50 protein-coding genes and 1 pseudogene (1 of these 51 only partly in view) are annotated in these 57,132 nt (G+C 70.4%); 25 read left to right on the forward strand and 26 right to left on the reverse strand.

What is annotated here, in order from left to right; all coding sequences use genetic code 11:
- Positions 1–158 carry the beginning of an NAD(P)H-dependent flavin oxidoreductase gene (locus tag BKA10_RS14780; protein WP_183500664.1) on the reverse strand. It extends 877 nt beyond the left edge of the window, so 158 of the gene's 1,035 nt are visible here — the first part of the coding sequence; the start codon lies at positions 156–158; its stop codon lies beyond the left edge, outside the window.
- Positions 159–167: 9 nt separating this feature from the next.
- On the opposite strand from BKA10_RS14780, the gene BKA10_RS14785 reads away from it, so the two are divergent.
- Positions 168–443 carry a hypothetical protein gene (locus BKA10_RS14785; protein ID WP_183500665.1) on the forward strand — a complete coding sequence of 92 codons (276 nt, stop codon included), beginning with the start codon at positions 168–170 and terminating at the stop codon, positions 441–443.
- Between the two features lie 182 nt (positions 444–625).
- On the opposite strand, the gene BKA10_RS14790 is transcribed toward BKA10_RS14785, so the two are convergent.
- From BKA10_RS14790 to BKA10_RS14805, 4 genes are all read right to left on the reverse strand, one after another.
- Positions 626–2,038 (reverse strand): rhamnulokinase, encoded by a 1,413-nt coding sequence (locus tag BKA10_RS14790; protein ID WP_183500666.1) that lies wholly within the window; start codon positions 2,036–2,038, stop codon positions 626–628.
- Complete coding sequence (locus BKA10_RS14795) at positions 2,035–4,071, reverse strand: bifunctional aldolase/short-chain dehydrogenase (RefSeq protein ID WP_183500667.1); 2,037 nt, start codon at positions 4,069–4,071, stop codon at positions 2,035–2,037. The genes BKA10_RS14790 and BKA10_RS14795 overlap by 4 nt, the downstream gene beginning before the upstream one ends.
- 178 nt (positions 4,072–4,249) lie before the next feature.
- Complete coding sequence (gene rhaI, locus BKA10_RS14800) at positions 4,250–5,416, reverse strand: L-rhamnose isomerase (protein ID WP_183500668.1); 1,167 nt, start codon at positions 5,414–5,416, stop codon at positions 4,250–4,252.
- The gene (locus tag BKA10_RS14805) at positions 5,413–5,763 is read right to left on the reverse strand and encodes an L-rhamnose mutarotase (protein ID WP_183500669.1); all 351 of its coding nucleotides are present in this window, start codon (positions 5,761–5,763) and stop codon (positions 5,413–5,415) included. The genes rhaI and BKA10_RS14805 overlap by 4 nt, the downstream gene beginning before the upstream one ends.
- 145 nt (positions 5,764–5,908) lie before the next feature.
- On the opposite strand from BKA10_RS14805, the gene BKA10_RS14810 reads away from it, so the two are divergent.
- A complete protein-coding gene (locus BKA10_RS14810; protein WP_183500670.1) occupies positions 5,909–6,916 on the forward strand; it encodes a LacI family DNA-binding transcriptional regulator in 1,008 nt (335 codons plus the stop codon).
- Between the two features lie 139 nt (positions 6,917–7,055).
- On the opposite strand, the gene BKA10_RS14815 is transcribed toward BKA10_RS14810, so the two are convergent.
- Genes BKA10_RS14815 through BKA10_RS14825 form a run of 3 tightly spaced genes read right to left on the reverse strand, consistent with a single transcriptional unit; the run spans position 7,056 to position 9,221 of the window.
- The gene (locus tag BKA10_RS14815; RefSeq protein WP_183500671.1) at positions 7,056–7,409 is read right to left on the reverse strand and encodes a TraR/DksA family transcriptional regulator; all 354 of its coding nucleotides are present in this window, start codon (positions 7,407–7,409) and stop codon (positions 7,056–7,058) included.
- Positions 7,410–7,443: 34 nt separating this feature from the next.
- Positions 7,444–8,784 (reverse strand): MFS transporter, encoded by a 1,341-nt coding sequence (locus tag BKA10_RS14820; protein ID WP_183500672.1) that lies wholly within the window; start codon positions 8,782–8,784, stop codon positions 7,444–7,446.
- Positions 8,781–9,221, reverse strand: coding sequence for a MarR family winged helix-turn-helix transcriptional regulator (locus BKA10_RS14825; protein WP_183500673.1), 441 nt, complete (start codon positions 9,219–9,221; stop codon positions 8,781–8,783). Before BKA10_RS14825 ends, BKA10_RS14820 begins: the two co-directional genes overlap by 4 nt.
- 185 nt (positions 9,222–9,406) lie before the next feature.
- On the opposite strand from BKA10_RS14825, the gene BKA10_RS14830 reads away from it, so the two are divergent.
- The 4 genes from BKA10_RS14830 to BKA10_RS14845 all read left to right on the forward strand — a co-directional run bounded on the left by BKA10_RS14830 (position 9,407) and on the right by BKA10_RS14845 (position 14,836).
- Positions 9,407–11,737 carry a rhamnogalacturonan lyase gene (locus tag BKA10_RS14830; RefSeq protein WP_241740012.1) on the forward strand — a complete coding sequence of 777 codons (2,331 nt, stop codon included), beginning with the start codon at positions 9,407–9,409 and terminating at the stop codon, positions 11,735–11,737.
- A gap of 79 nt (positions 11,738–11,816) precedes the next feature.
- The gene (locus tag BKA10_RS14835) at positions 11,817–12,668 is read left to right on the forward strand and encodes an alpha/beta fold hydrolase (RefSeq protein ID WP_183500674.1); all 852 of its coding nucleotides are present in this window, start codon (positions 11,817–11,819) and stop codon (positions 12,666–12,668) included.
- 51 nt (positions 12,669–12,719) lie between these two features.
- Entirely contained in the window at positions 12,720–13,769 is a 1,050-nt protein-coding gene (gene lplAB / locus BKA10_RS14840) for a lipoate-protein ligase LplAB (RefSeq protein ID WP_183500675.1), read from the forward strand.
- A 98-nt stretch (positions 13,770–13,867) separates the two neighbouring features.
- Positions 13,868–14,836, forward strand: coding sequence for a DNA methyltransferase (locus tag BKA10_RS14845; protein ID WP_183501238.1), 969 nt, complete (start codon positions 13,868–13,870; stop codon positions 14,834–14,836).
- Positions 14,837–14,848: 12 nt separating this feature from the next.
- Here the strand turns inward: BKA10_RS14845 and BKA10_RS16795 are convergent, their stop codons facing one another.
- The 3 genes and pseudogenes from BKA10_RS16795 to BKA10_RS14855 form a co-directional block, all read right to left on the reverse strand.
- Complete coding sequence (locus tag BKA10_RS16795) at positions 14,849–14,986, reverse strand: hypothetical protein (RefSeq protein WP_277816587.1); 138 nt, start codon at positions 14,984–14,986, stop codon at positions 14,849–14,851.
- A 136-nt stretch (positions 14,987–15,122) separates the two neighbouring features.
- Positions 15,123–15,377: pseudogene (locus BKA10_RS16985) on the reverse strand (carboxylesterase family protein); the annotation flags it as partial.
- The gene (locus tag BKA10_RS14855; protein WP_183500677.1) at positions 15,374–16,030 is read right to left on the reverse strand and encodes a TetR/AcrR family transcriptional regulator; all 657 of its coding nucleotides are present in this window, start codon (positions 16,028–16,030) and stop codon (positions 15,374–15,376) included. The gene BKA10_RS14855 and the pseudogene BKA10_RS16985, both read right to left, overlap by 4 nt.
- A gap of 94 nt (positions 16,031–16,124) precedes the next feature.
- Here BKA10_RS14855 and BKA10_RS14860 point away from each other — a divergent pair, with 94 nt between their 5' ends.
- Both BKA10_RS14860 and BKA10_RS14865 read left to right on the forward strand, forming a co-directional pair.
- On the forward strand, positions 16,125–18,422 hold the full coding sequence (locus tag BKA10_RS14860; RefSeq protein ID WP_183500678.1) for a glycoside hydrolase family 3 C-terminal domain-containing protein: 2,298 nt from the start codon (positions 16,125–16,127) through the stop codon (positions 18,420–18,422).
- Between the two features lie 93 nt (positions 18,423–18,515).
- Entirely contained in the window at positions 18,516–19,502 is a 987-nt protein-coding gene (locus BKA10_RS14865) for an LLM class F420-dependent oxidoreductase (RefSeq protein WP_183500679.1), read from the forward strand.
- A gap of 49 nt (positions 19,503–19,551) precedes the next feature.
- Here BKA10_RS14865 and BKA10_RS14870 read toward each other — a convergent pair whose 3' ends face one another.
- Positions 19,552–20,397, reverse strand: a complete 846-nt coding sequence (locus BKA10_RS14870) for an alpha/beta fold hydrolase (RefSeq protein WP_183500680.1) — start codon at positions 20,395–20,397, stop codon at positions 19,552–19,554.
- A gap of 147 nt (positions 20,398–20,544) precedes the next feature.
- On the opposite strand from BKA10_RS14870, the gene BKA10_RS14875 reads away from it, so the two are divergent.
- On the forward strand, positions 20,545–21,117 hold the full coding sequence (locus BKA10_RS14875; RefSeq protein ID WP_183500681.1) for a YdeI/OmpD-associated family protein: 573 nt from the start codon (positions 20,545–20,547) through the stop codon (positions 21,115–21,117).
- 67 nt (positions 21,118–21,184) lie between these two features.
- Here BKA10_RS14875 and galK read toward each other — a convergent pair whose 3' ends face one another.
- Together galK and galT are read right to left on the reverse strand one after the other, a co-directional pair.
- Complete coding sequence (galK, locus tag BKA10_RS14880) at positions 21,185–22,390, reverse strand: galactokinase (RefSeq protein WP_183500682.1); 1,206 nt, start codon at positions 22,388–22,390, stop codon at positions 21,185–21,187.
- A complete protein-coding gene (gene galT, locus BKA10_RS14885) occupies positions 22,387–23,562 on the reverse strand; it encodes a galactose-1-phosphate uridylyltransferase (protein WP_183500683.1) in 1,176 nt (391 codons plus the stop codon). Before galT ends, galK begins: the two co-directional genes overlap by 4 nt.
- Positions 23,563–23,647: 85 nt before the next feature.
- Here galT and BKA10_RS14890 point away from each other — a divergent pair, with 85 nt between their 5' ends.
- Both BKA10_RS14890 and BKA10_RS14895 read left to right on the forward strand, forming a co-directional pair.
- A complete protein-coding gene (locus BKA10_RS14890; RefSeq protein WP_183500684.1) occupies positions 23,648–24,598 on the forward strand; it encodes a LacI family DNA-binding transcriptional regulator in 951 nt (316 codons plus the stop codon).
- Positions 24,599–24,641: 43 nt separating this feature from the next.
- Positions 24,642–27,155: a glycosyl hydrolase family 95 catalytic domain-containing protein gene (locus BKA10_RS14895; protein ID WP_183500685.1), complete on the forward strand. Its 2,514-nt coding sequence runs from the start codon at positions 24,642–24,644 to the stop codon at positions 27,153–27,155.
- Between the two features lie 6 nt (positions 27,156–27,161).
- Here BKA10_RS14895 and BKA10_RS14900 read toward each other — a convergent pair whose 3' ends face one another.
- The 6 genes from BKA10_RS14900 to BKA10_RS14925 all read right to left on the reverse strand — a co-directional run bounded on the left by BKA10_RS14900 (position 27,162) and on the right by BKA10_RS14925 (position 34,241).
- Positions 27,162–27,392: an addiction module protein gene (locus tag BKA10_RS14900; protein WP_183500686.1), complete on the reverse strand. Its 231-nt coding sequence runs from the start codon at positions 27,390–27,392 to the stop codon at positions 27,162–27,164.
- A gap of 121 nt (positions 27,393–27,513) precedes the next feature.
- Positions 27,514–28,167, reverse strand: coding sequence for a ThuA domain-containing protein (locus BKA10_RS14905; RefSeq protein ID WP_183500687.1), 654 nt, complete (start codon positions 28,165–28,167; stop codon positions 27,514–27,516).
- 1 nt (position 28,168) lies between these two features.
- On the reverse strand, positions 28,169–29,146 hold the full coding sequence (galE, locus tag BKA10_RS14910; RefSeq protein WP_183500688.1) for a UDP-glucose 4-epimerase GalE: 978 nt from the start codon (positions 29,144–29,146) through the stop codon (positions 28,169–28,171).
- Positions 29,147–29,194: 48 nt separating this feature from the next.
- Positions 29,195–31,513 carry a beta-galactosidase gene (locus BKA10_RS14915; protein ID WP_183500689.1) on the reverse strand — a complete coding sequence of 773 codons (2,319 nt, stop codon included), beginning with the start codon at positions 31,511–31,513 and terminating at the stop codon, positions 29,195–29,197.
- On the reverse strand, positions 31,513–32,481 hold the full coding sequence (locus BKA10_RS14920) for a serine hydrolase domain-containing protein (RefSeq protein WP_183500690.1): 969 nt from the start codon (positions 32,479–32,481) through the stop codon (positions 31,513–31,515). The genes BKA10_RS14915 and BKA10_RS14920 overlap by 1 nt, the downstream gene beginning before the upstream one ends.
- Entirely contained in the window at positions 32,481–34,241 is a 1,761-nt protein-coding gene (locus BKA10_RS14925) for a glycoside hydrolase family 35 protein (RefSeq protein WP_183500691.1), read from the reverse strand. The genes BKA10_RS14920 and BKA10_RS14925 overlap by 1 nt, the downstream gene beginning before the upstream one ends.
- Positions 34,242–34,442: 201 nt before the next feature.
- Between BKA10_RS14925 and BKA10_RS14930 the strand changes: the two genes are divergently transcribed.
- The 7 genes from BKA10_RS14930 (at position 34,443) to BKA10_RS14960 (ending at position 41,524) form a co-directional block, all read left to right on the forward strand.
- Positions 34,443–35,444 (forward strand): LacI family DNA-binding transcriptional regulator, encoded by a 1,002-nt coding sequence (locus BKA10_RS14930; RefSeq protein ID WP_183500692.1) that lies wholly within the window; start codon positions 34,443–34,445, stop codon positions 35,442–35,444.
- A gap of 106 nt (positions 35,445–35,550) precedes the next feature.
- Entirely contained in the window at positions 35,551–36,858 is a 1,308-nt protein-coding gene (locus BKA10_RS14935; protein WP_183500693.1) for an ABC transporter substrate-binding protein, read from the forward strand.
- Between the two features lie 60 nt (positions 36,859–36,918).
- Complete coding sequence (locus BKA10_RS14940) at positions 36,919–37,830, forward strand: carbohydrate ABC transporter permease (protein ID WP_183500694.1); 912 nt, start codon at positions 36,919–36,921, stop codon at positions 37,828–37,830.
- Entirely contained in the window at positions 37,827–38,684 is an 858-nt protein-coding gene (locus BKA10_RS14945; protein WP_183500695.1) for a carbohydrate ABC transporter permease, read from the forward strand. The genes BKA10_RS14940 and BKA10_RS14945 overlap by 4 nt, the downstream gene beginning before the upstream one ends.
- Before the next feature lie 2 nt (positions 38,685–38,686).
- Positions 38,687–39,619 (forward strand): dihydrodipicolinate synthase family protein, encoded by a 933-nt coding sequence (locus BKA10_RS14950; RefSeq protein ID WP_183500696.1) that lies wholly within the window; start codon positions 38,687–38,689, stop codon positions 39,617–39,619.
- Positions 39,620–39,662: 43 nt separating this feature from the next.
- On the forward strand, positions 39,663–40,571 hold the full coding sequence (locus tag BKA10_RS14955) for a dihydrodipicolinate synthase family protein (RefSeq protein WP_183500697.1): 909 nt from the start codon (positions 39,663–39,665) through the stop codon (positions 40,569–40,571).
- Positions 40,568–41,524 carry an aldo/keto reductase gene (locus tag BKA10_RS14960; RefSeq protein WP_183500698.1) on the forward strand — a complete coding sequence of 319 codons (957 nt, stop codon included), beginning with the start codon at positions 40,568–40,570 and terminating at the stop codon, positions 41,522–41,524. The genes BKA10_RS14955 and BKA10_RS14960 overlap by 4 nt, the downstream gene beginning before the upstream one ends.
- Before the next feature lie 146 nt (positions 41,525–41,670).
- Here BKA10_RS14960 and BKA10_RS14965 read toward each other — a convergent pair whose 3' ends face one another.
- The 6 genes from BKA10_RS14965 to BKA10_RS14990 form a co-directional block, all read right to left on the reverse strand.
- Positions 41,671–43,113, reverse strand: coding sequence for an aldehyde dehydrogenase (NADP(+)) (locus tag BKA10_RS14965; RefSeq protein ID WP_183500699.1), 1,443 nt, complete (start codon positions 43,111–43,113; stop codon positions 41,671–41,673).
- A gap of 45 nt (positions 43,114–43,158) precedes the next feature.
- Positions 43,159–44,232 carry an enolase C-terminal domain-like protein gene (locus BKA10_RS14970; RefSeq protein WP_248199196.1) on the reverse strand — a complete coding sequence of 358 codons (1,074 nt, stop codon included), beginning with the start codon at positions 44,230–44,232 and terminating at the stop codon, positions 43,159–43,161.
- Positions 44,229–45,128, reverse strand: a complete 900-nt coding sequence (locus BKA10_RS14975; RefSeq protein ID WP_183500700.1) for a 5-dehydro-4-deoxyglucarate dehydratase — start codon at positions 45,126–45,128, stop codon at positions 44,229–44,231. Before BKA10_RS14975 ends, BKA10_RS14970 begins: the two co-directional genes overlap by 4 nt.
- Complete coding sequence (locus BKA10_RS14980) at positions 45,125–46,117, reverse strand: NAD-dependent epimerase/dehydratase family protein (RefSeq protein ID WP_183500701.1); 993 nt, start codon at positions 46,115–46,117, stop codon at positions 45,125–45,127. Before BKA10_RS14980 ends, BKA10_RS14975 begins: the two co-directional genes overlap by 4 nt.
- Positions 46,114–47,460 carry a Gfo/Idh/MocA family protein gene (locus tag BKA10_RS14985; RefSeq protein WP_183500702.1) on the reverse strand — a complete coding sequence of 449 codons (1,347 nt, stop codon included), beginning with the start codon at positions 47,458–47,460 and terminating at the stop codon, positions 46,114–46,116. Before BKA10_RS14985 ends, BKA10_RS14980 begins: the two co-directional genes overlap by 4 nt.
- 83 nt (positions 47,461–47,543) lie before the next feature.
- Complete coding sequence (locus BKA10_RS14990) at positions 47,544–48,548, reverse strand: LacI family DNA-binding transcriptional regulator (protein WP_183500703.1); 1,005 nt, start codon at positions 48,546–48,548, stop codon at positions 47,544–47,546.
- Between the two features lie 152 nt (positions 48,549–48,700).
- Between BKA10_RS14990 and BKA10_RS14995 the strand changes: the two genes are divergently transcribed.
- The 7 genes from BKA10_RS14995 to BKA10_RS15025 all read left to right on the forward strand — a co-directional run bounded on the left by BKA10_RS14995 (position 48,701) and on the right by BKA10_RS15025 (position 56,803).
- Positions 48,701–49,666 (forward strand): M24 family metallopeptidase, encoded by a 966-nt coding sequence (locus BKA10_RS14995; RefSeq protein WP_183501240.1) that lies wholly within the window; start codon positions 48,701–48,703, stop codon positions 49,664–49,666.
- A 259-nt stretch (positions 49,667–49,925) separates the two neighbouring features.
- The gene (locus tag BKA10_RS15000) at positions 49,926–51,701 is read left to right on the forward strand and encodes an ATP-binding cassette domain-containing protein (protein WP_248199193.1); all 1,776 of its coding nucleotides are present in this window, start codon (positions 49,926–49,928) and stop codon (positions 51,699–51,701) included.
- A 61-nt stretch (positions 51,702–51,762) separates the two neighbouring features.
- Positions 51,763–52,884 (forward strand): Gfo/Idh/MocA family protein, encoded by a 1,122-nt coding sequence (locus BKA10_RS15005; RefSeq protein ID WP_183500705.1) that lies wholly within the window; start codon positions 51,763–51,765, stop codon positions 52,882–52,884.
- Positions 52,881–53,774: a DUF6807 domain-containing protein gene (locus tag BKA10_RS15010; RefSeq protein ID WP_183500706.1), complete on the forward strand. Its 894-nt coding sequence runs from the start codon at positions 52,881–52,883 to the stop codon at positions 53,772–53,774. The genes BKA10_RS15005 and BKA10_RS15010 overlap by 4 nt, the downstream gene beginning before the upstream one ends.
- On the forward strand, positions 53,771–54,466 hold the full coding sequence (locus BKA10_RS15015; protein ID WP_183500707.1) for a cupin domain-containing protein: 696 nt from the start codon (positions 53,771–53,773) through the stop codon (positions 54,464–54,466). The genes BKA10_RS15010 and BKA10_RS15015 overlap by 4 nt, the downstream gene beginning before the upstream one ends.
- Positions 54,467–54,743: 277 nt before the next feature.
- A complete protein-coding gene (locus BKA10_RS15020; protein ID WP_183500708.1) occupies positions 54,744–55,838 on the forward strand; it encodes a Gfo/Idh/MocA family protein in 1,095 nt (364 codons plus the stop codon).
- Complete coding sequence (locus BKA10_RS15025; protein WP_183500709.1) at positions 55,835–56,803, forward strand: family 43 glycosylhydrolase; 969 nt, start codon at positions 55,835–55,837, stop codon at positions 56,801–56,803. The genes BKA10_RS15020 and BKA10_RS15025 overlap by 4 nt, the downstream gene beginning before the upstream one ends.
- Positions 56,804–57,132 lie beyond the last annotated feature (329 nt).

Genomic DNA, 57,132 nt, shown 5'->3' on the forward strand with positions numbered 1-57,132 from the left:
AGCTGCGCCGCGGTCTCGGCGATGCGCTCAGCGCCGTAGCCGTACAGGCCGTACGAGCCGAGCCCGCCGGCGTTGCTCACGGCGGCGGTCAGCTCCACGGAGGACATGCCGCCGAAGGGGCCCAGGACGATCGGAGTGTCGAGGTCGAGATGAGTCATGGTTCCAGCATGCGCTCGTGCCGACCCCGGCATCCGTCACATTTCAGCGGGAATCGGACAGATCTCTCGGGGCGCCCGCTGTACGCCGGGGCCGTCCGCCGCATGATGCTCGACGGGCTCGACGCCGACGGCGTGGACGATCTGGCGCGGCTGACCTACGGCATCCTGGCCCCGCTCGATCCCGATCGCCGGCTCACCGTGACCGCCGACGGACCGGAGTGCGCGGCCGATCCGGAGCCCGCCGCGTGCGCCGCCGACCCTCAGCCCGTCGCCGCACCATCGTGACCTGACGAGCTCGTCCGCTGCGCTGACAACCCCCGCTGACTCACACCGCGAGCAGCTCCGGACTTTTGTCCTGTCAGATGACTCGTCGCCGGTGGCGGCGATGCGTGGCGCCGCTCGGACCAGTCGAGCCGCGCTCCGGAACCCTAGGCGCTATCGCCATCGACGCTGCCCCCGTCACGCGCTCACCCGCGCGGCTCGTAGCGCTCGGGTGCGAACGCGGCGGCCACGGCGGCGCGGAGCGTCTCGAGCGTGGCATCCGGCCCGAACCAGCCGTGCGCGCGCGCCTGCACGAGCACGTTTCCCAGCGCGGTCGCTTCGACCGGCCCCGCCAGCACCGGCAGTGTGGACCGGTCGGCGGTCGCCTGGCACAGCAGTCGGTTCAGCGATCCGCCGCCGACGATGTGCACGACGTCGATGGGGCGGTCGGCCAGCCGTCCGGCCGTGGCGACGGCGTCGGCGAACGCTTGCGCGATGCTCTCCACGATGGTGCGCGTGAAGGCGGCGCGCGTGGCCGGCACGGCGGCACCCGAGGACTCGAGGACGGCGGCGATGCGCGCGGGCATGTCTCCGGGGGCTGACAGGCTCGGGTCGTTGGCGTCGAAGAGGGGGATGTCACCGGGGGTGGATGCCGCGGCATCCAGCAGCTCGGGCAGGTCGATCGACGCGCCGTCCTCGGCTTCCCACGCGCGCACCGACTCGCTCAGCAGCCACAGCCCCGTCACGTTGTGGAGGAAACGGACCCGGCCGTCGACGCCGCCTTCGTTCGTGAAGTTGGCCTCGCGGGCTGCGTCGGTGACCTGCGGGCGGTCGAGTTCGAGTCCCACCAGGCCCCACGTGCCGCACGAGATGTAGGCCGAGTCGGGGGTGCTGAGGGGTGCGGCGACGACGGCGGAGGCGGTGTCGTGCGAGCCGACCACGATGACGTCGAGCTCGGCACCGATGTGCTCGGCGGCGGCACCGCGGATCGGGCCGAGGTGCGTACCCGGATCGACGAGGCGGGGGAGCAGCCGCTCCGGAATGTCGAGCGCATCGAGCAGTTCGGTGTCCCACGCGCCCGTGCGCACGTCGACGAGGCCGGTCGTGGAGGCGTTGGTGCGCTCGGCGACCTGGACGCCGGTGAGCAGGAACGCGACGAGATCGGGGATCAGCAGCGACGCGTCGGCGTCTGCGAGACCCCGATCGATCGCGTACTGGTACAGCGTGTTGAACGGCAGGAACTGCAGGCCGTTGCGGCGGTACAGGTCGGCGAACGGCGTGACGGCGTGCACCTTGCGCACGCCGTCGGCGCACCGCTCGTCGCGATAGTGGAACGGCTCACCGAGCAGGCGCCCGTCGCCGACCAGGCCGTAGTCCACGGCCCACGAGTCGATGCCGACGCTCGCGATGGCCGGCTCGCGGGCGAACGCCTCACGGAGCCCATCGCCGATGTGGCGATACAGCGCGGTGAAGTCCCAGTGCAGGCCGTCCGGCCCCGCCACGGGACCGTTCGGGAACCGCGCGACCGGCTCGAGCCGCAGCTCGCCGTCGCCGACGTAGCCGATCATGACCCGGCCGCTGGTCGCACCCAGATCGACCGCGGCGACTGCGCGCGTCATCGCAGGAAGGCCGCGGCGACGCCCGAGTCGACCGGGATGTGCAGGCCCGTCGTGCGCGAGAGCTCCGGGCCGGTCAGCACGTAAACGGCGTCGGCGACGTTCTCGGGCACGACCTCGCGCTTGAGGATCGTGCGGTTCGCGTAGAACTGGCCGAGGTCCTTCTCTTCGACGCCGTAGGTGGCCGCGCGGTTGGCGCCCCACCCGGCGGCGAAGATGCCGGAGCCGCGCACGACCCCGTCGGGGTTGATGCCGTTGACGCGTACGCCGTGCTCGCCGAGCTCGACCGCGAGCAGGCGCACCTGGTGGGCCTGGTCGGCCTTCGTGGCCGAGTACGCGATGTTGTTCGGGCCGGCGAACACGCTGTTCTTCGACGAGATGTAGATCACGTCGCCGCCGAGCTTCTGCTCGATGAGCGCCTTCGCGGCGGCCTTGCTCACCAGGAACGAGCCCTTGGCCATGACGTCGTGCTGCAGGTCCCAGTCCTTCTCGGTGGTCTCCAGCAGGGGCTTCGACAGCGAGAGACCGGCGTTGTTGACGACCAGGTCGATGCCGCCGAACGCCAGCAGCGTCTGATCGATCGCGGCCTGCACGCCGGCGGCATCCGCCACGTTCGCGGCCACGCCGATCGCGACGTCGGTGCCGCCGAGCTCTGCGGCCGCGGCCTGCGCCTTCTCGAGATCGAGGTCGGCGACCACGACGCACGCGCCTTCGGCGGCGAGTCGGGTCGCGATGGCCTTGCCGATGCCCGAGGCTGCGCCCGTGACGAACGCGATGCGGCCCTGGTGCGTCTTGGGCTTGGGCATCCGCTGGAGCTTCGCCTCTTCGAGGGCCCAGTACTCGATGCGGAACTTCTCGGCATCCGAGATCGGCGTGTACGTCGACAGCGACTCTGCGCCGCGCATGACGTTGATCGCGTTGACGTAGAACTCGCCGGCCACCCGGGCGGTCTGCTTGTTCGCGCCGTAGCTGAACATGCCGACGCCGGGGATCAGGACGATGAGCGGGTCGGCGCCGCGGATCGCGGGGGACTCTGAGGTCGCGTGCGCGTCGTAGTAGGCCTGGTAGTCGGCGCGGTACTCGACGTGCAGCTCCTGCAGGCGCGCGATCTGCTCCTCGACGGTGGCCGATGCCGGCAGGTCGAGGATCAGGGGCTTGACTTTGGTGCGCAGGAAGTGGTCGGGGCAGCTCGTGCCCAGCGCGGCGAGTGCCGGCGCCTTGTCAGCGGCGAGAAAGTCCAGCACCGCATCGCTGTCGGTGTAGTGGCCGACCATGGGCTTGTCGGTGGACGCGAGCCCGCGGACGGTCGGCGCCAGCGCCGCCGCCCGGGCGTGCCGCTCGGCCTCGGGCAGCGCCTCGAAGCCGGCGCGCACGCCGCCGAACGGGTCGGCCGTGCCGTTGGCGGCGATGTACGCGGCGGCGGTCTCGATGACCCAGAGGCTGTTGGCCTCGGCATCCGCGCTCGTGTCGCCCCATGCCGTGATGCCGTGACCGCCCAGGATGCACCCGATCGCCTGCGGGTTGGCCGCCTTGATCTCGGCGATGTCCAGGCCCAGCTGGAACCCGGGGCGCCGCCACGGCACCCACACGACCTTGTCGCCGAAGATCTTCGCGGTGAGCTCTTCGCCGTCGGCGGAGGTCGCGATCGCGATGCCGCTGTCGGGGTGCAGGTGGTCGACGTGCGCGGCGTCGACGAGGCCGTGCATCGCGGTGTCGATCGACGGTGCCGCGCCGCCCTTGCCGTGCAGGCAGTAGTCGAACGCAGCGACCATCTCGTCCTCGCGCTCGACGCCGGGGTACACGTCCACGAGTGCGCGCATGCGGTCGAGGCGCAGCACCGCGAGGCCCTCGGGCTTCAGCGTGCCGAGGTCGCCGCCCGAGCCCTTCACCCACAGCAGCTCGATGGGCTCGCCGGTCACCGGATCGGTGTCGGTGCCCTTGGCCGACGTGTTGCCGCCGGCATAGTTCGTGTTCTTCGGGTCGGCGCCCAGGCGGTTGCTGCGCGCGATCAGCTCGGCGGCGGTGGAGTTGGTCATTTCGGTTCCTTCGGGGTGCGCGGGGCTGGATTCGATCGGTTCGGCAGTCGCCTATGCACAGTCCGCGGGGATGGCACTGTGCACGAGCGACTGCTGGGCGGGATGCCGGTTCGTTCGGCAGTCGTTTGGGCACGGTCGCCATTGGCGGGACTGTGCACGAGCGACTGCCGAACCGGCATCAGGCGCCCCAGCCGGCCTGGGTGCCGCCGACGCGGTCGGCGGCGATCTGCTGCTGGTAGCCGGATGCCGCGTAAGCGGCCATCGGGTCGGCGGGAAGGCCGCGGGTCTCGCGCCACTGCGCCAGCTGCGGACGGACGTCGGTGTAGAACGCGTCCATCAGCACGGCGTTGGCCGCCAGCACGTCGTTCGCCTGCTGCGCCGCGTCGAGCGCGTCGTGGTCGATCAGCAGGGCGCGGGCCGTCATCTCCTGGACGTTGAGCACCGAGCGGATCTGGCCCGGGATCTTGTCTTCGATGTTGTGGCACTGATCGAGCATGAAGGCCACGTCGGGGTTGTTCAGGCCGCCGCCGCGGATGACTTCCGCGATGATCCGGAACAGCTGGAACGGGTCGGCGGCACCCACGATGAGGTCGTCGTCGGCGTAGAAGCGGCTGTTGAAGTCGAACGAGCCGAGCTTTCCCAGGCGCAGCAGCTGCATGACGATGAACTCGATGTTGGTGCCCGGGGCGTGGTGCCCGGTGTCGAGACACACCATGGCCTTGTCGCCGAGGGCAGCCACCTGCGCGTACGAGGTGCCCCAGTCGGGAACATCGGTGTGGTAGAAGGACGGCTCGAAGAACTTGTACTCGAGCACAAGACGCTGCTCGCCGGTCAGGCGCGCGTAGATCTGCTGCAGCGAGTCGGCCAGGCGGTCCTGGCGCGCGCGCATGTCGTTCTGGCCGGGGTAGTTCGAGCCCTCGGCGAGCCAGATCTTCAGGTCGCGCGAGCCGGTGGCATCCATGATGTCGATGCACTCGAAGTGGTGGTCGATGGCCTTGCGGCGGATGCGGTCGTCGTGGTGCGTGAGGGCGCCGAACTTGAAGTCCTCGTCCTGGAACGTGTTGGAGTTGACCGTGCCGAGGGCGACGCCGTGGTCTTCGGCGTGCGCACGCAGCTCGTCGTAAGAGTCGACCTTGTCCCACGGGATGTGCAGGGCCACGCTCGGGGCGAGCGCGGTGTGCTTGTGCACCTGCGCGGCGTCGGCGATCTTCTCGAACGGGTCGCGCGGGGTGCCCTCGGTGGCGAACACGCGGAACCGGGTGCCCGAGTTGCCGAACGCCCAGCTGGGCAGTTCGATGCTCTGCTTCTCGAGGACGGAGAGGTGATCGGGGGACAGCGTCGTCATGATGTGCCTTCGTTCGTGGCGGTGAGTTGGTCGTGCAGGTTGAAGATCTCGGTCAGCGGTGTCGCGGCCTGATCGGGGCGTCCGCCGAGGCCGACGAAGAAGCGCCCCATCTCGGCTTCCCATCGGGCCGCGACGGTGGATGCCGCGAGGTACGCCTGGGCGGCTTCGTCGTCGTCGGTCTCGTAGTAGCCGAACAGCCGCCCGCCCTCGCCGAGGAACAGGGAATAGTTGCGCCGGCCGGAGGCCGCGATCTCGGCGAGCATCTCGGGCCACACGGGAGTGTGCCGGGCGACGTACTCGTCGAGCAGCTCGGGCTTGACCTGGAGTTGGAAGGCCACGCGGGTCATCGTCTCTCTCCATCGCGAGGGTTGAATCGTTTCATAATGCTGATACTCGAGATTATTCCGCCCCGCGTGCGCTGTCAAGCGGGGCGAGGGAAAACGCTATCCGAGGTGCCGTGGCATCTGCAACGATCCCGATAGAGTTCACCGCATGGCAGTGAGCGTGCGCGACGTCGCCGAAGACGCGGGAGTGTCGGTCGGAACGGTGTCCAACGTGCTCAATCACCCGGCGAAGGTCTCTCCCGAGACGGTGTCGCGCGTGCAGGACTCGATCGCCAGGCTCGGCTTCGTGCGCAACGACGCGGCCCGCCAGCTGCGCGCGGGACGCAGCCGTACGATCGGCCTGGTGGTGCTGGACCTGCGCAACCCGTTCTTCACCGAGGTCGCGCGCGGCGCCGAGCAGCGCGCTGCCGAGCGGGGACTGTCTGTGCTGGTCGCCAACAGCGACGACGATCCCGCCCGCGAAGACACCCACCTCGACCTCTTCGAGCAGCAGCGGGCGTTCGGCGTGCTGATCACGCCCGTCGGTGACGACCTCGATCGCCTCGCGCGCATGCGCGAGCGCGGAGTGCCGAGCGTGCTCGTCGACCGCGAGTCGGCCGAGGGCGACGTCGCCTCGGTGGCGGTCGATGACGACGAGGGCGGGCGCCTCGCCGCCGCGCACCTGCTCGAGATCGGCCGTCGCCGGCTGGCGTTCGTGGGCGGTCCCGCCGCCATCCGCCAGGTCGCCGACCGCCTCGAAGGGGCGCGGGCGGCTGTCGCGGCACAGCCCGGCGCCACGCTCGAGGTCATCGAGCGGCCGGCGCTCACGGTGCTCGACGGGCGCGCGGCCGGAGAGGCGATCCTTGCCCGGCAGGCCGCCGACCGGCCCGATGCCGTGTTCGCGGCCAACGACCTGCTGGCCGTCGGCCTGCTGCAGGCATTCGCCATCATGGGCGGTGCCCGCGTACCCGAAGACATCGCCCTCATCGGCTACGACGACATCGACTTCGCGGCCGCGACCGTCGTGCCGCTCAGCTCGATCCGGCAGCCCGCGCGGCTCATCGGCGCGACCGCCGTCGACCTGCTGGTGGAAGAGATCGAGTCACCGGATACCGGGGGAAGCGCCGTGCGCTTCCAGCCCGAGCTGATCGTGCGGGAGTCGACGGTCGGGCGATAGCCGGGGGCCGAGCGCCCCGTCTCAGGAATTGCCCGTGTCGGTGACGGGATCGAACACCGTCAGGCCGAGATCTCGGGCGACCGCGGCCATGTTCGCGTCGTGGGTGAGGACGGCCGGGTCCGCTCCGATCGCGGGATCCTCACTGGCCGGCCTTCTCGGCACACGGCACGCAGAGCTGGGCGAACGGCCGGATCGTGAGACGTGCGGCGGGGATCGGCCGGCCGCAGTCCGCGCAGCGGCCGTAGGTCCCGGCATCCATCCGGCTCAGCGCGTCTTCGACCTGGCGAAGCTCGGCCTGCGCGGCCTCGGCGAGCCCGGTGAGCCGCGACCACTCGGCCGACAGCGTGACGCCCTCGGGATCATGCTCGTCGTCGGCAGGCTCATCGCGGTCACGGGTCAACTCGGCCAGCGCTGCGACCGCGGTCTCGGTGCGGGCGAGCGCCTCGGTGCGCAGCTCTTCGAGGCGCGTGCGCTGCGCCGCGTGATCGGCCATCCGCTCACCCTACGCCCGGGATCAGCGGCCCGGACTACCTGGCCGGGCGGGACGCGGCGTCCGGGATGCGAATCGGAGTCGTCTGGGCGACCTCGTCGCTGAACTCCTCGGGGGCGACGATGGTGATCGGCCGGGTCTCGTCGATCGTCAGCGCGAACCGGCGTTCCTCGCTGCGGCGCAGCCGGCCCGAGACGAGCAGCCAGCCGAAGCCGACGGCGAACGCCGCCAGGGCCGATGCGGCACCGAGCAGAATGGCCACGCGCGGGCCGAACTCCGCGGCCACCCAGCCGACGATGGGGGCGCCGATCGGGGTGCCGCCCAGCAGGATCGCCATGTACAGCGCGAGCACGCGGCCGCGCAGCGCCGGATCGGTCGTCGTCTGCACGTAGCCGTTCGCAGTCGTCAGAGTGGTCACCACGGCGAACCCGGTGAGCATGAGGGTGATCGCGTACAGCCAGTACGTCGGCATGAAGGCCGACACGATCGCGGCGGCCGCGAACATGCCGGTGCCCGCGATGACCATGCGGATGCGCGCGCGGTCCCGCCGTGCCGCCATCAGCGCCCCGGCGAGCGACCCGACGGCCAGGATCGAGCTGAGCAGGCCGTAGCCATCGGCATCCTGCCCGAACTCGAGGGCCATCGTCGACGCGAAGATCGGGAAGTTCATGCCGAACGCGCCCAGCAGGAAGACCATGATGAACGCGACCATGAGGTCGGGTCTGCCGGCGACGTAGCGGAAGCCGTCGGCCAGCCGGGAGGCGCCGCGGGATTTCACTCGGGGGATGAGTTCGTGGGTGCGGATGAGTGCGAGCGCTGCCAGCATCGCGATGAAGGTGAGGCCGTTCACGAAGAAGACCCAGCCGGTGCCGACTGCGACGATCACCAGGCCCGCGGCGGCAGGGCCGATCATGCGCGCTCCGTTGAAGGATGCCGCGTTCAGCGCGACCGCATTGGACGCGTTCTCGCGGGAGACGAGGTCGGACACGAATGCCTGCCGGGCCGGGTTGTCGAAGGCCATCACGAAGCCCAGGGCGAGGGCGAACGTGTACATCAGCGGCAGCGTCATCACGCCCGTCAGAAGCAGGATGCCGATGGTCAGGCCGAGCGTGAGCGAGACCACCTGCGTGAGCATGAGGAGCTTCCGCCGGTCGAACCGGTCGGCCACCCAGCCGGTGACGCCGACCAGCAGCAGCGGCGGTGCGAACTGCAGGGCCATCGTGATGCCCATCGCACTGGCGTCGTTGTCGGTGAGCTCGGTGAGCACGACCCAGCTCAGGGCGGTGTTCTGCATCCACTGCCCGGTGTTCGACACGAGCGCGCCGATGAACCAGACGCGGTAGTTGAAGACCGACAGCGAGCGGAAGGTGGTGCTCATTGCGCGGCCACCTGCTGCATGATGGCGGCCGCCCGGGTGATCACGTCGCGCTGCTCCGGGGCCAGCGAGACGAGTGCCTTCTCGAGCCACGAATCGCGGCGGCGGACCGTCTCATCGACGACCTCGCGCCCGGTCTCGGTGATGCCGATGTTGACCTTGCGCCGGTCGTCAGGATCGGGGGTGCGGGTGATGTACCCCGACTCTTCGAGGCAGTTCACCGTGCGGTTCATCGATGGGGCCGACACCCGCTCGCGCTCGGCGAGCTCGCCCAGGGTGTTGCTGCCGTGCACGGACAGCCAGGCCAGGACGGCGAACTGACCGTCGCTCATCCGGTCGATCGCCCGTTCGGAGCGCAGGCGGCGGGCGAGGCGGAAAGTCGCCATGCGGAACTCCGCGGCCTCGCGGGACAGGTCGGGCGCAGCGTCGGGAGTGTCCATGAGAATGCTTAGCCTAGCTCATTAGCGAGCCTAAGTAAATCGACTCCAGTACCGCCCCAGCGTGATCGCGAGGGTGCGTTGACACGATTCACGGATGCCATTGACAGCCCTCGTGATCTGCTCATAGGCTCGTGGGCGGCGACTGGGGAAAGCGCATTCCGAAATCCGCGATCAAAGGTGAACGTATGAGATCCCCTATCCGCACGACCGTCATGGTGGCCGCCCTCGCGGCCGCTCTCATCGTGCCCGCGCAGGCCGCGCAGGCCGGCTCTCCGGGCCATGGGCATGGGCCCGGGCACGGCGGCTCAGCGTCGAGCCCGCAGCTCGAAGATCTCGATCGGGGTCTGGTCGCCGTCGGCACGGCATCCGGGGTCTTCCTCAGCTGGCGACTGCTGAAGTCCGAAGCGACCGGCGCGAGTGAGACCGGGCTGACCGGCACCGACTTCGTCGTCTACCGCGACAACCGCAAGATCGCCACCGTCACCGACAGCACGAACTATGTGGATGCCGCGGGCTCGGCCGGCGCCACCTACCGCGTCGCGCCGGTGGTCAAGGGGCGCACCGGCAAGAAGAGCGACAGGGCCACGCCGCTGGACCAGTCCTTCATCGACATCCCGCTGACGGCGCCCGCCGACGGCGTGACCCCCGCCGGCGAGGCCTACACCTACTCGGCCAACGACGCGTCCGTCGGCGACGTCGACGGCGACGGCGAGTACGAGTACATCGTCAAGTGGGACCCGTCGAACTCGAAGGACGTCTCGCAGATCGGCTACACCGGCCCGGTGTTCCTCGACACCTACGAGCTCGACGGCACGCTGCTCAACCGCATCGAGCTGGGCGTCAACATCCGCGCCGGCGCCCACTACACGCAGTTCCTCGTCTACGACTTCGACGGCGACGGGCGCAGCGAGACGATCCTGAAGACCGCGCCGGGCACGAAGTCCATCCGCTACAACGGCAAGGGCAAGGCGATCCGCGAGTCGTACATCACGATGCCGAAGGCCGACCGCACGGCCGGCTACTCGCACGACGACGACTACCGGATGAGCGCCGACGACTATTACGACCACCTCGTCGAGATGTTCCTCGGATGGTCGGAGCGCGAAGAGGTCGTCTCAGGGCAGTGGCCGGCCACGCTCGAAGAGGCGTGGGGCACCGAGGTGACCCACGAGTACCCGCTGTCGCAGGCCGGCGCCGAAGAGCTCGCCGACTACTTCATCGACGTCTATGCGCCCTCACGCTCCGCCCGCAACGCGCTGCGTGACTTCGAGGGCTTCATCGTCGACGGCCCCGAATACCTCACCGTGTTCGACAGCGCCACCGGCAAAGAACTGCAGACGGTGCGCTACGAGCCCGGCCGCGACGACGACGGCCTGCTGTGGGGCGACTACGCGATGTCGCGCATCGAACCCGGCAACCGCGTCGACCGCTTCCTGTCGGGCGTCGCCTACCTCGATGGCGAGACGCCGTCGGCCGTCTTCGCCCGCGGCTACTACACGCGCTCCACGATCGCGACCTATGACTGGAACGGCAAGAAGCTCACCCAGCGCTGGTTCGTCGACAGCGGGCACGTCCCGATGACGAACCCGTTCAACGACGGCCCGCACGGCCGCGACGGCACCGACCCGGAGTACGGCACGATCACGACGCAGGGCTTCCACAGCCTGAGCTCGGCCGACGTCGACGGCGACGGCAAGCACGAGATCGTCTACGGCTCGGCGACGATCGACGACGATGGCGACCTGCTGTACTCGTCCTTCGACGTCATGCCCGAAGGCAGCGGCGACCCCGGGGCGCTGGCGCGGCTGGGCCACGGCGACGCGATGCATGTCGCCGACATCGACCCCGACCGTGACGGCCTCGAGATCTTCACCGTGCACGAGGGAGGAGCGTGGGCGCCGTACGGCACGGCGCTGCGCGACGCGGCGACCGGTGAGGTCCTCTTCGGGGCGTACTCGGGTCGCGACACCGGCCGCGGGATGATCGGCGATGTCCGCAGTGATGTCCCCGGCATCGAGGTCTGGTCGTCGATGCCCGCCGGCACCGACGCGTCGGGCCTGCTGTCGGCCACCGGCGAGATCGTGTCGCCGGCCAATCCCGGCACCAACATGTCGATCCGGTGGTCAGGGGATCTCACGACGCAGATCGTGAACGGTGCGCTCGAGGTCACCCCCACGATCGACGACTGGACCGACGGCACCGTGCTCACGGCATCCGGAACCCTCACGAACAACGGGACCAAGGGCAACCCGTCCCTCGTCGCCGATGTGCTCGGCGACTGGCGCGAGGAGCTGCTCGTGCGCACCGCCGACTCGAGTGCGCTGCGCATCTACATCTCGACCGAGGTGACCGAGCACAAGCTGTACACGCTCATGCAGGACGTGCAGTACCGGGCCGAGACCGCCCGGCAGCAGACGACGTACAACCAGCCGGCGTACCCGTCGTTCTACTTCGCGTCGGACATGTCGTTCGCCGATGTTCCGCTGGCCGCCGCCAAGAAGGGCGGCACGCGCTGAGCTGAGCCACGCAGGAGGGCCGGGGATCGCGAGGTCGCCTGCCCTCCTGCGTGGGGCGCTGACCCCTAGACTCATCTCCATGCCCGAGTACACCGATGCGTACGGCGTCGCGATCGTCTACGACGTCCACCCGGCGAAGACCGAGCCACGCGCCGTGGTGCAGCTGCTGCACGGTCTGGGTGAGCATGCCGGCCGCTATGGCGCGACCATCGACGCACTGACCGCTGCCGGGTACGCCGTCTACGCCGATGACCACCGCGGGCACGGGCGCACCGGCATGGCGCAGCACCGCGGCGACGCGTCGAAGCTCGGCCGCCTCGGAGCGGGCGGGCATCGGGCGGCCGTCGCGGCGGTGTGGCAGTTCACGCAGCTCATCCGCGCCGAGAACCCCGCTCGGCCGCTGGTGATCCTGGGGCATTCCTGGGGGTCGTTCCTCACCCAGATCCTCGTCAACGAGCACCCCGATGCCTACGACGCCGTCGTGCTGAGCGGCTCGGGACTGCGCACGCCGCTCGATCTCAACGCGGGCGACCTCAACCGGTCCTGGAAGGCGCCTGATGCGATGGGCACCGAGTGGTTGTCGTCCGATCTCTCGGTCGGGCGCGCGTTCCTCGACGACCCGCTCACGAGTACCGAGCGGATGGCGAAGCTGTTCGGGATCATCGACGGCGTGCGTGTGTACGGGCTCCCGCGCAAGAACGTGGGGCGTGACATTCCCGTGCTGCTCATGGTCGGCCGCGACGACAGCGTCGCGGGGCCGCGCAGCGTGCACAAGCTTGCCCAGGCGTACCGCACGCGGGCGGGCTTCACCGACGTGACGACACTGGTGTACCCGGACGCGCGGCACGAGATATTCAACGAGGTCTCGCAGGCCGAGGTCCGCGCCGACCTGCTGGCCTGGCTCGACACGCGGTTCCCCGCCCGCGCCTGAGACCGCGAGCGGCGGCATCCACTCGCCCGGTCCCGCCGTAGGCTGGGGAGCATGCACGGCGAGTACAAGGTTCCGGGCGGCAAACTGGTCGTCGTCGATCTTGAGACCCGTGACGGGAAGATCGCGGACTTCCACCTCGCCGGGGACTTCTTCCTCGAGCCGGACGATGCCCTCGCCGATATCGACGATGCCGTCAACGGCCTGCCCGTCGAGGCCGACGTCGCCACGATCGCCGCGGCGGTCCGCGCCGCACTGCCCGAGGGTGCCCAGCTGCTCGGATTCACGCCCGAGTCGGTGGGCACTGCCATCCGCCGTGCGCTCGTCACCGCCCCGGGATGGTCTGACTTCGAGTGGGAGATCGTGCACGAGAAGGCCGTCTCGCCGCGGATGAACCTCGCGCTCGACGAAGTGCTGACCGGTCGCGTCGGCGATGGGCGCCGCAACCCGACGCTGCGCATCTGGGAGTGGGACGAGTCCGCCGTCGTCATCGGGTCGTTCCAGTCGTACCGCAACGAGGTCGACCCCGAGGGGGCGCAGCGCCACGGGTTCGACGTCGTCCGGCGCATCTCCGGCGGCGGGGCCATGCTCATGGCCGCGGGCGCCATCGTGACCTATTCGCTGTACGTCCCGGCATCCCTCGTCGCGGGTCTCACCTTCGCCGACTCGTACGCATTCCTCGACGACTGGGTGCTGCAGGCGCTGCGCTCGCTCGGCATCGAGGCCACCTACCAGCCGCTCAACGACATCACCTCGCCGCAGGGGAAGATCGGCGGAGCCGCGCAGAAGCGCCTCGCCAACGGCGGGGTGCTGCACCACGCGACGTTGTCGTACGACATGGACGGCGCGGTGATGACCGACGTGCTGCGCATCGGCCGCGAGAAGCTGAGCGACAAGGGCACGGTGTCGGCGGCGAAGCGCGTCGACCCGCTCCGCAGTCAGACCGGCCTGCCGCGCGCGGCGATCATCGAGCGGTTCATCGACACCTTCGCGAGGCTCTACGGAGCCGTCCCCGGCACCATCGCCGACGACGAGTACACGGAAGCCGAAGCCCTCGTCGAGTCGAAGTTCGCCACCGACGCGTGGCTGCACCGCGTCCCGTGAGCGACACCGCGCACTCCATCGCCGGCACCCCGCGGGCGGAGCCGACCGCCCGCGCGGCGTCGGAGACCCCGCCCCTCGCGGCGACCGGGCACGTCGAGATCCACCACGGTGACAACCTGGCCGTGGCCGCGACCCTGGAGTCGGGTTCGTTCACCTTGATCTACCTCGACCCGCCGTTCAACACCGGCCGCACCCAGTCACGATCGGTCGAACGCGCCGTCGCCGAGCGCACAGCAGCCCGGGATACCCCGGCTGCAACCCCCGCCGCCGGTCCCGCCCGGTCCGGCGTCCCAACTCCTTCGATCTCGCACGTCGAAGCCTCGATTCGGCCCGAATCGGCCGATCTGGCACCGGATCGAAGGAGTTACGTCGCGGCCTCTCCGGAAGGCCCCGTCAAGCGCGGCTTCCGCGGCACCAGCTACGCCCGCCTCCGCGGCGACCTGCGGGTCTACGACGACCGGTTCGACGACTACTGGGACTTCCTCGAGCCGCGGCTGGCCGAAGCATGGCGGCTGCTCGCACCCGACGGCACCCTCTACCTGCACCTCGACTATCGCGAGGCCCACTACGCCAAGGTGCTGCTCGACGCCCTGTTCGGCCGCGACTGCTTCCTCAACGAGCTGATCTGGGCATACGACTACGGCGCGAAGTCCCGCAGCCGCTGGCCCACCAAGCACGACACGATCCTGGTCTACGTCAAGGATCCGAAGGGCTACTGGTTCGACTCCGAGGCGGTCGACCGCGAACCGTACATGGCGCCGGGCCTAGTCACGCCCGAGAAAGCCGCCCGCGGCAAGCTGCCCACCGATGTCTGGTGGCACACGATCGTGCCGACCGGCGGCCGCGAGAAGACGGGCTACCCGACGCAGAAGCCCGAGGGCATCCTGCGGCGCATCGTCCAGGCATCCACCCGCCCCGGCGACCGGGTCCTCGACCTGTTCGCCGGCAGCGGCACGACCGGCGCGGTCGCGTCGGCCCTGGGCCGCGATGCCGTACTGGTCGACGACAACCCCGAGGCCATCGCCGTCATGCGCCGGCGCATACCGCACGCGAACGTCGCGGACTGAGCTGGCCGCGCTTCAGACCAGCGCGCGCACGGTCGCGTAGCCGTCGGAGGACACATCGGGGGTGGATGCCGGGGCCCCGAACACCCGGGTCGTGCCGGGACGCTGCGACCAGGCCGGCCAGCCCAGGCCATCGCCACGGACGAGCCCCACGGGCTGGCGGGCGTGCCCGAGGTGAAGCCGCCGCCGTGGATGTACACGAGCACCGGCAGGCCGGCCTCACGCTCGCCGGGCGGGGGGTGAAGACGTTGAGGTTCAGCGTCGCGTCGCCGGGCACGACCGGCTCGGGGATGAGGGTGTCGCCCGGATCGACGCGACACGGCGTGGGGCCGTTCGCGAGGGCGTCGAGCACGCCCTCCCACGGCTCCGGCGGCAGCGGCGCGGCGACTCGCCGTTCCCCGACGGGCGCCTGCGCGAACGGGATGCCGAGGAAGGCGGCGGATGCCACGGCGCGGCCGTGTGCGTCGACGCTCTCCCGCCAGCGGCCGCGGACGTGCCCGGGCGCGATGCGGATGACCGGATCCGGTCGGTCGGTCGCGGTCATGTGTCGGCATTCCGTTCCTGGGGGCTCGGGAGGAGAAGCTCGAAGAGCGCCTCGAGCGTGGCGGCCATATCGACGTCGGGTTCCAGCATCCACTGCACCTGCAGGCCATCGGCCACCGCTTGGAAGATGCGGGCGATCGTGTCGGGGTCGACCCGGTCGGTGATCTGCCCGATGGCCTGGCTGCGGGCGAGGACGGTGGCGAACACGCTGCGCAGGCTCGCGCCGCGCTCGACGAAGAAGCGGTGGGCCGCGTGATCGGGGTCGGCGGCGTCGACGGACAGCCGCGCGAACAGCTGTACGAGGCCCGGCACGTCGACGTTGTGGCGGATCACACCCACGTAACCGCGACGCAGCTCTTCGAGCTCGATCTCATCGGGGTGGGCGGCGATGCGGCTCCGGTCTGCGGTCAGGCCCGCGTCGGCCGAGTCGAGCTCGTCGCGCTTGCGGAGGACCGCGGTGAAGAGCTCTTCCTTGCTGTCGAAATAGTGGAGAAGCCCGGCCTGGCTCAGGCCGACGGCATCGGCGATCTCCTTGACCGAAGCGCCGCCGATGCCTTCGCGAGCGATCACCTCGAGGGCGCGGGTGAGGATCTCCTCGCGCTTGGCGATGCCCTTCGCGTAGGAACCACGGCGTCCCGATCGGCTGTCTGCCATAGGAGAAGTAAACCGAACGACGCTTGATTTCTCAAAACCTAGTGGCATATGGTTTTAACGCGGTGCCCCACGACGATCGCCTCGAAGGAGAGACATGACAATCCCCGACATCTCGGAGCTCACCCTCGAGGAGAAGGCGTCGCTGACCAGCGGCGCGAGCTTCTGGTACACCAAGCCGGTCGAGCGTGCCGGTATCCCGTCGATCATGGTGACCGACGGTCCGCACGGGCTGCGCAAGCAGCGCGAGAGCGGTGACCACCTGGGACTCGGCGACAGCGTGCCGGCCACCTGCTTCCCGCCTGCGGTCGGGCTGGGATCGTCCTGGGATGTCGACCTCGCGCACCGGGTCGGCGAGGCGCTCGGCGCCGAGACCTCGATCGAGAACGTCGGCGTGCTGCTGGGCCCCGGTATCAACATCAAGCGCTCGCCGCTGTGCGGTCGCAACTTCGAGTATCTCTCCGAAGACCCGATCGTCTCGGGCGTGATCGGCGCCGCGATCGTGAACGGCATCCAGTCGCAGGGCGTGGGCACCTCGCTCAAGCACTTCGCGGCGAACAACCAGGAACTCGACCGCATGCGGTCGAGTTCCGACATCGACCCGCGGCCGCTGCGCGAGATCTACCTGCGCGGTTTCCAGCGTGTCGTGGAGGACGCCCAGCCGTGGACGGTCATGTGCTCCTACAACCGCATCAACGGCGTCTACGCGTCGGAGGATCCGTGGCTGCTGACGCAGGTGCTGCGCGATGAGTGGGGGTTCGACGGCCTCGTCGTGTCGGACTGGGGCGCCGTCAACGAGCGTGTTTCCGGCCTGGCGGCGGGGATGGACCTCGAGATGCCCGCCTCGGGCGGCGTCACCGACGCGCAGATCGTCACCGCCGTGCAGGACGGCGCACTCGACGAGTCGGTGCTCGACACGGCCGCGGGCCGCGTGCTCGATCTGGTCCGCAAGGCGACCGCGGGTGCCGGCGCCGTCGCCGGCCCGCTCGATGTCGACGCCCATCACGCGCTGGCCCGGGAGGCGGCCGGACGGTCGATCGTGCTGCTGAAGAACGACCCGGTCGACGGTGCGCCGGTGCTGCCGATCGCGAAGGACTCGTCGATCGCGCTCATCGGTGAGTTCGCACAGACGCCGCGCTATCAGGGCGCCGGATCGTCGATGATCAACCCCACCCGGCTGGACAGTGCACTCGACGGCATCCGGGCGCTCGCGACCGGCGCGGTGACCTACGCGCGGGGCTTCAGCACCGCGCTCGAGGTCGCAGACGACGAGGTCGCCGCGCTGCGCGACGAGGCGGTGGCCGCGGCATCCATCGCCGACGTCGCCGTGCTCTTCCTCGGACTCCCCGCCCGCCTCGAATCCGAGGGCTACGACCGCACCGACATCGACCTGCCCGCCGCCCAGCTGGATCTGGTCGACGCCGTGCTGGCGGCCAACCCCCGCGCCGTGGTCGTGCTGTCCAACGGCGGCGTCGTGGCGCTGCCGTTCACCGATCGGGTGCCGGCGATCGTCGAGGCGTGGCTGCTCGGGCAGGCCGGCGGCACCGCGACCGCCGACGTGCTGCTCGGCGACGTGAACCCGTCGGGCAAGCTCACCGAGACGATCCCCGTGCGGCTGGAGGACAGTCCTGCCTACCTGGACTTCCCCGGTGAGTTCTCGCACGTCCGCTACGGCGAGGGCCTGTTCGTCGGGTACCGCTGGTACGACGCGCGGCGCCTCGAGGTGGCCTACCCCTTCGGTCACGGTCTGTCCTACACCACGTTCGCGTATGGAGATGCCTCGGCATCGGTGACCGGCGACGGCGACATCGAGGTGCGGGTCGCCGTCACCAACGCCGGCGATCGCGCAGGGCGCGAGGTCGTGCAGGCGTACACGTCGCTGCCCGATGGGGTCGTGCAGCGTCCGGTGCGCGAGCTCAAGGCTTTCGCGTCGGTGTCGCTGGATGCCGGCGAGACCGGCGAGGTCGTGCTCACGGTGCGCCGCGCCGACCTCGCCTACTGGGACATCCGCGTCGACCGCTGGGTCGTCGAGGGGGGCCAGTACCTCGTCGACGTCGCCGCGTCGAGCCGCGACATCCGCGCCACCGTGCCGGTCGCAGTGAGCGGAGACGATGTCGTCCTGCCGTTGTCGCGCACCTCCTCGCTCGGTGAAGTCATGGCACACCCCATCGCCGGGCCGGTCGTGCACGCCGCGATCGCGCAGATGATGGGCGGCATGGACGGAGCCGCGTCGATCATGCCGGAGGGCGTCGACTTCACGAAGATGATGGAGTCGTTCCCCATCGGCCGGATCGGCATGATGGCCTCACTCGGCGGCGGTGAAGACGGGGTGGATGCCGCGCAGATCGACGGCCTGATCGCGATGGCGAACGCGGGGCAGACTCCCGGGCAGTAGCCGCGCGGAGCCGGCCGCGGGCGTGCGGCATCTGGGGCGGTGCGTCCGCCCGGATGTGCGTCGCGCCCCGGCCGGGCCCATAGGCTTGCGATCATGCGTTTCGGAACCTTTATTCCCCAAGGCTGGCGTTTCGATCTGGTCGGTATCGACCCTGCTGACCAGTGGCACGCGATGTCGGCGCTCGCGCAGCGGGCCGACGCCGGGCCGTGGGAGTCGCTGTGGGTCTACGATCACTTCCACACGACCCCGGTTGCCTCGCAGGAAGCGACCCACGAAGCCTGGACGCTGATGGCCGCGTTCGCCGCGTCGACCAGCCGCATCCGCCTCGGCCAGATGTGCACGTGCATGGGGTATCGCAACCCCGCCTATCTCGCGAAGGTCGCGGCGACCGTGGACGTCATCTCGGGTGGCCGCGCCGAGATGGGAATCGGCGCGGGCTGGTACCAGCACGAGTGGGAGGCCTACGGCTACGGCTTCCCCGAGGCCCCTGAGCGACTCAAGATGCTGCGCGAAGGCGTCGAGATCATGCGCCAGGCGTGGACGACCGGCCAGGCCACCCTCGACGGCACCTACTACCAGGTGGACGGCGCGATCGTGCAGCCGCAGCCGCTGCAGGATGGCGGCATCCCGATGTGGATCGCCGGCGGCGGCGAGAAGGTGACGTTGAAGATCGCGGCGAAGTACGCCACGTACACGAACTTCACCGGCACGCTCGAGGAATTCGATCACAAGAGCGACGTGCTGCGCGGGCACTGCGACACCCTCGGGCGCGACTTCTCCGAGATCACCCGGTCGTCGAACTTCGACACCATCGTCGGGGAGACCGAGGCCGACGCCGAGGATCGGCTGGCGGCCGTGATCGCGCGCGTGCGCCCGTTCGTGCAGGATGAGCACGCCGACCGCATTGAGCGCGGCATCCGTCGCTCCGACGGGTTCGGATCGGTCGAGCAGGTGACCGAGAAGCTCGCGCGCAAGGGCGAGCACGGGCTCGGGTACGCGATCCACTACTTCCCCGAGGCGGCATACGACACTTCGGGGATCGAGCTGTTCGAGCGCGAGGTCATTCCTGCGCTGAGCTGATCGCCGCGCCATCGCGCGGGTCGGCCGTGCGCGCCGCGGCATCCACTGTTCAGTCGCCGAGGAAGCTCAGCAGCGCCTCGTTGACTTCGTCGCCGTGCGTCCACAGCAGACCGTGCGGCGCGCCCTCGATCTCGACGTAGGTGACCTCCCCGGGGACGAGGTCCGTGAACTTCCGCGCGGTCTTGTCTATCGGCAGGATGTTGTCGGCCGTGCCGTGGACGATGAGCGTCGGCACATCGATCGCCGGGATGTCGGCGCGGAAGTCGGTCGGCCACGTCAGCGGTGCGGCCGCGATCGCGGCGTTGCCTGCCTGGGTGGCGATGGCGACGCTCGCGTCGAGCGCCTCCTGCGAGATGCGTGAGCCGAGGTTCTCGTCGAGGTTGTAGAAGTCCTTGAAGAACCCGGCGATGAACGCGTACCGGTCCTCGCGCACCGACTGCGCGATGCCGTCGAAGAACTCCTGTGGGCCGGCGCCGTCGGGGTTGTCGTCGGTGACAAGCAGGTACGGTTCGAGCGACCCGAGGAAGGCCGCCTTGGCGACGCGGGCGCTCCCGTAGCGCGAGAGGTAGCGGGCGATCTCGCCGGTGCCCATCGAGAAGCCGACCAGGATGGCCTCGTGCAGGTCGAGGTCTTCGATCAGTGCGTGCAGGTCGGCGGCGAAGGTGTCGTAGTCGTAGCCCGATCCGGTTTTCGACGACGCCCCGAACCCGCGGCGGTCGTAGGCGATGACGCGGTGGCCGGCATCCAGCAGTGCCGCCTGCTGCTTGCCCCACGACTCGCCGTTCAGTGGGAAGCCGTGGATGAGCACGACCGGCTGACCGCTCGCGGGACCCTGATCGGTGTAGAAGATGTCGATGTCGGCCGAGTTCTCGGTTCCCACGGTGATGTACGCCACGATCGCTCCTTCCGGCCGGGGACGGGCGCCTCGGCTCACTTCGAAGTTAGGCCCGCGGCATCCCTTATCGGAAGAGGCGATCGTGGGGCGTGACGCGGGCACGGCACGGTCAAGTCACATGTCGGTGCGAGGGTCTATCGTTCGAGAATGGTCGCCGCCTCTGCCAAGCCCGAGCTGCACGTTGACACGGTCGAGGAGTGGGAACGCTGGCTGGAGTCCGATCCGGGTCCTGACGGAGTGCGGTTGCGCATCCGTAAGGCGGCGTCGATCAAGCCGGGCATCACCTACGCGGATGCGTTGGACGTCGCGTTGTGCTTCGGCTGGATCGACGGGCAGAGGCAGTCGTTGAATGACGACTACTTCCTGCAGGTCTTCACACCGCGCCGGCCACGCGGGGTGTGGTCGAAGGTCAACATCGAGCACGCCGGCCGTCTGATTGAGGAAGGCCGCATGCGGCCTGCCGGCCACCGCGAGATCGACCTCGCGAAGGCGGATGGGCGGTGGGACGCCGCCTATCGTCAGCGCGACGGGGGAATCCCACCCGAACTCCAGGCGGCACTCGATGCCGACCCGGCGATCGCCGCCGCGTTCGCCGCACAGTCGGCGCAGAACCGCTTCTCGATGGCGTTCCGCGTGAGTAGCTTGAAGCGGCCGGAGACCCGTGCGGCCCGGGTCGCCCAATACATCACCATGCTCGAGCGGGGCGAGACGATCCACTGAATTGACGCGCGGCGACGCGTGGGCTGGGGACAACCGGAAGCCCTGACGTGCGGCTGGTGCGTCCGCGTCAGGCGTCGCGACCGGCGCCGGCGGACGGCGTCACCGTGAAGATCGTCGGCGGGGCGAAGCCGGATGCCGCGAACGCGGCGACCACGGCATCGGTGACCTGCGGGATCAGGTCGTGCGCGACCAGCGCGATCGCCGCACCGCCGAATCCGCCGCCGGTCATGCGCGCACCGACCGCTCCCGCGGCCAGGGACGCCTCGACGGCGGTGTCGAGCTCGGGCACCGAGATCTCGAAGTCGTCGCGCATCGAGGCGTGCGAGGCAACGAGGAGGTCGCCGATCGCGGTCGGGCCCTGCTCGCGCAGCGTGCGGACGGTGTCGAGAACCCGCTGGTTCTCGGTGACGACGTGGCGCACGCGGCGGAAGGTCACCTCGTCCATGAGCTGTTCGGCGCGGGCGAGGTCGGCCACCGACACATCGCGCAGCGCGGGCACGCCCATGATCTCGGCACCGCGCTCGCACGCGGCACGGCGCTCGCCGTAGCCGCCGGTCGAATGCGCGTGCGTGACTCCCGTGTCGATGACGAGCAGTTCGAGGCCTGCGGCGGCCAAGCCGAGCTCGATCACCTGGGCGTCGAGCGAGCGACAGTCGAGGAAGATCCCGGCATCCGCTTCACCGAGCATGGATGCCATCTGATCCATGATCCCGGTGGGGGCGCCGACAGCCTCGTTCTCGGCGCGGCGGCCCGCCCGGGCGAGGGCGACACGATCGAGTCCCAGGTTCCAGGTGTCGTTCAGTGCCGACGCCGTCGCCCCCTCGATGGCGGCCGACGACGACAGACCTGCGCCCACCGGCACGCTGGAGGCGAACGCGAGGTCGATGCCGGTGACGTCGGCTGCAGGCGCGGCCTGCCGAAGGGCCCAGGCGACGCCGAGGGGGTAGCGCGCCCACTCGACGATCTCATCGCGACGGGCGGGGAACAGGGCGTCGAGGTCGGCGAGAGCGATCTCGACGGGCACCGGGTCAAACGTCGAGACGACGCGGATGCGGCCGTCGTCACGGCGCCCGAGGGCGACATGGGTGCGGTGCGCGATCGCGAACGGGAAGACGAAGCCGTCGTTGTAGTCGGTGTGCTCGCCGATGAGGTTGGCCCGGCCGGGGGCCGACCAGGCGCCTTCGGGGGTGGTGCCGGTCAGTTCGCGGAACAGGTCGCGGGCCTGGTCAGCGGCGGTGGTGGCGTTCGGGGCGTCGGCGGCGGCGGTGCTCACAGTTCGACCCCCTCGATGGCGGCGCGCAGGCGGTCGGCGGCGGTCTCGGGCGGGATGTCGCCGATCCACGCGCCCATTGCCGCCTCGGAGCCGGCGAGGTACTTCAGCTTGTCGGCCGCGCGGCGCGGGCTCGTGATCTGCAGGTTGAGTCGCACGGTGTCGCGGCCCACGTGGACGGGAGCCTGATGCCAGGCGGCGATGTACGGCGTCGGCGTTTCGTAGAGCGCGTCGATGCCGCGCAGCAGGCGCAGGTAGATCGGGGCGAGCTCGTCGCGCTCGTCGGCGGTGAGGGCCGCGAAGTCGGGCACCTGGCGGTGAGGCAGCATATGCACCTCGATGGGCCAGCGGGCGGCGAACGGCACGAACGCCGTCCAGTGCTCGCCGCGCAGCAGCACCCGCGGACCCGACTGCTCGAAGTCGAGAATGCGGGCGAACAGGTCGGGGGCGGTCCGGTCGATGGAGTCGAGCAGACGGGTCGTGCGCGGGGTGATGTACGGGTACGAGTAGATCTGCCCGTGCGGGTGCTGCAGGGTCACGCCGATCTCTTCGCCGCGGTTCTCGAACGGGAACACCTGCTCGACCCCGGGCAGCGCCGACAGGGCTGCGGTGCGGTCGGCCCAGGCCTCGATCACGGTGCGGGCGCGCGTCACGGTCTGCGTGCCGAACGAGCCGGTGCGGTCGGGTGAGAAGCACACCACCTCGCAGCGGCCGACGCTCGTGCGGGTGTTGCCGAGGCCGAGGCGTTCGAGGTCTGCGAGACCGCGCGGGGGATCGGCGGCTTCGGGGACGTCGCCGGTCGCTGTGGCCAGCGCCGGGCCGAACGAGGGCGAGCGGTTCTCGAACACCGCGACGTCGTAGAGCGAGGGGATCTCGGACGGGTTGGTCTCGCTCTGCGGGGCGAGGGGGTCGAGCTCGGCCGGCGGCAGGAAGGCGCGGTTCTGGCGCGCGGCGGCGACCGAGATCCAGTCGCCGGTGAGGATGTCCTGCCGCATCGTGGCCGTGGCCGGTCGCGGGTCGAGGTCGCGGGCGTCGACGGCCCGATCGGGGCCGAGCGTCGTGCCGGGGTCATCGAAGTAGATCAGGTCGCGCCCGTCGGCCAGCCGCGCGGTGCGCTTGACGACGCCGGCGCCCAGGGCGACGGGTTCGAGGTTCACGGTCGAGTTCGTGTTCACGTCAACACGCTAACCCACGCGTGTGTTATCGTCAACATGGCCGGCTTGATCGAAAGGTGTCTCCCAGATGCAGCAACGGGTATCGATGGCCGATGTGGCCGCGGTGGCCGGCGTCTCGGGGCAGACCGTGTCGCGTGTCGTGAACGGCAGTCCCCGTGTCGATCCCGCGACGCGCCAGCGCGTCGAAGCGGCCATGGCGCAGCTGGACTACCGGCCCCACCGGGCCGCGCGTGCCCTGCGCACCGGTCGCACCGACACGATCGGGCTCATCGTCTCGACCCTCGCGACCGTGGGGAACTCGCGCATGCTCCAGGCGATCGCCGACGCCGCCGCTGAGCGAGGCTACGCACTCACCGTGGTCACCGCATCGGGGGTGGATGCCGTGGCCTCGGGCTTCGCGACTCTTCGCGACCAGGGGGTCGACGGTGCCATCGTGCTGAACGAGGCCACCGTGGCCGCTCGAACGGTCGAGGTGCCGCCGGGGCTTGCGCTGGTCGTGGTGGACTCGCCCCCGGACGACCGGTTCGTCGTGGTGCAGACCGACCACGCGGCGGGTGCGCGACTGGCGGTGGAGCACCTGCTGTCGCGCGGGCATCGCACGGTCGCGCACATCGCCGGACCTGCCGACTCGTTCGCGGCCGCCGAACGCGAGCGGGGCTGGCGCGAAGCGCTCGCCGATGCCGGCATCGACGCGGGTGAACCGGTGCGCGGCGATTGGACCGCGGCATCCGGACACTCCGCCGCCACCGCCCTCCGACCCGACGCGACCGCGGTCTTCGCCGCGAACGACCAGATGGCGCTGGGCGCACTGCGCGCGCTCGCCGAAGCCGGTCGCGCCGTGCCGGGAGACGTCGGCGTCGTGGGCTTCGACGACATCGCCGACGCCGCCGATTACCGCCCACCGCTGACGACGATTCGCCAGGACTTCGATGCCCTCGGCGCCGCCGCCGTGACGGCGCTGGTCGCGGCGATCGAGGGCACGGTGTCCGATCGGGTGGTTCTCACTCCCGCGCTGGTGACCCGCGCGAGCTCCTGAGTCCCCGGATCACGCAGTCCGGGGTCGCTGATAGCGTCGGGGCGTGGCTGACGAGACCCCCGACACACCCGCGGCGGCGGCGGTGACGGCACGGCCCCACCTGCGTCTGCGGGCCGATCGGTCGGCCGAAAAGTGGACCGATGCCTACCCCATCGGAAACGGCACGATCGGGGCGATGTGCTTCGGCGGTGTCGAAGCGGATCGCGTCCAGATCAACGATGCGACGTGCTGGTCGGGGTCGCCGACGACCGCGTCGGGCACGCGCCGCCGCAACGGCCCCACCCATCTGGCCGCGGCGCGGGAAGCCCTCGCCCGCGGAGATCTTGACGCCGCAGAGCAGGCCACCCGCAACCTGCAGGGCGGCTTCGCGCAGGCATATCAGCCGCTGGCCGACCTCTGGATCGGTCTCGACGGCCCTGCATTGCCGGGCGACGGCACCTCACCGGCATCCACCCCACAGGTCACGCGCGAACTCGACCTGCGCACCGCCATCGCCACGCACGAGTTCTCACTCGGTGGCCTCCACAGCCGCGCCGAGACGTTCGTCAGTGCGCGGAAGAACCTGTTGATCTCGTCGCGCACGTACAGCGAACCGTCCGACCTCTGGATCGAACTGACCACCCCGCACCCGGTCGTTCACCGCGAGGCCGGTGATCGCGGCCTCACGCTCGTCGCGCGCATGCCTGCCGACGTCCGCCCCGACCGGTCGGGCGCGCCCGACGCAGCCGCATTCGGCCCCGACATCATCAGCTACGACGGGCCCTCGGTCACGGCGGCCGGCGTGCTCGTGGTGCACACCGATGGTGAGGCGAGCTTCGACGGCGAACGGCTGCGCGTCGCCGGCGCGACCGAGCTGCGCATCGGCGTCAGCACCAAGACAGACGCCCCCAGCACACCTCGTGGCCGGGGACTGCACGGCGGGTGGCGGAAATCGATCTCCCTCGCGCGCATTGCCACCATGTTCGTCGAGCCGGTGTTCTACAACTCCCCGCGCGGCGCCGGCAACGACGTGCGCACCGAGCACATCGCCGACCACGCGCGCCTGTTCGATCGCGTCGAACTGCGGCTGGACTCACCGGGAGTGAAGCCGGGGGTGGATGCCGGTGCCGACACCCGCACGACCGAGCAGCGTCTGCGGGCTGTGGCCGAAGGCGCGGATGATCCGGATCTGGTCGCGCTGGCATTCCAGTACGGGCGCTACCTGATGATCGCCGGATCGCGGCCGGGCGGGCAGCCGCTGAACCTGCAGGGCATCTGGAACGAATCGGTGACACCGCCCTGGGGCGGCGGCTACACCGTGAACATCAACACCGAGATGAACTACTGGCCTGCGCACACGGCGAATCTGTCCGAGTGCGCCGAACCGCTCCTGCCGTGGCTCGGGCGGGTGGCCGTGACCGGCCAGCGGTGGGCGAAGCGCCTCTACCGGGCGCCGGGTTGGGTGATGCATCACAACAGCGACATGTGGGGCTTCGCCGGCCCGGTCGGCGCCGGGGTCGACTCGCCGTCGTGGTCGTTTTGGCCGATGGGCGGGGTGTGGATGGCCCGGCACCTGCTCGCCGACGCCGAGTTCACCGGTGATATCCGGCGGCTGCTGCGGGCCTGGCCGATCGCCTGCGGCGCCGCCGAGTTCGCCCTTGCCTGGCTGCAGCCACAGCCCGACGGCACGCTCGGCACCGCGCCGTCGACGAGCCCTGAGAACCTGTATCTCGACGCCGATGGGGTCGCGCGCGCGGTCTCGGAGAGTACGACGAGCGACATCGAGCTCGTCAGAGATCTCTTCGACGGCATCGTGTCGGTCGCTCCGCTCCTGCCGTACCGGGGTCCGGCCGACCTTGCCCTGATCGACCGCGTGTATGACGCCCGCGACCTGTTGCCGCCGACACGCGTGACCGCCGACGGGCGTATCGCGGAGTGGACCGGCGACCCCGTCGAGCAGGATCCGCGGCATCGGCACCAGTCGCACCTGATCGGCCTGTACCCGGGGCGCAGCATCACGGCCGAAACCCCGGAGCTGTTCGCCGCCGCCCGCCGTTCGCTGCAGGAACGCGGGCCGGAGTCGACCGGGTGGTCGCTGGCCTGGCGGCTCGCCCTGTGGGCGCGGTTGCACGACGCCGATGGGGTGGCCGCGACCGTGCGGCGGTTTCTGCAGCCGGCCGACGATGCCGCGCACGGGTCGGGCGAGGCGGGCCAGACCGGCGGTGTCTACCCCAGCCTCCTCTGCGCGCACCCGCCCTTTCAGATCGACGGCAACTTCGGCTTCACCGCCGGGGTGACCGAGGCGCTGCTGCAGTCGCACGAACAGGACGCCCTGGGCATCCGCCTGCTGCGGGTGCTGCCTGCCGCGCCCTGGGCATCGGGCTCGGTCACCGGGTTGCGGGCACGCGGCGCGGTGACGGTCGACACCGCGTGGGCCGACGGCGTCGTGACGAGCGTGCGCCTGCGTGCCGACCGTGCCGCGGCGCTGGAGGTCGTCGGTCCCGGGCTGGAGGCACAGCGGGTCGACCTGCAAGCCGGCGACGAGGTCTCACTCGGCGACGCGAGTGCTCACTCATGAGTGCAGTCAGAGCTCCGCGCGGATATGTGCGTGCGATTCATCGACATCGTGCAGGACCGCAGAGCCGTCGACGGCCTCCTTCGCTCGCCGCAGAAGTTCAGTCTCCCACTCCACACCGACCGGAGCGCTCTCGTCGTCGGGCTGCACACTCAGCAAGAGTTGGTGGGCCGCCTCGATACGCTCATCGGCGGAGAGCTGCTTACCCGCTTCGATGTAGTCGGCCAGCTTCGGAGTCATGCCCCGATTGTACGGCGGTGGCCCGACACGCGGGTGGGTTCATAGCAGAACCGTGCCTTCGGCTGGTGAGCGAAGACCCATTGCGCGGGTGCTGAGCATCCCGCCGGCGCGTTTGCCGCGCCTATGTCCGCGCCACCCAGCGGGCAAGGCGGCGCACGATCTCGCGGTGCGACTCGGACTCGTATGAGCGCCCATCGTGCCCGAGCGCGTCGTACGCGACCCGGGCAGACCCGACCTCGCGGGTCCACATGAGCGGGTAGCGCACGCCCTCGTGCTCGTGGTCCGCCAGCACATCCGAGCGCCCGACCGACTGCAGGTTCGCGTACCGTTCGTCCGGCACCGTGAAGTCGCCGAGCCCGTCGGCCAGCGGGTGCCCGGGCAGCACGCGCACTACCGCGGCCTCTTCGAACGGCGGATGCATCGACACTCTCGGCAGCCACACCGCGCCCGTCAGCTGCGCCCATTCCGGGTAGCCCCGCAGACTCGCGGTCGCCGAGTGCAGGGCAAGGATGCCGAGACCTCGCGCCGTGGCATCCACCAGCCCCTGCTGCGACGCCTCCGGCGCGGCGGCGACGTCATCCGCCCACGGGTCGCCCGCAGCGACGACGAGCAGGTCGACGCCGTCCAGCACGGTGAGGGCGTGGTCGACGTCCGGGTCGATGTCGACGTCCCACCCGTCGGCGGTGAGGATGTCGGCCACCCGGGCGCCGACCTGGGCGAACGGATGCCACGGGTCGGCGTACCGGCCCGTTCCCACCGCGATGAGCGCGCGCATGTCAGTCCGCCGCGCGGCGTGCTTCCCAGCCTGAGCGCACCATCTCGTCGACGGTGTACCGGTTCTGCCAGTCGAGGTCGCGGGCGGCGAGGTCGCCGGTGGCCACGATTCGGTCGGGGTCGCCCGGGCGGCGGGGCCCGATCTCGGGAGTGAACTGGATGCCGGTGGCGCGCACCATGGCATCCATGATCTGCTTCACGCTCAGCCCGTTCTGCGAGCCGAGATTGTAGGCCGGCTCGATCGGATCGCCGGAGGTCAGGCGCTGCGCGGCGACTACGTGCGCGGCGGCGATGTCGCCCACGTGCACGTAGTCGCGGACGTTCGTGCCGTCTTCGGTGTCGTAGTCGTCGCCGAAGATCTTCGGGGTCTTGCCGGCGATCAGCGCCTCGAACACCAGCGGGAACAGGTTGTGCGGGCTCGTGTCGTAGACGGCCGGGTCGGAAGACCCGACGACGTTGAAGTAGCGCAACGACGTGTGCCGCAGCGGCGCGTCGGTGCCGGCCGTAGCGATGGCCTGGTCGCGGATGAGCCACTCGCCGATGAGCTTCGACTCGCCGTAGGGCGAGGCCGGTCGCTTGGGCAGGTCTTCGGTCACGAGGTCGACGTCGGGCGTGCCGTACACGGCCGCCGATGACGAGAACACGATGTTCGTCACACCGGCATCGGCCATCGCCTCGAGCACGACGCGGGTGCCCTCGACGTTCTGCGCGTACGTATGCAGCGGGCGCTGCACCGAGACGCCGGCGTACTTGAATCCGGCCACGTGGATGACGCCTTCGACGCCGTGCTCGCGCATGGTCGCCGCGAGCAGGTCACGATCGAGGATCGTGCCCTGGACGAACGGGATGCCGGCGGGCACGAACTCGGCGTGACCGCTGGAAAGGTCATCGATGACGACGGGGTCGATGCCCGCGGTGGCGAGCGCCCGGACGATGTGCGCGCCGATGTATCCGGCGCCTCCCGTGACCAACCAGCTCATGGCGCTCCTTCGTCGTGTGTTTACGTCAACATGCTAGCGCACCCCGTGTCAGCGGGCGACGGGCTGCCACGGGCCGCGGGCGCGGACGTGCACGGCGTCGAGGGACAGCAGAGCGGATGTGGTCGCGGCGAGGCGCTCGGCTGCGGTGGCCGGCAGTGCGATCGTCGAGCTGGATGCCAGGGGAAGCACGTGGAACGTTACCTCAGAGTCCGCCGTCACGCCCGCATCGGCGAGCGACACCGACCAGCGGGTGCCGTCCCAGAACCGGTCGTCCACCGGGCGCCCGTCCACCCGCAGTTGCGCGACATCGCCCGCCCAGTCGATCTCGAGCACGGCGTCCTGCCCCGGCTCGGCCGCCGACGCCGGCAACGGCAACCGGTACACGGCCGCCGCCTCTTCGAGCACCTCGGCGCTCGGGGCGCTGTGCCGCGGGCCCTGGAACCCGTAGTCGGCGGCGGCCGGCGCCGCAGCGCGCACCTCGGCCGGAACGATCTCCTCCCGCTGCGGGGCGGGGCCGCTCGGCACCACGCCGAGCCACGACCGCGTCGCCGGATCGTACGCCGAGACGGGCACGCCCGCCGGTCGCGCGTGCACGACCGGGTCGGCGCCCCAGGTCAGGTCGCCGGAACTCAGCAGCAGGCGCCGCGCCCCGGAATCCAGTTCCTGCACCCACAGCGGGGTGTCCGCCGGCAGCACCAGCACGTCGATGCCGCCCAGGCGCACCGGCGCGAGCCCGGGGGTCACCGAGCTGACCTTCCCGTCGACCGAGATGTCGGGGGCGATACCGTCCGCGGCGACGAGTACGAGCGTCGGCACCGCGGAGGCAGGATCGCCCGCCACCGCAGGCAGCACGGTGACCGCCGAGGCGGTCGCCCAATCCACCCTCGATCCGCCCAGCGACAGCCCGACCGGCCAGCGCGCCAGGGTGCCGGCCGGCACGGTGATCGGATGCGCCGGGAACTCGACGGCACCGGCATCCAGCTCCACACGCAACCGCACGCCGTGCGCATCGGCGACCTGCTCGTGCGGCTGATGGTGCGAGATGATCACGAACCCGGCGTCGCCGTCTGACCGCAGCGCCCAGCGCAGCGTCTCACGGTCGTCCAGTCCCGCGGGCCGCTCGTCGGGCAGTGACGAGGTCATGCCGCCGAGCAGGTCGCCGAACGCCGCGAGGAATGCGTGCTGCTCGCGCATGAGCGCGTACGACGACGCGCGATCTCCGGACTGGCCGATCGGGGCGTGGAAGTCGTAGCCGAGCTCGGGCATGTCGTTCGGGTAGCCGGTCGCATGCGACTCCTGCATCGCCGGGGCCGGATTCGTGCCGCCGACGTACATGAAGTAGCCCTGCCACGCCGACCCGTTGCCGATCTTCACGTGCGCGAGCGCCGCGATGTCGCGCCCCGTCAACACCGGGCGGCGGTGATAGGCGGTGGCCATGCCGCTGCCCAGCTCGCACGTCGCCGGCGGGAACCCGTGCAGGTCACCGCGTGCACTCGCGGCCGGGGCGGCCGTGTCACCGGCATCCATCTCAGCGCTCGTGCCCGGTGTCCTGCCGGCATCTGCCCCATCGAGCGCGGCGCGCACGTCGGCGCCCACGCCCGGGTCGTCCCAGTCGTGCGAGGGGAAGAAGTGCGCCCGGAAGGTGGGATGCCAGGGTTCGCCCGGGTCGACCCAGAAGCCGTCGGCGTATCCGCCGAACAGGGGGAATACTTCACCGTCGGGCAGGTCGGCGCCGCCCCAGCCTGTCGCGGTCCACAGCGGCGCGGCGATGCCCGCCTCGCGCGCGAGACGCTTCAGAGTGACCAGGTGCTCGGGCCGGTCGTACAGTTCGTTCTCGAGCTGGACGGCGATGACCGGTCCGCCCGGCTGCGCCCGGCCACCGAGTGCCGCGGCCAGCTGCGCGAACCACTCGCGGACCAGCTCCAGATACCGCGGGTCGTCGCTGCGGTGGGTGACATCGCCGTGCTGCGCCCAGTCGGGGAAGCCGCCGTTGCGGGCCTCGCCGTGCACCCACGGGCCGATGCGCAGCGCCACGTCGAGGCCGGCCGCCGCGCACTCATCGAGGAACGCGCCGACGTCGAGGTTGCCGTCGAAGTTCGCCACGCCGCGCTCTGGCGAGTGGTGCAGCCAGAACACGTACGTCGACGCGACGGTGATCCCGCCCGCCTTCAGCTGCTGCAGGCGTTCCCGCCACCGTGCACGCGGCAGCCGGCTGTAGTGGATCTCGCCGGATGCCGGCACCCACGGCACGCCGCCGCGCAGCAGGGCGCGGTCGGTGACCGTCAGGCCTCGGGCGGCTTCACCGGCGGCCGGCATGGGAGCGGGGACGGCCGGCTGGGACCAGCCGTGGTGGCTGACGGTCGGCATCAGCGACCACTCACGATGGCGTTGTCCAGTTCATCGATGTCGACTCCATCGCGAATCGCACGGTTCGTCAACAGCACCCACGCGACCCCCGCACTCGGATGCACCCAGAACTCCGTTCCGGCCCACCCGGCGTGCCCGTACACGTCGCGGTCGATCAGCCCCGGGGCACGTGTGCGCAGGTTCCAGGTGAAGCCCCAGTCCTGCCCGCGCTCGGCCGGGTACGGCTCGAGTCGCGGAATGTCGCCGGTCAGTGGCCGTCGCATCATCGCGAGGGTCGCCGGGCGCAGGATGCCGGAGTCGTCACCCGCGCCGATGCGCAGCAGCGTGGCGCCGAGGCGCAGCAGGTCGCCGGCGCGGCCGGCCATCCCGGCGCCGGGGTTGCGCTGCGCGGCGAAGCGTTCCATGTCGACGCCGGCGGCGGCCGCATCGACGATCGGGTGGGTGCCGGCGAGGTCGAGGCTGAGCCCGTCGGCGCCGACCTCGGCCGCCCACGTGGCGACCTCGGCTTCCCACGCGTTGCCGGTGGCGTGCTCGATGAGCGCGGCGATGCCCGCGAAGCCGAGCGTCGAGTACCGGGAGGCGGTGCCGGCGGCGAAGTCGCGGCCTTGCCTGAGGAGTTCGTCGCGCAGCGGCGTCGCAGTGTCGAGCGGCGGTTCGCTGATGCCTGAGGTGTGACTGGCCAGGTGCCACAGGCGCACGATGTCGTCGCGTCCGGCGCCGAAGTCCGGGACTGCGGCGGTCAGCGGCGTCTGCGCAGTCAGCAGGCCGCGCTCGATCACACGGGCGGCGGCGATGCCGACGAGCGGCTTGGTGATCGAGAACAGCGGATAGCGGTCCTCGGGTTTAGCGCCGCCGAACGCATCGAGCGCGACGGTGCCGTCGGCGGTGGCGATGCCGAGCACGGCAGTGGGCAGGCGTCCGGCGTCCACGTGCCGGCGGACCCAGTCCAAGGCTGTCGTGAAGGTCATCACTCCACCTCGTGTCCGAGGTCGGGGCGCGCGACGAAGCGGGCGGTCGCGTCGGTGACGGCCTCGAGCTCGACGATGACCACGCTGTTCTCGCCGGTGCGGGTCACGGGGCCGGGCACGTAGAGCGTGCGCTGCGGGCCGCGGCGCCAGTACCGGCCGAGGAAGAACCCGTTCACCCAGGCGTAGCCCTTGCCCCAGCCGCGGGTGTCGAGGAACAGGTCGGCCGCCTCGTCGAGCGTGAACGTCGCGCGCAGGCCGACGGGGCCGGCCGCGCGGCCGTTCACGATCGCAGTGGTGTCGGGTGCGGCATCCATCACCGCTTGCCCGAGCGCGGTCACATCGATCGTGCGCACGCGCCAGGGGCCGGCGACCGGCTCACCGCTCAGTCGCGGGGCGCCGATCAGCCCCTTCGCCTCGCCGATTTTGGTGTCGTAGTTGACGCGGCCGGTCTCTTCGACGAGCAGCCGCAAGTCGGCGCCGGCCGGTAGCACCAGACTGTCGTCACCGATCGTGCGCTGGAGGGTGCCGACCGGCTGGCGGTCGCGGGCGATCCAGGCGTAGTCGCGGATCTCGGCGTCGAGCACCGTCGGGGTGGTGGTGGGGGTGGATGCCGTGTACTCGACGAGCACGACGTCGGCGCCGAGGTCGTCCATCGTGGGCGGCGCGTCGAAGGTGCCGCGGTCGGTGGAGGTGAGGTCGAGGGGGTTCGCGACGGCTTCCATGGTGGCGGTGAGAACCGGGGCGTCGACCGGGGTGGGCAGGGGGTCGTCGGGCACCGGTGCGTGCCGGGCGATGACTTCGCGGAAGGCGTGGAACTTCTCGGTCAGGTCGCCCGACTCGCTGATGGGGGAGTCGTAGTCGTAGCTGGTGACCATCGGCAGGTAGCGGCCGGAGTCGTTGGCGCCGGCGGTCAGTCCGAAGTTCGTGCCGCCGTGCACCATGTAGATGTTGACCGAGGCGCCGGCGGCCAGCAGCCGGTCGAGGTCGGCGGCACTGTCGGCGAACGTGGTGGTGTGGTGCTTCTCGCCCCAGTGGTCGAACCAGCCGCACCAGAATTCCATGCACATCAGCGGTCCCGTGGGCTGATGCTCACGCAGGGTGGCGAGGCGTTCGGCGATGCGGCCGCCGAAGGATCCGGTCTTGTGGAGGGCGGGGTGCGCGCCGCCAGTGAGCATGTGGGGGATGGGCTGGTCGACCTGGGTGAGCGGCACGGTGATGCCGCCGTCTCGGGTGACGGTGACGAGGTGATCGAGGTAGTCCTTGTCGGCGCCGTACGCACCGTACTCGTTCTCGATCTGCACGAGGATGACGCTGCCGCCGGTGCCGATCTGGCGGGGCGCGATGATTGCGTTGACGCGGTCGAGGTAGGCAGTGACCTCCGCGAGGTAGCGGGGGTCGGCGCTGCGGAGCTTCATCGTCTTGTCCGCGGTGAGCCAGGTCGGCAGCCCGCCGTTGTGCCACTCGGCGCACACGTACGGGCCCGGGCGCACGATGGCGTGCATGCCCTCTTCGGCGATGATGTCGAGGAACCGGCCGAGGTCGACGTCGCCGTCTTGCCGCCAATGTCCTTTCACCGGCTCGTGTGAGTTCCAGGGCACATAGGTCTCGATGGCGTTGAGGCCCATGAGCCGCGCCTTGCGGACGCGGTCGCGCCACAGGTCGGGATGCACTCGCGGATAGTGCATGGCGCCGGATATGATCCGGTGCGGCCGGCCGTCGAGCAGAAAGTCGGTCTCGCCGATGCGGAAGCGGGAGGTCATGCTTCCAGCCTATCCGGTGAGAGCAAGCGCTTTCCCGCGCATGTCGAGCGCGTATCGGCTCCGTCGAGCGCATATGTCCTCGGTCGAGGTCGCGCCGTCCGACGCACGGATCGAGCGGAGCTATAGGCGCTGCTGCCCGGGACGATCCACGTCCCTGGGCTGTCGGACGCGAGGTGAACGTTACCGGTAATCTGAACTTTCATGAGCCGTGCGCGTCCCGACCGACCTGCGACGATCTATGACGTCGCGAAGGCTGCCGGCGTGTCGCACCAGACCGTATCGAAGGTGCTCCGCGGTCTCGGGGGCATGCGACCGGAGACGCGCGAGCGCGTCGAGGTCGAGCTGCGGCGCCTGAACTATCGTCCCAACGTGGGTGCGCGTGCCCTCGCGCGATCACAGCAGAAGCGCATCGGTGTGGTCGGCTATGAGACCTTCGAATCGAGCACCAGCAAGGTTCTGAGCGGCGTCTCAGAGGTGCTCGATGCCGCGGGCTACCTGCTCGAGATCGTCAGCGTCGATCCCGTCGGCGACGTCGAAGCGATCGCGGCCGCGCTGGAGCGCATCAACGGAACCGACATCGCCGGCGTTCTCGCGACATCGCCCACGAGCAACGTGCGCGAAGCCCTCACGCGGGTGCGATTCCGGATGCCGGTCTTCCTCGACGTCAACGGCGATCAGCGGATCGGCGCCGACGGCCGACGGCGCAGTGTGGCGGCGGAGCTCGTCATGGATCACCTGGCCGAGCTCGGTCACCAGCGCATCGCCTTCGTCGGCGGCCCTGCGGGATGGGACTCGGCGGGCAATCGCGAAGATGTCTACCTCGAGCGCGTAGCCGCGCCGCGCATCCTCGGCCACGGCGACTGGTCCGCAGCATCCGGCTATCGCGTCATGGTGGAGGGCGATCTCGGCGACGCGACCGCGGTCTTCGTGGCGAACGACCGGATGGCTCTCGGCGTGCTCCGCGCGCTCGATGAGAGGGGCGTCCGCGTTCCCGACGACGTGAGCGTGGTCGGCATCGATGACATCCCGGAGGCCGGCTACTTCTCGCCGCCCCTTTCGACCGTCCACATCGATTTCACTGTGGCGGGCGAAGTTGCCGCGCAGAGCCTGCTCACACTCATCGAGCGCCCAGGCGAGGCGATGCCGCTCTATCCCCGCAGTCGGCTTGTGGCTCGCGCGTCGTCCGCCTCCCTCTCGCACTGATCGCGGTCCGGGTTGCGAGCGGTGTGGATTGCCGTTAAGTTTACCGCTAAACCAATTGGGTGAGCGGTAAACCAGGTCACCCTCCCTCACGACAAGGAAGTTGACAATGAACAGCAGAGTGTCGCGCATCGCCGCCGGCGCCGTCGTCTCCGCATTGGCCATCGCCTCGCTGGCCGGGTGCACGTCGAGCGAGCCCGGTGACCCGACGACCGGGGAGCCGGTCGTCTTGCAGTATTGGTCGTGGGCGCCGAACATCGACAAGATCGTGGACGTCTGGAACGAGTCCCACCCGGACGTGCAGGTGGAGGTGAACACCTCGGTGGGGGCTGCCGACATCGTCGCCAAGCTCTCCGCAGCCAAGGAAGCGGGCAGCCTGCCAGACCTGAGCAACACGACGTACGAAAACCTGCCCAATCTCGTCGTCAACGGCATCGCTGCAGACATCACCGAGGCATTCGGCGGGTACGAGGACGAGATCGCCCCGGCGGCGTGGGACCTCACGACTTTCGACGGCAAGAACTATGCCGTGCCGCAGGGCACCGGTCCGCAATTCCTCTTCTACCGCACGGACATCTTCGAGTCGCTCGGGCTGGAGGCGCCGACGACATGGGACGAGTACGCCGCGGCAGCCCGGACGATCCATACTGCCGACTCGTCGAAGTACCTTGCGACGTTCCCGGCCAATGACGCGCAGCTGTTCGCGGCTCTGAGCGCGCAGGCTGGTGCGCAATGGTGGTCGCAGGAAGACGGCGTATGGAGCGTCGGCATCGCCGACGCCGACGCAACGAAGGTCGCGGACTACTGGCAGGGCCTCGTCGATGAAGGCGTGGTGACGACGCTGAAGACCTGGACGCCCGAGTGGCAGGCCGCTCTGGCAGACGGCACCATCGCCAGCTGGCTCAGCGCGGTGTGGGCACCGCCGCTGATCCTGCAGAATGCTCCGGAGACGGCGGGGCTCTGGGGTGCGGTGCGGTTGCCGCAGTGGCAGGCCGGCGACAGCGTCTCCGCGGCGCTCGGCGGATCGGGCACGGTCGTCACGACCGGCACCGAGCATGCAGAGGAGGCGCAGGAGTTCGCGATCTGGCTCAACAACTCCACCGATGCGCTCAATGCCTACATCGAGAACGCGAGCATCTGGCCGGCGAACCTCGCCGGGCGTGAGCTGCCGGGCATCAAGGACACGGCCCCGGCCGCGCTCGCTCCGGGATTCGAGGACTTCTATGATGTCGCAGCCGAGATCGATGACGAGACCGTTCCGGTGACCTGGGGCCCCGATGTGGCACTGGCCTACAGCGCGTTCGGAGATGCGTTCGGCACCGCGATCACCCAGAAGTCCTCGTTCGGCGACGCGCTGACCACGGTCCAGGATGCCGTCGTCGCCGACATGACCAAACTCGGCTTCACCGTCGAATAGATCCGGAACCCGATCGCGTGCGTGGCCCGGATCCGTCCGGGCCGCGCACGGGGAGAAACCATGCAGAAAAAACGTTCGCGCCTGCGACCGCGTGTCGCCCCGTGGCTGTTCCTGACCCCTGCCATCGTGCTCGCCGCAGGCCTCATGTTCGCGCCGCTGGTCTATACGGTCGTGCTGAGCCTCCAAGGCCGGAAGGTTGCGGCATCCGGCATCGGGATCGCGGCCGATGTGTTCGTCGGGCTCGACAACTACGTTGCTGCCCTCACGAACCCCGCGCTGCTGGGCTCCTTCGCGCGGATGCTGGGGTACGCACTCATCGCCGTGCCGGTCACGATGGGGCTGGCGCTCGTATTCGCGTTGCTCCTCGACAATCTATCGACGCGATTCACCCGCTTCTCGCGGATCTCGATCTTCGTCCCCTATGCGGTGCCGGGTGTCATCGCCGCCCTCATGTGGGGCTTCATGTATCTGCCCGGGGTGAGCCCGGTAGGCGAGCTGTTCTCGCTGTGGGGGTGGCCCGTTCCCAACCCCCTCGACGGGGGCTCGGTCTTCCTCGCCGTGGCCAACGTCTCGATCTGGGGTGGCATCGGATTCAACATGGTGATCCTTTACACGTCCTTGCGCGGTCTTCCGCAGGAGATCTACGACTCCGCCCGCCTGGACGGCTGCAGCGAGTTGCAGCTGGCACTGCGCATCAAACTCCCACTCATCCTCCCGGGGGTGATCCTCACCGGTGTGTTCACGGTGATCGGCGCCCTGCAGGTCTTCAGCGAACCGAACATGATGATGTCCCTCACGAATTCGATCACCTCCGACTGGGTGCCGATGATGCTCGTCTACCGCGACGCCTTCGTCACCAATGACCTGTACGGCGCCTCGGCGACGGCGATCATCATCACTGCGGTGACCATGATCGCAAGCCTGGGGCTGCTGCGCGTGCTCCGCGACCGTGCGTTCGGGAGCGAGTCATGAGCGTCGATACGGCACCGAAGAAGAAGCCGGCGTTCTGGCCCACGGCCGTGCTGCTCGTCGGGGCGGCCTACTCGCTGTTCCCGGTGTACTGGCTCGTGGCGGCCTCCACGAAGGGCGCCGGTGAGCTGTTCACCACGTCGACGCTCGTCCCCAGCTTCACCGGCGGGTTCTTCGAGAACCTCGGCGAACTCTTGCGCTTCAACGACGGCGCATTCTTGGTGTGGAGCGGCAACAGCATCCTCTTCTCGGTCGGGGGCTCCGTCATGGCGACCGCGGTCGCCGCGGCGGCCGGCTATGCCCTCGCGAAGTTCGACTTCCGAGGCAAGCAGGTTGCCTTCACGTTCCTGCTGATCGGGGTGCTCATCCCCGGTGTCGTGCTGGCGATCCCCCAGTATCTGCTGCTGTCGAAGATCGGCATCGCAGGCTCGTACTGGTCGGTGCTGCTGCCGTTCGCGATCAGTCCGTTCTCGATCTACCTCGCCCGCATCTACGCGGGTGCCGTCGTGCCGACCGAGCTGCTCGAGGCGGGGCGCATCGACGGGGCCTCCGAATGGCGGTTGTTCCGATCGATCGCGCTCCCGGCCATGGTCCCGGGGCTGATCACGATCTTCCTGCTGCAGTTCGTGGCCATCTGGAACAACTTCCTGCTGCCGTTCATCATGCTCAGCAAGCAGGAGACCTTCCCACTGACGGTCGGCTTCTACGCGATGATGAATCAGGGCTCGGACCAACTGAACGTGTACAACCTCGTCATCATCGGATGCCTGCTGGCGATCATCCCCCTGATCCTGCTGTTCCTCTTCCTGCAGCGCTACTGGAAGCTGGACCTGGTCAGCGGATCGCTGAAGGGATGACGATGAATCGGCTGCCCGCCGGTCCCTGGCCGGTCATGCTCACGCCCTATCGCGATGATCTGGGCCTCGACTTCGACGGGCTCGACGCCTACACCGACTGGCTTATCGAGCTCGGCGCCGCCGGTCTGTTCGCTGTCTCGCTCTCTAGCGAGATGTACGACCTCAGTCCCGACGAGCAGCTCGCCGTCGCGGCACGTGTCCGTACCCGCGCGGACGGCCGCGCCCCCGTGATCGCCTCGGCCACGGCAACCGGCGATTGGCGTGCGCAAGCGGACCGCATCGCCGAGATCGCGGCGACCGGCGTCGATGCCGTTGTACTCATCACTTCGCTCGTCGTGGCTCCGGATGCCACCGAGAACGCGTGGATCGATACCGTCGAGCGCATCCTCGACGCCGTGCCCGGCGTGGACCTCGGTATCTACGAATGCCCGTTGCCGTTCAAGCGGCTGCTCCCGGTGCACACGGTGCGCTGGCTCGCGCAGACGGGGCGGTTCACGTTCTATAAGGACACGAGTCACTCGCTCGAGACGATGACGGAGCGCCTCAATGTGATCGGCGACACCCGGATGCGACTGTACAACGCAGCGATCGGCTCACTCGTGCCGTCGATCCGCGCGGGGGCGGCGGGTCTGTCCGGATATGCGGCGAACGTGTATCCAGACCTGGTCGCCTGGCTGTGCCACCACGCCGATGACCATGACGCCGATGTGCTGCGCCTGCAGCATCTCCTCACCGTCGCGGAGCACTGCATCAATCTGCGATACCCCGCGTCGGCGAAATATCTGCTGGACGCGGCCTCGCGGCTGACTTGGCGCGCGCGCAGCCGGTGGAAGCCCGAGCACATCGGTGCCCACGAGGGAGAGCCGCTGCGTCAACTCGCCGAGTTGATGGCCGAGATCGATATGGGCCGGGCACGACTCCACCCCGCCCGCTGATTGTGAATAGGACCACCCGCTGACTGTGAATAGGACGACCATTGTGAACGAGATCAACGCGGCGGGCGCCTGGCCCGTCGTTCTGACACCCTTCACCGATGCCGACGAAGTCGATCTCGTGACGCTCGACCAGTACGTCGACTGGCTCATCGACCGGGGGGCCGGCGGGCTGTTCGCGGTCGCGCTCTCGGGGGAGATGTACGAGCTGACGGCCGACGAGCGCATCGCGGTCGCGGCACGCGTGGCGGCGCGATGCGCCGGCCGGGTCCCCGTGGCCGCAGCGGTGGTCGGGGACGGTACGTCGACGTCGATGTCGGCGGAGGCTCGTGCGCTCGCCGCGGCGGGCGTCGACATCGTGGTGCTGATCGCGTCGATGGTCCTGTCCGGGGGTGACGACGAACGAGTGTTCCTCGACGTCGCAGACGAAGTGGCGGCAGCCGTGCCCGACATCGCCCTCGGGGTCTACGAGTGCCCGCTGCCGTACCATCGGCTGCTCGCGGAGGAGACGGTGGCGGCGCTGGCGGGTACGGGGCGCTTCGTGTTCTTCAAAGAGACCAGTCACGATGTCGCGCGAATGTCGCGTCGTGTCGCCGATGCCGCCGGCACTCCGCTGCGCGTGTTCAACGCGGGCATCGAAAACTACGCCGAGTCGGTGCAGCACGGCGTCGCGGGACTTTCCGGCTGGATCGTGAACGTCGCCCCTGACCTGGTCGACCGGCTCGGCAGGCTTGCCGCTTCCGAGGGACTGACAGAGCGCGTCCTGGCCCTGCAGCAGGTGCTCCGCACCGTCGAAGAGCGAATGGGCCCCACCTATCCGTCGTCGGCGAAGGCCATCGTGCAGCGGCGCGCCGGAATCGGCTGGGCAGTGCGATCGCGATGGCGTCCCGCGAACGTGGACGATGGCCTCGTCGAAGAGCTGGCCGCGGCGCTCGATGCGGAACGCGCCTCATGAGATACACCACGCTCGGCGCGAGCCGGCTGGAGGTCTCCCGAGTGTGCCTGGGGACGATGAACTTTGGGCGCCACGCCGACGCTGCGGTCGCACATGCCGTCCTCGACGAGGCCCACGCGCTGGGGATCAACTACATCGACACCGCCAACCGCTACGGCACCGCTGAGCGTCCGCACGCGTCGGAGGAGATCCTCGGCGAGTGGTTCGCACAGGGCGGCGAGCGGCGTGAGCGCACCGTGCTGGCGACGAAGGTTTTCGAGAAGACGGCGGACTGGCCCAATAACGAAGGCTTGTCCGCGCTAAACATCCGACGGGCGTGCGACGCTTCGCTGCGACGGCTGCGCACCGACCGCATCGACGTCTATCAGATGCACCATGTCGACCGGCAGGCGCCATGGGATGAGATCTGGGAAGCGTTCGAGACCCTGCGTGCGCAGGGCAAGATCCTCTACGCCGGATCATCCAACTTCGCCGGCTGGCACCTCGCGTCAGCACAGGCCGCCGGCGAATCGCGCCGATGGAAGCTGATCTCAGAGCAGTCCGTGTACAGCCTTGCAGTGCGCGATGTCGAACGCGAAGTCCTCCCCGCGGCGCGTCATCTCGGCATCGGGCTTGTGCCGTGGAGCCCGCTCGCCGGCGGGCTGCTCGCCGACGTCGCGCCTGGCGGTCGCCGCGGGGATGACACCTTCCTCACGCGGTTGGCCGCACATGCGGACCAGCTGGAGCGCACCCGTGAACTCGCAGACGAGGTCGGCGTGAGCCTGGCCGTCCTCGCAATCGCTTGGGTCGGGTCGCGGCCGGGGGTGACGGCGCCGATCATCGGGCCGCGCACCGTCGCCCAGCTCCGCGAGCTGGCGGAGGCTGCGGATGTGAGCATTCCATTGGAGATCGCCGACCGGCTCGACCAGATCTGGCCGGGCCCTGGGCAGGCTCCGGAGGCCTACGCCTGGTGACATCCGCGAGTGTCGGCAGGGGATTGCCGATGGGCTCGGGTCGCCGGGCGACGTAACTCCTTCGAATCGGCGTTTTGCCGCGAGCTGCGGGCGGATTCTGCCCGGTTTGACTGCAGATCGAAGGAGTTACGTCGAGGACATCCGTGTCAGGGCACCACGAGCACGCCGTTGCGGTGGTGCGGGAACCGCGCGAGGGCCTCGTCGCGCAGCGGCGCGGGCAGCAACGCGGTGGGCGCGTCCTGGTAGGCGATCGGCCGCAGAAACCGGCGGATCGCCGTGGCCCCCACTGACGTGTGCAGTGACGTGGTCGCGGGCCAAGGTCCGCCGTGCTGCTGCGACCACGTCACCGCCACCCCGGTCGGCCAGCCGGCGAACAGCACGCGGCCGGCGCGGGCCTGCAGCAGTTCGAGGGTCTCGGTCACGTCGTCTTCAGCCTCGGAGTGCAGCGTCGCAGTCAGCGACCCCGGCACGGAGGACAGCGCGAGATGCAGGTCGTCGGCGGTGTCGTAGCGCACCAGCAGCGTCACCGGGCCGAACACCTCCTCGAGCAGTGCGTCGGCGCGGTCGGCGACGGCGGCGGCGTCCGTCGCCAGCACGATCGGCCGCGCGCCGTCGGGTGTCGCAGCACCGTGGGCGACGACCTCGACGGCGGCGTCGGACACCAGGGCGTCGATGCCCGAGGGGAAGGATGCCGTGATGCGATCGGTCAGCAGCGGTCCGCCCGCGGCATCCACCACCGCAGCGGCGACCGCCTGTTCGAAGTCGGCCCCACGCGGCACGAACACCACGCCGGGCTTGGTGCAGAACTGACCGACGCCGAGGGTGAACGAGCCCACCAGGCCCGCCGCGAGCTGCGCGCCGCGCGCCGCCGCGGCGGCCGGGGTGACGACCACCGGGTTGACGCTGCCGAGCTCGCCGTAGAACGGGATCGGGTCGGGGCGCGAGGACGCGAGGTCGAACAGCGCCCGCCCGCCCGACAGCGATCCGGTGAACCCGGCGGCCCGGATCGCGGGGTGCTGCACGAGCGCTCTCCCGGCTTCGCGGCCCTCGACGAGAGCGAGGGATCCGTCCGGAGCGCCGGCGGCAGTGAGCGCCGCAGTGGCGATCTCGGCGGTGCGGCGTGCCAGCTCCGGGTGGCCCGAGTGCGCCTTGACGATGACGGGGTTTCCGGCCGCGAACGCCGAGGCCGTGTCGCCGCCGCACACCGAGAAGGCGAAGGGGAAGTTGGAGGCCGAGAACACCGCCACCGGTCCGACACCCACGAGCAGCCGGCGCAGTTCCGGACGCGGTGGTGTGGCAGACGGGTCGGCATCGTCCACGGTCAGCTCGAGATACGTGCCCTCTTCGACGACCGTGGCGAACAGCCGCAGCTGCCCGGTCGTGCGCCCGACCTCGCCGGTGAGGCGGCCGGCGCCGAGGCGGGTCTCGCGGTCGGCGATCTCGACCAGCTCGGTGGCGTGTGCGTCGAGCGCATCGGCGAGGGCGCGCAGCCAGCCGGCGCGGGTCGGGGCATCGGAGGTGCGCCAGGCCGGTGCGGCGGCGGTGGCGGCTGCGGCGAGGCGGTCGAGTTCTGCGGTGCGGGTGGTCATCGCGGGGCCTTTCGTCGTGCGGTCAGGAGAAGCTCGTGGTACGGCTCAGGCGAAGCGCATCCCGAGACCGAGGTGCGGGTTCTCGGTGAGAATGCCGCCCGCCACGGTTACCGGCGACGGGTCGCGCAACGCACCCAGCGCCCCGAACCCGGCGTCCTCGACGTCTTCGACGAGGCACTCGGCCTCGAGCGTGAGGGCGAGCTGGCCGGACAGCTCCGGCAGCAGGTGCGGGTGCAGCGCCGCTCCGTGAATGGATGCCAGGGTCGCGATCTTCTGGAACGGTGTGACCCCGCCGACCCGCACGATGTTGGGCTGCACGATCTGGGCGGCGCCGGCACGCAGGAAGTCGGCGAATCGGTGAACCGTGTGGACGTTCTCGCCGAGTGCGATGGGCACCCCGCTCGAGGTGGCGAGGCGCCGGGCGAGCTCGGCGTGCCCAGCGAGGTCGTCGGCACGCAGCGGCTCTTCGATCCAGGCGAGGTCGAATCGGGCGAGGGTGTCGATCGATCGGGTCGCCCGCTCGAGATCCCACCGCTGGTTCGCGTCGATCATGAGGGCGCGGCCCGGCCCGAGCACCTCGCGGGCCGCTGCGACTCGCTCGACATCCTCATCGAGCGACGGCTTGCCCACCTTGATCTTGACGGCGTCGAAACCGGCATCCACCCAGCGCTGCACTTGCGCGGCGAGCTCGTCGAGCGGGTAATGCAGGTTCACCCCGGAACCGTATGCCCGCACCGACGAGCGCCGTCGTCCGAGTAGATCGGAGATCGAGCCACTTGCCGCCCGCGCCGCGGCATCCCACAGCGCGAGGTCCAGGCCCGCGAGCGCGATGGTCGTCACGCCGCCGCCGCCGGCCTCGTGCAGATGCTCCCACGCCGGCTGCCACATCTCTTCGGGGTCGGCCGATCGGCCCACGGCGAACGAGGTGATGTCGTGCTGCAGCAGCGCGTGCACGGCTTCGGCGCCGATCTGCGGGGTCCACGCGAACCCCCATCCTTCGACGCCGTCGGTGCGCACCACGTGGGTCGCGATCACGCCGACGCTCGTCACATCGGCGCCCCACGGCCGCGTCAGCGGCACGCGGATCAGGCGCGTATCGAAGGCGGCGATCTTGGTCACAGCAGCGCGCGTCCCGCCTCGAGGATCTCGGCCAGCCGGCGCTCCTGGTCGGCGGTCGGGTCGACCAGCGGTGCACGCACACTGCCGACCGGCAGCCCGCCCAGTCGCAGACCCGCCTTGATGAGCGACACCCCGAACCCGGGCGTCTCATCGCGCAGCGCCACCAGCGGTGTGTAGAAGGCATCGAGGATCTCGAGTCGTCGAGCCTCGTCGCCGTCGATGTACGCGCGGTAGTACGCGTTCGCGACCTCGGGGATCATCGCGAAGGCGGCCGAGGAGTACAGCGGAATCCCGATGCCCCGGTACGCCGCCTGGGTCAGCTCGGCGGTGAGCAGTCCGTTGAACAGTGAGAAGTCGTCGCGGCCGGCAGCGGCGATCGCGCGGACGATCAGCTGCGCGGCGCCGATGTCGCCGGTGCCGTCCTTGAACCCGACGACCTTCGGGTTCTCAGCAAGGCGCCGCATCGAGCCGGGCGTGAACTGCGCGTTCGCCCGGTGATAGACGATGACGGGCAGAGTGGATGCCGCGGCCACGGTCTCGATGTACGTGACCAGGCCCTCCTGTGTGCCGCCGACGAGGTACGGCGGCAGCACCAGCAGTGCGCCCGCGCCGGCGTCGGCCGCCGATTGCGCGACCTGGCGGGCATGGCCGAGCGGGCCGCCCGCCCCGGCGACGACGGGCACCGCGCCGCTGACCGTGGTGACGGCTGTGCGGACGACGGTGCCGACCTCATCGGCGCTGAGCGCGTGGAACTCTCCGGTGCCGCAGGCGGGGAAGATGCCGCCGGGGGAATGTTCCAGCCGCGAGGAGATATGAGTGGACAGCAGGTCGGTGTCGACGCGGTCCTGCGCGTCGAACGGAGTCACTGGGAAGAACAGGATGCCGTTGAAGTTCATGCGTTCGCGTGCTTTCTGTCGGAAGGGGTGGATGCCGGGGTTGCGGCATCGCGGACGGCGGACAGGATCGCTTCGGTGACCGAACCGGCACTGGCGCCCGCGATTTCCTCCCGCCAATTGTGGGTCGGAGTCCAGCCCAGCAGGCGGCGGGCCTTCGCGTTCGAGAACGCCGACGTCGTGCCGGTGAGGACGGCCGCGACCTCGTCGGTTCCGGGGAAGAACCGGGGAACCAGTTCGTCGAGCGGCTCGCGCGCGAGCGCGTCGTCGGCGGCGACGAAGAACGTCTCGGCATTCGGGATCTCGGGGAGTGCTTCGAGCAGCCGATCGCAGAATCGTGCGACGTCGCGGGCATCGACGTAGTTGAACACCGCGGGTGCCGAGAGGGCCGGATCATCGAGTCGCTCGCGCACCGTGTGCCCCTGCTGGGTGGGTGCGCCGGCCCACTCTTCGGGGGCGACCACGTAGCAGGGGCGGAACGCCGCGAAGCGCACCACGTCGCCGGTCTGCCGCGCGTACATCCGCAGCGTCTGCTCGATCAGGAGCTTCGAGCGGGCATATGCGTTCCATGGCATGGGTTCGGTCTGCTCGTCGAGCGGAAACCGGTCGGGCACCCATCCGGTGGGTGCGCCGTAACCCAGGACCGTGGGGCTCGATGCCGCGACGATCTTCGGGATGCCGGCCGCCACGCCGCCGCCGAGCACTGAGATCGCGAGCGACGCGTTCGTGCGCATGATGACGTCTTCGGGTGCGCTGAACGGCACGGCGATCGCGGCCAGATGGATGAGCGCGTCGGGCCGGGCGTCGGCGAGGGTGCGCGCCGTGGCATCCACATCGGTCAGGTCGATCGCGACCTGCGAGACGCCCGCCAGTTCCGGGGCGTCGGAGACGGATCGGTCGAGGCTGATGAGCTCGTGCCCGGCGCCGGCCAGACCTGCGACAAGGCTGCGGCCGAGGCGACCGGCGCCGCCGGTGACGACGATGCGGCTCATACCCGCTCCCGGACCGCGGGGGTCAGTAACCGGATGCCGAGATCGGCCACCCGCACCGGCAGGCCGGTCTCGAGCGACCGGTTGCCCGCGATGCCTACTGCGACGGACTGCACGCCATCGGTCCAGTCGGCGGGCCGGGCCAGCGGGTCGTCGCCCGGACCGACGAACACGTCGGCCAGCAGCAGGGCATCGCCGCCGCCGTGACCGCCCGCGCCACCCGTGATCGGGACCTCGACGGGTGCTTCCCAATGCCGCTGCACGAGGAGGCGCTCGCTCTGCGGACGCAGCGCTCCGGCATCCATCGCCTCGGTCGCGCTCGGATCGAGCACGGGGTGGAGGCCTTCATCCACGAGCACCGCCCCGCGTTCGACCACCTCGAGCTCCGCACGCCCGGCGGTGCCGTTGACGGCGACGCGGTAGCCCTCCCAGGGGGCATGCGCGTTGAGCGAGTACGAGAGCGTCGCGCCCGAGGCGTAGTCGACGATGAGCGCGAGGTTGTCTTCGATGGTGATTCCCGGGCCGAACACGTCGCGGTCGCGCAGGTAGCCGTCATGCTGCTCGGCCTCGAGGTACAGGGACTTCAGCCGTGGATCGTCGCGCAGGTCGAGTTCGAACGGGTCGTGCGCGCCCTCGTGGGTGCCGCGGTCGGGGCGCTCGGCGAGGCCGCGGGCGGCGGCGTTCTCGGCGCCGTAGAAGCGCAGCGCGCCGCTGGCGAACACGCGCTCAGGGGTAGACCGGATCCACCAGTTGACGAGGTCGAAGTGGTGGCTCGATTTGTGCACGAGCAGGCCGCCGGAGTGCTGCTTCTCGCGGTGCCAGCGGCGGAAGTAGTCGGCGCCGTGCTTGGTGTCGAGCATCCACGAGAAGTCGATGGAGGTGACCTGGCCGATGAGCCCGTCCTGGATCACTTGCCGCAGCGCACTGTTGCGCGGGGAGTAGCGGTAGTTGAAGGTCAGCACGACCGTGCGGCCGGTGCGGGCGACGGCGTCTTCGATCGCGGCGGCGCTGGCTGCGTCGATGGTGAGGGGCTTTTCGACGACGACGTCGGCGCCCGCCTCGAGCGAGCGGACGATGAGCTCGGCGTGCAGGTCGTCGCGCGCGCAGATGATGACGCGGTCGATGCGCTCGTCGCGGATCATCGCCTCGAGGTCTTCTGGCGCCCACACCGTCGGTGCCGCCAGATCGCGGCCGGTCACCATGTCGGCGTAGACCCCGGCGCGCACCGGATTCGGCTCGCAGATCGCCGCGAGCACCGCGCGATCCGCGTACGTGCGAGTGATCGCGTCGACATATATCTGGGCGCGGTGGCCGGCGCCGACGAGGGCATAGCGGGTGTGGGTCATCACTTCTCCGACTACTCAGGAAACGTTTTCTCAGGCTAGCACGCTGCGCGGGGCGGGTGCGGGGGAGACTCGCGCGCGGTCGCTCAGGATGCCGGCGCCGGGCCGGTGCTGCCCCGCACCACGATCTCGGGCGTGAGCACGAGCGAGGTCGCCGCCGCGTCGCCGGACAGCAGCGCGCTCATCGCCGCCCACGCGCGCCGCCCGAGCTCGGCGGCCGGCACGGCGGCCGTCGTCAGCGGCGGCGACGTAAAGCGGGCGAAGGGGATGTCGTCGAAGCCGGCGATCGAGAGGTCCTCGGGCACGCGCACGCCCTGCGCGGTGACCGCCGACAGCAGTCCCATGGCGACGAGGTCGTTGAAGGCGAGGACGGCGGTGACGGATGCCGCGAGCACGGGGCCCGCGGCCTGTGCTCCGCTGTCGAAGTCGACGCCCGCCGGGAACTCGACGATCTCGAGGTCGGCATGCGCGATGCGCGCCTCTGCCTGCGCCGTCTTCCGCGCCGCGCCGGATGCGCTGCCGGGAACTCCGGACAGGAAGGCGACCCGCCGGTGTCCGAGCTCGTACAGGTGCGCGACCAGTTCGGTCATCGCCGACCGGTAGTCGGCGGCGACGGTCGGGGCTCCCGGCTGCGGCGGCCGGTTCACGATCACGGCGGGAGCGAGTGCGGGAAGCATCGCGGTCAGCTCGTCCTGACTCATGCGGGGCGCGCAGAGGATCACGCCGTCGGTGCGGCGGCGCGTCGTGGTCGCGAGCGTGGGCTCCTTCTCGACCTGCTCGGCCGAGTCGGCGATGAGCACGTGGTATCCGTCGTCATCGGCGGCACGGCTGAGCCCGCGCAGGATCGCCTGGAACGTGGGGTTCGCCAGGTCCGGGATCACCACGGCCACCGTCTGCGTGCGGCCGAGAACCAGGCTGCGGGCGAGGGGGTTCGCGGTGTATCCGAGGTCGGTCGCGACGCCGCGCACGCGCTCGGCCAGCGCCGGGTCGACCGTGGGGTTGTCGTTCATCACCCGTGACACGGTCGACAGCGAGACTCCGGCCGTGCGCGCCACATCGGTGATGGTGACCCGCGGGGACTTCTTCGCCATCCGGACTCGCTCTCGCTCACGCGCCGCGGCGCCTGGAGCCATACTATCGAGAAAGCGTTTTACGACTGGAGTTCCGGATGCCGCCCTCCGCCGCCGACCGACTGCTCAAGCAGCAGCGGCTCGCCGCCGTCTGCGGCGAGGGCCCGCCGCTGCTGCTCACCTCGCACGAGGCGCTGGCCTGGTACCTCGACGGGGTCCGCACCCACGTCTCGCTCGCCGGCCCGTCCGTGCTCGCCGTCCGCGCCGCGCTCGAAGGCGACACCCTCTTCGTCGCCGCCAACGAGGCCGACCGGCTCACCGCCGAAGAACTCCTCCCCGCCGACGCCGCGCGCATCGTGCCCGTGCCGTGGCAGACGCCGCCCGCCGTCGCCGCCGCAGCGGCCGGGCCGCACATCGCCGAGGCCGAGATCGCCGGCGCGCTGCGTGCCGCCCGCGCGAGCCTGCTGCCCGCCGAGTCCGATCGCTACCGCGCGCTCGGACGCGAGACCGCCGAGGCGATGACCGACGTCGCGGCGTTCCTGTCTCCGGCCTCCACCGAACGCGAGACCGCCGCGGCCCTCGCAGGTGCCCTGGTGGCGCGCGGCATCGACCCGCTCGTCATCCTGGTTTCCGGGTCCGGGCGGCTTGCCCACCGGCATCCACTGCCCACGACCGACCCGCTCGGGACGCGGGCCATGCTCGTCGTCTGCGGGCGCCGGCACGGGCTCATCGCCAACGCGACGAGATGGGTCGGGGATACCGGGGCCGACGACGCGCGCATCCTCGAGGTCGAGGCGGGGTTCTTCGCGGCGACCCGACCCGGCGCACGGCTCGACGAGGCTTTCGCCGCCGGCTGCGCGGCGTACGGCGCTGCGGGGTTCGAGGCCGGCGAATGGCAGAACCACCACCAGGGCGGGCCGACCGGATATGCGGGGCGCGATCCGCGCGCGACGGCTGAGGTGAGGGATGCCGTGGTCTCGCATCACGCGTTCGCCTGGAACCCCAGCGCCCCCGGCGCGAAGGTCGAAGACACCGTGCTCGTGACGGACGCCGGCATCGAGGTGCTGACGCTCGACCCGCGCTGGCCGGCTCGCACCCACGCCGGCCTGCCTCGCCCCACCGCTCGCCCGTTCGGCTGATCCCACACGCGCCGCGAGGTGGCCACGCGCGCCGCGAGGTGGCCATTCGTCCCGCGAGGTGGCCATTCGTCCCGCGAGGTGGCCATTCGTCCCGCGAGGTGGCCGCACGGGCCGCGAGGTGGCCATTCGTCCCGCGAGGTGGCCATTCGTCCCGCGAGGTGGCTACGCGCGCCGCGAGATGGCCGGCCACCTCGGCGCCGAACCGGCCACCTCGGCGCCGAACCGGCCACCTCGGCGCCCGGTGGTCTACCATGGCAGAGTGCCTCGGATAGCGCTTTCCCGCCTCCCCGACCTCATCGACGGCGATCATCCCGCGCGGTCGGTGCTGCGGCTGCTCGCGCGCCGGCCCGGTCGCATGACCGTCGCGATCCTCGCCTTCGCGATGAAGGAGATCCCGATGTGGTTCCTCCCCGTGGTCACCGCGTCGATCATCGACATCGTCGCCGGCCGCGGTCAGGTGACGGCCGTGCTGTGGTGGTTCGCGCTGGCCGCGGTCCTGCTGCTGCAGAACTACCCGAACCACATCCTGTACACCCGCAGCTTCATGACGGTCGTCCGCGACACCGGCGCCGATCTGCGCAACGCGCTCGCCGCCCGGCTGCAGAGCCTGTCGATCGGCTACCACACGAGGGTGAGCTCCTCGATCGTGCAGACCAAGGTCGTCCGTGACGTCGAGAACGTCGAGCTCATGCTCCAGCAGGTCACCCATCCGCTGCTGTCGGCCATCATGGTGATGACCGGCGCGATCGCCATGACCGCGATCGCCGTGCCGCAGTTCCTGCCCGTGTATGCGCTCGCGGTACCGATCGCCATCGGCATCCGCTACGGCATGCGCAATCGGTCGAAGACCCGCAACGAGGTGTTCCGCCGCGAGGTCGAGACCCTCTCCGCGCGCGTCGGCGAGATGGCCTCACTCATCCCCGTCACCCGCGCCCACGGCCTCGAGCAGACCGCCGTCACCCGGGTTAGCACGGGAGCGGAGGGCGTGCGGCGCGCCGGCCTGCACCTCGACATGCTCAATGGGCACGTGGCATCCATCTCCTGGGTCGCGATGCAGCTGCTCGGCGTCGGCTGCCTCGTGCTGGCCGCGGTGTTCTCGCTCACCGGCATCCTGCCCATCAGCCCCGGTGAAGTCGTACTGCTGTCGACCTATTTCACCCTGCTGACCGGTGGGCTCACCCAGCTGCTCATGCTCATCCCGGTCGGAGCCCGCGGCCTCGAATCGGTGCGCTCCATCGCCGAGGTGCTGCAGGAGCCCGACCTCGAGCAGAACGAGGGCAAGAGAGCGGTGGATGCCGTGGCCGGCACGATCATCCTCGACCACGCCTCGCATCGATATGTCGGGGCCGACGCCGACGCGCTCCACGAGATCGACCTCGCCATCCCGGCCGGAGCTACCTTCGCGTTCGTCGGCTCGTCCGGGTCGGGCAAGTCCACGCTGCTGAACCTCGTGCTCGGCTTCGTACGACCGACCGACGGACGCATCCTGCTCGACGGCGCCGACATGCAGCAGCTCGATCTGCGCACCGTCCGCCGATTCGTCTCGGTGGTGCCGCAGGAGTCGGTGCTGTTCGAGGGGTCGATCCGCGACAACATCGCGTACGGGATGCCGGATGCCACCGACGCCCGCATCGCCCAGGCGCTGCGTGACGCGAACGCATGGGACTTCGTCCAGGAGCAGCCGCAGGGCTGGGACACCGTCGTCGGGGAGCGCGGCGCTCGGCTGTCGGGCGGGCAGCGCCAGCGCCTCGCGATCGCCCGCGCGCTCGTGCGCGACCCGCGCATCCTGCTGCTGGACGAGGCCACGAGCGCCCTCGATCCCGAGTCGGAGGAGCTCGTGAAAGAGGCGCTCGGTCGCCTCATGCGCGGTCGCACCACCCTCGTCGTCGCGCACCGGCTTTCGACCGTCCGGCAGGCCGACCGCATCGTCGTGCTCGAGCACGGGCGCATCGTGGAGCAGGGCAGCCACGACGACCTGCTCGCCGCCGGCGGGCGCTACGCCAGCCTGCATCTGACCCAGGCGGGGCTCGCCTGAGCTGCCCGGCCGGCGCCCGCCCGCACTGCCCATCCGCCGCCCGCATCCACCCAGGAGTGACATGACCCACGACCGGCCGCTCATCGCCGCCATCATCGGCACCGGCGCGATCGCCCACGCTCACGCGCAGGCCATCGTCGATCTCGCCCCGCGCGTCCGGCTGGCCGCCGTGGTCGACCTCGACGCCGACCGGGCACAGGCGTTCGCCCAGCAGTTCGGAGCGGATGCCGTGTACTCGACCGCCGAGGCCCTGTTCGCGGCGGAGAGGCTCGACCTCGTTCACGTGTGCACGCCGCCGCAGACCCACGTGCCGCTCGCGATCCAGGCGCTGCGCGCCGGCGTGCCCGCGCTGGTCGAGAAGCCGACCGCGCTCAGCCTCGCCGAGATGGACGAACTCGTCGCCGTCTCCCGCGAGACCGGCGTGCCGGCGCTGACGGTGTTCCAGCATCGTTATGGCGCCGCCGCGCAGCGCCTCATCCGGCTCGTGCGCGAGGGTGTGCTCGGCCGCCCGCTCGTCGCGACCTGCGAGACGCTCTGGCATCGCACGCCCGAGTACTTCGACCTGCCCTGGCGCGGCCGCTGGGAGGTCGAGGGCGGCGGGCCGACCATGGGCCACGGCATCCACCAGTTCGATTTGCTGCTCGCCGTGCTCGGGCCCTGGTCACGACTGACCGCGTTCGCGGCACGGCAGGTGCTGCCTACCGACACCGAGGACGTCTCGATGGCGCTCGTCGAGTTCGACAGCGGGGCCCTCGCGACCGTCGTGAACTCGATCGTGTCGCCGCGCGAGAGCTCGCGGCTGCGCTTCGACTTCGAGCACGCGACCGTCGAGGTCGAGCACGTGTACGGCTACACCGACGCCGACTGGACCTTCACCCCGGCGCCGGGCCACGACGAGCTCGCCGCGCGCTGGACGGCCCAGCCCTCCGACGAGCCCAGCGGGCATCGCGGCCAGATCGCCGCGATCCTCGACGCGCTCGCCGCCGGCGAAGAGCCCGGTGTCGGTGTCGACGATGCGCGTCGCACCCTCGAGCTCGCCGCCGCGACCTACGCCTCGGCCTTCCGCGGCGCCCCGGTGCGCGCCGGTGAGATCGCCGGCGACGACCCGTTCCTGCGCTCGATGGATGGCGGCGCCGTGCCGTGGCATCCTGTCAAGACCCGCCCCGAGGAGGCCCTCGCATGACGCTCGCCGCCGGTCGCACCGACACCGAGTTCACCGTCCGCGACGGCGACGTCGAGCTGCTCAGGTACGTCTTCATGCCCGACTCGCCCGCGCTCGAATCGCCCAAGCCGTACCTCCACGCGCTCCGCACCCGCGCGGGCCGGGTGGTGAGCCTGTTCCGGCCCTGGGACCACGTCTGGCACAAGGGCATCGCGTGGTCACTGCCGGTCGTGGACGACGAGAACTTCTGGGGCGGTCCGACGTACGTGCAGGGGCAGGGGTATGTGCAGCTGCCCAACGACGGCACCCAGGCGCATCGGACGGTCGTCGCCGTCGAAGAGGGCGACGTCGCCCGGTTCGCGCACGACCTGGAGTGGATCACCGAGGACGGCCGCCGCCTGTTCACCGAGCGGCGCGAGCTGACCGCTCGTGTTATCGACGCCGGCGCGTGGGCGCTCACCTTCGCGACCGCCATGACGAACGTCACCGCCGCGCCGATCGTCCTCGGCTCTCCCACGACGAAAGGGCGGGAGAACGCCGGCTACGGCGGTCTGTTCTGGCGCGGGCCGCGATCGTTCACCGACGGCACTCTCGTGACGGCGGCCGGGACCGGGTCGGGATCGGACCTGCGCGGCCAGCGTCACGAGTGGATGGGCTTCGCCGGTCGTCACGACGAGATCGACGAGACGTCGCTGCTGGTCATGGTCGACGCGGCGACCAACCCCCACCATCCGCCGCAGTGGTTCGCGCGCTCCGAGGAGTTCGCCGCGCTCAACCCGGCGCCGTTCTTCAGCGACGAGTTCACGATCGCGCCCAGCGAGACGGCGACCTTCCGCTACGCGGTGGGGATCGCGGATGCCGGAGCCGCGGCCGCCGCAGACCTCGCGACGCGACTGCGGGAGCTCCTGTGACCGGCCTGTTCCCGGGCGGTGTCGCCGTCACCGACCTCGAGGTCTACGACTGGGAGGCGGCAGATGGATGCCGGGGCGGGTCGCCCCATCTGCACACCGCCTCGAGCGAGGGGTACGTCGTCGGCGGCGGCAGCGGTGCTGTGCAGACACTGTCGGCGGCGGGCTTCGAGGAGCACCCGCTCGTGCCCGGCGACGTCGTCTGGTTCACGCCCGGCACGGTGCACCGGCTGATCAACGGCGGCGATCTGCGCCTGCTGGTGGTCATGGCCAACGCGGGCCTGCCGGAGGCGGGGGACGCCGTGCTCACCTTCCCCGCGGATGTGCTCGACGACCCCGAGGCGTACGCCACCGCGGCGGCAGTGACGCCGGGCGACGAAGCGGCCGCCCGTGCCCGCCGCGATCTGGCGCTCGACGGCTTCGCGCAACTGCGGGCCGGGGGAGCGGACGCGCTCGCGGCCTTCCACGCCCGCGCGGTGCGGATCGTCCAGCCCCGGATCGCGGGATGGCGCGAGCTGTGGGAGTCGACCGTCGCGGCCGAGACAACGCGCGTGGGCGAGCAGCTCACCGCGCTCGCCGCCGGTGATCCGGGGCGCATGGCCACGGCATCCGTCACCCGAGCACAGCCGCGCTCGGCAGCGCGAACCCTCGGCGTGTGCGGCCGGCTGCGCACCTGGGAGTGGCCAGCCGGGTAGGAACTTCGCACCGCTGGAGGCCGACCTCGACGTCACTGATGGCCTGCCGCGGATCGTCCCCAGGGGAGACGCCGGCGCCATCGACGACGCCCTGGTCGCTGACCGCGGTCGCGCACGCGCTGACGCTGGTGACTCGCGATCGTCGTGCTCAGCGCACGTATGATGCGCTCGAGGTGCCTTATGTCTTGCAGGACCGAGGGAACGGATAGCGCTTTCCCACTGAGCGTCGTAGGGTGTCGGAAGCGTTCCATCCCGTCGAGAACTCCGAGGCTCCTGCATGACCACCACTCTCCGTACGGCGATCGTCGGCACCGGCTCTGTCGCAAATCTCCACGCTCGCGCGGTGGCGTCACACCCGCGCGCCGAGCTGGTCGGCGTCACCGACCTGGCGCGCGGCGCGGCCGATGCGTTCGCCCAGCGGCATGGCGGTCCGGCCGTCTACGACTCGCTCGACGCGCTGCTGCAGACCGAGCATCCCGACGTCGTGCTCATCTGCACGCCACCGGGGGCACACCGCGAGCAGACCCTCGCCGCGTTCGCCGCCGGCGCGCACGTGATCGTCGAGAAGCCGCCGGCGCCGTCGCTGGACGAACTGGACGAGATGAGGGATGCCGCGGCGAAAGCCGGCCGCCAGCTCGCGGTGGTGTTCCAGCAGCGCACCGGCACGGCCGCCGCGCACGTGCGGCGGCTGCTGCACGAGGGTGCGCTCGGACGGCCGCTCATCGCCGTGTGCCAGACGCTCTGGTACCGCGGCGACGACTACTTCGCGGTGCCGTGGCGCGGAAAGTGGGAGACCGAGGGCGGCGGCACGACGCTGGGCCACGGCATCCACCAGCTCGATCTGCTCGGATTCCTGCTCGGCGACTGGGCGAGTGTGCAGGGGCGGCTGTGGCGGCTCGATCGCGAGACCGAGACCGAGGACGCCTCGACGGCCACCATCACCTTCGAGAGCGGGGTGGTGGCCCAGGTGGTCACCAGTGCGATCTCGCCGCGCGAGACGAGCTCGATCCGCATCGACACGCAGAAGGCGACCGTGACCGTCGACCACCTCTACGGCCACGGCCACGAGCACTGGGCGATCACGCCCGCCCCCGGATTCGAGGACGAAGCCGACGACTGGGACCTGCCTGCCGTCGAAGAGCGCAGCGACCACGCGCTGCTGCTGCGCGACGTGTTCGACGCGCTGCTGTCCGGACGGGAGCTGCCCGAGACCGCCGATGAGCCGGCACGCTCGTTCGAGCTCGTCGCTGCCATCTACGCCTCGGCAGCCGCCGACGGCGCCGTCGTGACCCCCGCCGACCTCGCCGTACACCCCACGCACCGCTCCGGGTTCGCCAGCCCCGTGACCGACATGCGGGACGCCGACTCGTGACCCTCGCCGAGCTCTACCGCGACCCGGTCTACGACGGCGCCACCGATCCCACGGTCGTGATCGCAGACGGCCGGTGGTGGATGTTCTACACCCAGCGCCGCGCCACTCATCCCGAACCCGGGCCCGGGGTCGCCTGGGTGCACGGCAGCCGCATCGGCGTCGCGCACTCGGCCGACGGCGTCACGTGGGCCTATGCCGGCACGCTCGAGCCCGGCCCGGGCGACGACCATGCCGTCGGCGCCGCATCCGCGGCATCCATCCGCCTCTCACTCACCTCCGGAGGCCCGCCCGACCCCACCGACCGCACGCACTGGGCACCCGAGGTCATCCACGACGGCACGCGCTGGCACATGTACCTCACCGAGATCGACGGCGTCCCCGACCGCTGGCCCGGCCACGCGCGCCACATCGTCGAGTACGTCTCGGACGACCTCGCCCGCTGGTCGCGCCGAGGTCCGCTCGCCCTGTCGAGCGACCGTGTCATCGACGCCGCCGTCGCCCGCACTCCGGACGGGCTCTGGCGGCTCTGGTACAAGGATGAGGCGGCAGACAGCGTCACCAAGGTCGCGTCGTCGCCCGACCTCGCGCACTGGACCGACGGGGGCACCGCGATCGGCGGCCGCCCGCACGAGGGCCCGTACGTATTCGCGCTCGGCGGCTGGTGGTGGTTGATCGTCGACGAGTGGCGGGGGATGGGCGTCTACCGCTCCTCCGACGCCGTCACGTGGGATCGTCAGGGCGGGGTGGATGCCGTGATCCTCGGCACCGGCACCGTGCCCGGGCCGGGGTTCGGCCATCACGGCGCCGCCGTACGCGACGGCGACCGGGTGTGGTTCTACTTCTTCGGGCATCCGGCGCTCGCCGTCGAACCCGACCCGGCGCACGAGAGGGTCGACGACCGGCGCTGCGCGATCTACCGCGTCGAGCTGCGCGTCGACGCGGACGCGCTCACCGTCGCGGGGTGACGGCCACGCCCGGCTCACTCCCCGCGTGATCGCCCGCTGCGCTGGTCGCGCGCTGCGCTGGTCGCGCGCTGCGCTGGTCGTCCGCTGCGCTGGTCGCCCGTCGCGCCTGTTTCCGGCATCCGCTCTGCTTCTTTCAGGCGCGGATGCCGGGAATTGGCGCCGCGGCGTGGTGGCGGTGGTGCGAACGGGCGCGGATGCCGGGAATTGGCGCCGCGGCGTGGTGGCGGTGGTGCGAACGGGCGCGGATGCCGGGAACTGGCGCACTTGGAGGCCGCCGCTGCCAGGAACAGGTTCGAATGCGCGTGACCCGCCAGGTCATGGCCGTCGGC

The organism is Microbacterium invictum, from assembly GCF_014197265.1.
Lineage (GTDB): Bacteria > Actinomycetota > Actinomycetes > Actinomycetales > Microbacteriaceae > Microbacterium > Microbacterium invictum.

Bases quoted from the DNA above. Each gene is read 5' to 3' on its own strand.
- BKA10_RS14785 (WP_183500665.1), top strand. From the start codon at position 168: ATGCGCTCGTGCCGACCCCGGCATCCGTCACATTTCAGCGGGAATCGG.
- BKA10_RS14790 (WP_183500666.1), bottom strand. From the start codon at position 2,038: ATGACGCGCGCAGTCGCCGCGGTCGATCTGGGTGCGACCAGCGGCCGG.
- BKA10_RS14795 (WP_183500667.1), bottom strand. From the start codon at position 4,071: ATGACCAACTCCACCGCCGCCGAGCTGATCGCGCGCAGCAACCGCCTG.
- rhaI (WP_183500668.1), bottom strand. From the start codon at position 5,416: ATGACGACGCTGTCCCCCGATCACCTCTCCGTCCTCGAGAAGCAGAGC.
- BKA10_RS14805 (WP_183500669.1), bottom strand. From the start codon at position 5,763: ATGACCCGCGTGGCCTTCCAACTCCAGGTCAAGCCCGAGCTGCTCGAC.
- BKA10_RS14810 (WP_183500670.1), top strand. From the start codon at position 5,909: ATGGCAGTGAGCGTGCGCGACGTCGCCGAAGACGCGGGAGTGTCGGTC.
- BKA10_RS14815 (WP_183500671.1), bottom strand. From the start codon at position 7,409: ATGGCCGATCACGCGGCGCAGCGCACGCGCCTCGAAGAGCTGCGCACC.
- BKA10_RS14820 (WP_183500672.1), bottom strand. From the start codon at position 8,784: ATGAGCACCACCTTCCGCTCGCTGTCGGTCTTCAACTACCGCGTCTGG.
- BKA10_RS14825 (WP_183500673.1), bottom strand. From the start codon at position 9,221: ATGGACACTCCCGACGCTGCGCCCGACCTGTCCCGCGAGGCCGCGGAG.
- BKA10_RS14830 (WP_241740012.1), top strand. From the start codon at position 9,407: ATGAGATCCCCTATCCGCACGACCGTCATGGTGGCCGCCCTCGCGGCC.
- BKA10_RS14835 (WP_183500674.1), top strand. From the start codon at position 11,817: ATGCCCGAGTACACCGATGCGTACGGCGTCGCGATCGTCTACGACGTC.
- lplAB (WP_183500675.1), top strand. From the start codon at position 12,720: ATGCACGGCGAGTACAAGGTTCCGGGCGGCAAACTGGTCGTCGTCGAT.
- BKA10_RS14855 (WP_183500677.1), bottom strand. From the start codon at position 16,030: ATGGCAGACAGCCGATCGGGACGCCGTGGTTCCTACGCGAAGGGCATC.
- BKA10_RS14860 (WP_183500678.1), top strand. From the start codon at position 16,125: ATGACAATCCCCGACATCTCGGAGCTCACCCTCGAGGAGAAGGCGTCG.
- BKA10_RS14865 (WP_183500679.1), top strand. From the start codon at position 18,516: ATGCGTTTCGGAACCTTTATTCCCCAAGGCTGGCGTTTCGATCTGGTC.
- BKA10_RS14875 (WP_183500681.1), top strand. From the start codon at position 20,545: ATGGTCGCCGCCTCTGCCAAGCCCGAGCTGCACGTTGACACGGTCGAG.
- BKA10_RS14890 (WP_183500684.1), top strand. From the start codon at position 23,648: ATGGCCGATGTGGCCGCGGTGGCCGGCGTCTCGGGGCAGACCGTGTCG.
- BKA10_RS14900 (WP_183500686.1), bottom strand. From the start codon at position 27,392: ATGACTCCGAAGCTGGCCGACTACATCGAAGCGGGTAAGCAGCTCTCC.
- BKA10_RS14905 (WP_183500687.1), bottom strand. From the start codon at position 28,167: ATGCGCGCGCTCATCGCGGTGGGAACGGGCCGGTACGCCGACCCGTGG.
- galE (WP_183500688.1), bottom strand. From the start codon at position 29,146: ATGAGCTGGTTGGTCACGGGAGGCGCCGGATACATCGGCGCGCACATC.
- BKA10_RS14915 (WP_183500689.1), bottom strand. From the start codon at position 31,513: ATGCCGACCGTCAGCCACCACGGCTGGTCCCAGCCGGCCGTCCCCGCT.
- BKA10_RS14920 (WP_183500690.1), bottom strand. From the start codon at position 32,481: ATGACCTTCACGACAGCCTTGGACTGGGTCCGCCGGCACGTGGACGCC.
- BKA10_RS14925 (WP_183500691.1), bottom strand. From the start codon at position 34,241: ATGACCTCCCGCTTCCGCATCGGCGAGACCGACTTTCTGCTCGACGGC.
- BKA10_RS14930 (WP_183500692.1), top strand. From the start codon at position 34,443: ATGAGCCGTGCGCGTCCCGACCGACCTGCGACGATCTATGACGTCGCG.
- BKA10_RS14935 (WP_183500693.1), top strand. From the start codon at position 35,551: ATGAACAGCAGAGTGTCGCGCATCGCCGCCGGCGCCGTCGTCTCCGCA.
- BKA10_RS14940 (WP_183500694.1), top strand. From the start codon at position 36,919: ATGCAGAAAAAACGTTCGCGCCTGCGACCGCGTGTCGCCCCGTGGCTG.
- BKA10_RS14945 (WP_183500695.1), top strand. From the start codon at position 37,827: ATGAGCGTCGATACGGCACCGAAGAAGAAGCCGGCGTTCTGGCCCACG.
- BKA10_RS14950 (WP_183500696.1), top strand. From the start codon at position 38,687: ATGAATCGGCTGCCCGCCGGTCCCTGGCCGGTCATGCTCACGCCCTAT.
- BKA10_RS14960 (WP_183500698.1), top strand. From the start codon at position 40,568: ATGAGATACACCACGCTCGGCGCGAGCCGGCTGGAGGTCTCCCGAGTG.
- BKA10_RS14965 (WP_183500699.1), bottom strand. From the start codon at position 43,113: ATGACCACCCGCACCGCAGAACTCGACCGCCTCGCCGCAGCCGCCACC.
- BKA10_RS14975 (WP_183500700.1), bottom strand. From the start codon at position 45,128: ATGAACTTCAACGGCATCCTGTTCTTCCCAGTGACTCCGTTCGACGCG.
- BKA10_RS14980 (WP_183500701.1), bottom strand. From the start codon at position 46,117: ATGAGCCGCATCGTCGTCACCGGCGGCGCCGGTCGCCTCGGCCGCAGC.
- BKA10_RS14985 (WP_183500702.1), bottom strand. From the start codon at position 47,460: ATGACCCACACCCGCTATGCCCTCGTCGGCGCCGGCCACCGCGCCCAG.
- BKA10_RS14990 (WP_183500703.1), bottom strand. From the start codon at position 48,548: ATGGCGAAGAAGTCCCCGCGGGTCACCATCACCGATGTGGCGCGCACG.
- BKA10_RS15005 (WP_183500705.1), top strand. From the start codon at position 51,763: ATGACCCACGACCGGCCGCTCATCGCCGCCATCATCGGCACCGGCGCG.
- BKA10_RS15010 (WP_183500706.1), top strand. From the start codon at position 52,881: ATGACGCTCGCCGCCGGTCGCACCGACACCGAGTTCACCGTCCGCGAC.
- BKA10_RS15020 (WP_183500708.1), top strand. From the start codon at position 54,744: ATGACCACCACTCTCCGTACGGCGATCGTCGGCACCGGCTCTGTCGCA.